Annotated in this window: 40 protein-coding genes, 1 tRNA gene, 1 pseudogene and 1 riboswitch (1 of these 43 running past the window's edge); of the genes and pseudogenes, 12 read left to right on the top strand and 30 right to left on the bottom strand. The window is 40.5% G+C overall.

Annotation, left to right across the window (positions count from 1 at the left end):
- A partial coding sequence (locus ASJ81_RS07385) for an ISNCY family transposase (RefSeq protein WP_095642727.1) occupies positions 1-943 on the bottom strand: 943 nt, incomplete at its 3' end.
- A gap of 374 nt (positions 944-1,317) precedes the next feature.
- Between ASJ81_RS07385 and ASJ81_RS07390 the strand changes: the two genes are divergently transcribed.
- Positions 1,318-1,872 carry a matrixin family metalloprotease gene (locus ASJ81_RS07390; protein ID WP_095643923.1) on the top strand — a complete coding sequence of 185 codons (555 nt, stop codon included), beginning with the start codon at positions 1,318-1,320 and terminating at the stop codon, positions 1,870-1,872.
- A gap of 6 nt (positions 1,873-1,878) precedes the next feature.
- Positions 1,879-2,559, top strand: a complete 681-nt coding sequence (locus tag ASJ81_RS07395) for a hypothetical protein (protein ID WP_245859895.1) — start codon at positions 1,879-1,881, stop codon at positions 2,557-2,559.
- Positions 2,560-3,533: 974 nt separating this feature from the next.
- Here ASJ81_RS07395 and rpsJ read toward each other — a convergent pair.
- From rpsJ to ASJ81_RS07460, 13 genes are all read right to left on the bottom strand, one after another.
- Positions 3,534-3,842: a 30S ribosomal protein S10 gene (gene rpsJ, locus ASJ81_RS07400; protein WP_095643924.1), complete on the bottom strand. Its 309-nt coding sequence runs from the start codon at positions 3,840-3,842 to the stop codon at positions 3,534-3,536.
- Between the two features lie 36 nt (positions 3,843-3,878).
- Entirely contained in the window at positions 3,879-5,147 is a 1,269-nt protein-coding gene (tuf, locus tag ASJ81_RS07405) for a translation elongation factor EF-1 subunit alpha (RefSeq protein WP_095643925.1), read from the bottom strand.
- 353 nt (positions 5,148-5,500) lie between these two features.
- Positions 5,501-7,693, bottom strand: a complete 2,193-nt coding sequence (locus tag ASJ81_RS07410; RefSeq protein WP_095643926.1) for an elongation factor EF-2 — start codon at positions 7,691-7,693, stop codon at positions 5,501-5,503.
- A gap of 69 nt (positions 7,694-7,762) precedes the next feature.
- A complete protein-coding gene (locus tag ASJ81_RS07415; protein WP_095643927.1) occupies positions 7,763-8,329 on the bottom strand; it encodes a 30S ribosomal protein S7 in 567 nt (188 codons plus the stop codon).
- Positions 8,326-8,754 carry a 30S ribosomal protein S12 gene (locus ASJ81_RS07420; RefSeq protein WP_095643928.1) on the bottom strand — a complete coding sequence of 143 codons (429 nt, stop codon included), beginning with the start codon at positions 8,752-8,754 and terminating at the stop codon, positions 8,326-8,328. The genes ASJ81_RS07415 and ASJ81_RS07420 overlap by 4 nt, the downstream gene beginning before the upstream one ends.
- A 104-nt stretch (positions 8,755-8,858) precedes the next feature.
- Entirely contained in the window at positions 8,859-9,284 is a 426-nt protein-coding gene (locus ASJ81_RS07425; protein WP_048107405.1) for a NusA-like transcription termination signal-binding factor, read from the bottom strand.
- A 20-nt stretch (positions 9,285-9,304) separates the two neighbouring features.
- Positions 9,305-9,601, bottom strand: a complete 297-nt coding sequence (locus ASJ81_RS07430; RefSeq protein WP_095643929.1) for a 50S ribosomal protein L30e — start codon at positions 9,599-9,601, stop codon at positions 9,305-9,307.
- Positions 9,602-9,852: 251 nt separating this feature from the next.
- Positions 9,853-11,037, bottom strand: coding sequence for a DNA-directed RNA polymerase subunit A'' (gene rpoA2, locus ASJ81_RS07435; protein ID WP_095643930.1), 1,185 nt, complete (start codon positions 11,035-11,037; stop codon positions 9,853-9,855).
- Entirely contained in the window at positions 11,037-13,679 is a 2,643-nt protein-coding gene (locus tag ASJ81_RS07440) for a DNA-directed RNA polymerase subunit A' (protein ID WP_095643931.1), read from the bottom strand. The genes rpoA2 and ASJ81_RS07440 overlap by 1 nt, the downstream gene beginning before the upstream one ends.
- Positions 13,680-13,691: 12 nt before the next feature.
- On the bottom strand, positions 13,692-15,506 hold the full coding sequence (gene rpoB, locus ASJ81_RS07445) for a DNA-directed RNA polymerase subunit B (RefSeq protein WP_095643932.1): 1,815 nt from the start codon (positions 15,504-15,506) through the stop codon (positions 13,692-13,694).
- 14 nt (positions 15,507-15,520) lie between these two features.
- Entirely contained in the window at positions 15,521-17,116 is a 1,596-nt protein-coding gene (locus tag ASJ81_RS07450) for a DNA-directed RNA polymerase subunit B'' (RefSeq protein ID WP_245859898.1), read from the bottom strand.
- 210 nt (positions 17,117-17,326) lie between these two features.
- The gene (locus tag ASJ81_RS07455) at positions 17,327-17,563 is read right to left on the bottom strand and encodes a DNA-directed RNA polymerase subunit H (RefSeq protein ID WP_095643934.1); all 237 of its coding nucleotides are present in this window, start codon (positions 17,561-17,563) and stop codon (positions 17,327-17,329) included.
- Between the two features lie 91 nt (positions 17,564-17,654).
- Positions 17,655-17,731: transfer RNA gene (locus ASJ81_RS07460), tRNA-Lys, on the bottom strand.
- An 842-nt stretch (positions 17,732-18,573) separates the two neighbouring features.
- On the opposite strand from ASJ81_RS07460, the gene ASJ81_RS07465 reads away from it, so the two are divergent.
- A complete protein-coding gene (locus tag ASJ81_RS07465; protein ID WP_095643935.1) occupies positions 18,574-19,416 on the top strand; it encodes a pyrroline-5-carboxylate reductase family protein in 843 nt (280 codons plus the stop codon).
- A gap of 335 nt (positions 19,417-19,751) precedes the next feature.
- On the opposite strand, the gene ASJ81_RS07475 is transcribed toward ASJ81_RS07465, so the two are convergent.
- Positions 19,752-20,321, bottom strand: a complete 570-nt coding sequence (locus tag ASJ81_RS07475; RefSeq protein ID WP_095643937.1) for a DJ-1/PfpI family protein — start codon at positions 20,319-20,321, stop codon at positions 19,752-19,754.
- Between the two features lie 477 nt (positions 20,322-20,798).
- On the opposite strand from ASJ81_RS07475, the pseudogene ASJ81_RS23620 reads away from it, so the two are divergent.
- Positions 20,799-21,164, top strand: a pseudogene (locus tag ASJ81_RS23620) (IS5/IS1182 family transposase); the annotation flags it as partial.
- A gap of 120 nt (positions 21,165-21,284) precedes the next feature.
- On the opposite strand, the gene ASJ81_RS07480 reads toward ASJ81_RS23620, so the two are convergent.
- From ASJ81_RS07480 to ASJ81_RS07500, 4 genes are all read right to left on the bottom strand, one after another.
- Entirely contained in the window at positions 21,285-22,655 is a 1,371-nt protein-coding gene (locus ASJ81_RS07480) for a B12-binding domain-containing radical SAM protein (protein ID WP_095643938.1), read from the bottom strand.
- A gap of 426 nt (positions 22,656-23,081) precedes the next feature.
- On the bottom strand, positions 23,082-23,513 hold the full coding sequence (locus ASJ81_RS07490; protein ID WP_095643940.1) for a transposase: 432 nt from the start codon (positions 23,511-23,513) through the stop codon (positions 23,082-23,084).
- Between the two features lie 496 nt (positions 23,514-24,009).
- Positions 24,010-24,783: a UPF0280 family protein gene (locus tag ASJ81_RS07495; RefSeq protein WP_095643941.1), complete on the bottom strand. Its 774-nt coding sequence runs from the start codon at positions 24,781-24,783 to the stop codon at positions 24,010-24,012.
- Positions 24,784-24,897: 114 nt separating this feature from the next.
- Complete coding sequence (locus tag ASJ81_RS07500) at positions 24,898-26,886, bottom strand: DUF460 domain-containing protein (RefSeq protein ID WP_095643942.1); 1,989 nt, start codon at positions 26,884-26,886, stop codon at positions 24,898-24,900.
- A gap of 767 nt (positions 26,887-27,653) precedes the next feature.
- Here ASJ81_RS07500 and ASJ81_RS07505 point away from each other — a divergent pair.
- Positions 27,654-28,016 (top strand): hypothetical protein, encoded by a 363-nt coding sequence (locus tag ASJ81_RS07505; protein WP_141241616.1) that lies wholly within the window; start codon positions 27,654-27,656, stop codon positions 28,014-28,016.
- A 272-nt stretch (positions 28,017-28,288) separates the two neighbouring features.
- Here ASJ81_RS07505 and ASJ81_RS07510 read toward each other — a convergent pair whose 3' ends face one another.
- Positions 28,289-30,916, bottom strand: coding sequence for a DUF3656 domain-containing U32 family peptidase (locus ASJ81_RS07510; protein ID WP_095643944.1), 2,628 nt, complete (start codon positions 30,914-30,916; stop codon positions 28,289-28,291).
- Positions 30,917-32,097: 1,181 nt separating this feature from the next.
- Between ASJ81_RS07510 and ASJ81_RS07520 the strand changes: the two genes are divergently transcribed.
- On the top strand, positions 32,098-33,570 hold the full coding sequence (locus ASJ81_RS07520) for an MATE family efflux transporter (RefSeq protein WP_095643946.1): 1,473 nt from the start codon (positions 32,098-32,100) through the stop codon (positions 33,568-33,570).
- A 209-nt stretch (positions 33,571-33,779) separates the two neighbouring features.
- On the opposite strand, the gene ASJ81_RS07525 is transcribed toward ASJ81_RS07520, so the two are convergent.
- Positions 33,780-35,243, bottom strand: coding sequence for a hypothetical protein (locus ASJ81_RS07525; RefSeq protein WP_095643947.1), 1,464 nt, complete (start codon positions 35,241-35,243; stop codon positions 33,780-33,782).
- 333 nt (positions 35,244-35,576) lie between these two features.
- Here ASJ81_RS07525 and cax point away from each other — a divergent pair, with 333 nt between their 5' ends.
- A complete protein-coding gene (gene cax / locus ASJ81_RS07530; RefSeq protein WP_095643948.1) occupies positions 35,577-36,641 on the top strand; it encodes a calcium/proton exchanger in 1,065 nt (354 codons plus the stop codon).
- Between the two features lie 506 nt (positions 36,642-37,147).
- On the opposite strand, the gene ASJ81_RS07535 is transcribed toward cax, so the two are convergent.
- On the bottom strand, positions 37,148-38,239 hold the full coding sequence (locus ASJ81_RS07535) for a radical SAM/SPASM domain-containing protein (protein WP_095643949.1): 1,092 nt from the start codon (positions 38,237-38,239) through the stop codon (positions 37,148-37,150).
- Between the two features lie 287 nt (positions 38,240-38,526).
- A complete protein-coding gene (locus ASJ81_RS22685; RefSeq protein WP_170943231.1) occupies positions 38,527-38,664 on the bottom strand; it encodes a hypothetical protein in 138 nt (45 codons plus the stop codon).
- 793 nt (positions 38,665-39,457) lie between these two features.
- Here ASJ81_RS22685 and ASJ81_RS07540 point away from each other — a divergent pair.
- Together ASJ81_RS07540 and ASJ81_RS07545 are read left to right on the top strand one after the other, a co-directional pair.
- Positions 39,458-40,114, top strand: coding sequence for a hypothetical protein (locus ASJ81_RS07540; protein WP_095643950.1), 657 nt, complete (start codon positions 39,458-39,460; stop codon positions 40,112-40,114).
- A 723-nt stretch (positions 40,115-40,837) separates the two neighbouring features.
- Positions 40,838-41,950: a right-handed parallel beta-helix repeat-containing protein gene (locus ASJ81_RS07545; RefSeq protein ID WP_095643951.1), complete on the top strand. Its 1,113-nt coding sequence runs from the start codon at positions 40,838-40,840 to the stop codon at positions 41,948-41,950.
- A 124-nt stretch (positions 41,951-42,074) separates the two neighbouring features.
- On the opposite strand, the gene ASJ81_RS07550 is transcribed toward ASJ81_RS07545, so the two are convergent.
- The 3 genes from ASJ81_RS07550 to ASJ81_RS07560 form a co-directional block, all read right to left on the bottom strand.
- On the bottom strand, positions 42,075-44,015 hold the full coding sequence (locus tag ASJ81_RS07550; RefSeq protein ID WP_095643952.1) for a hypothetical protein: 1,941 nt from the start codon (positions 44,013-44,015) through the stop codon (positions 42,075-42,077).
- A gap of 34 nt (positions 44,016-44,049) precedes the next feature.
- A complete protein-coding gene (locus ASJ81_RS07555; protein WP_095643953.1) occupies positions 44,050-46,782 on the bottom strand; it encodes an ATPase, T2SS/T4P/T4SS family in 2,733 nt (910 codons plus the stop codon).
- Between the two features lie 399 nt (positions 46,783-47,181).
- Positions 47,182-47,820: a MarC family protein gene (locus ASJ81_RS07560; RefSeq protein ID WP_095643954.1), complete on the bottom strand. Its 639-nt coding sequence runs from the start codon at positions 47,818-47,820 to the stop codon at positions 47,182-47,184.
- Positions 47,821-48,715: 895 nt separating this feature from the next.
- Between ASJ81_RS07560 and ASJ81_RS07565 the strand changes: the two genes are divergently transcribed.
- Positions 48,716-52,237, top strand: coding sequence for a PAS domain S-box protein (locus ASJ81_RS07565; protein WP_095643955.1), 3,522 nt, complete (start codon positions 48,716-48,718; stop codon positions 52,235-52,237).
- 221 nt (positions 52,238-52,458) lie between these two features.
- On the opposite strand, the gene ASJ81_RS07575 is transcribed toward ASJ81_RS07565, so the two are convergent.
- The 4 genes from ASJ81_RS07575 to ASJ81_RS07590 all read right to left on the bottom strand — a co-directional run bounded on the left by ASJ81_RS07575 (position 52,459) and on the right by ASJ81_RS07590 (position 55,191).
- The gene (locus ASJ81_RS07575) at positions 52,459-52,956 is read right to left on the bottom strand and encodes an inorganic diphosphatase (protein WP_095643957.1); all 498 of its coding nucleotides are present in this window, start codon (positions 52,954-52,956) and stop codon (positions 52,459-52,461) included.
- Positions 52,957-52,998: 42 nt separating this feature from the next.
- Positions 52,999-53,379 (bottom strand): DUF190 domain-containing protein, encoded by a 381-nt coding sequence (locus ASJ81_RS07580; RefSeq protein ID WP_212556046.1) that lies wholly within the window; start codon positions 53,377-53,379, stop codon positions 52,999-53,001.
- The gene (gene crcB / locus ASJ81_RS07585) at positions 53,376-53,774 is read right to left on the bottom strand and encodes a fluoride efflux transporter CrcB (RefSeq protein ID WP_095643958.1); all 399 of its coding nucleotides are present in this window, start codon (positions 53,772-53,774) and stop codon (positions 53,376-53,378) included. The genes ASJ81_RS07580 and crcB overlap by 4 nt, the downstream gene beginning before the upstream one ends.
- Positions 53,775-53,789: 15 nt before the next feature.
- A riboswitch (Fluoride riboswitch) is annotated at positions 53,790-53,860 on the bottom strand.
- Between the two features lie 119 nt (positions 53,861-53,979).
- Positions 53,980-55,191 (bottom strand): DUF2117 family protein, encoded by a 1,212-nt coding sequence (locus ASJ81_RS07590; RefSeq protein WP_095643959.1) that lies wholly within the window; start codon positions 55,189-55,191, stop codon positions 53,980-53,982.
- Between the two features lie 276 nt (positions 55,192-55,467).
- On the opposite strand from ASJ81_RS07590, the gene ASJ81_RS07595 reads away from it, so the two are divergent.
- Both ASJ81_RS07595 and larA read left to right on the top strand, forming a co-directional pair.
- Entirely contained in the window at positions 55,468-56,160 is a 693-nt protein-coding gene (locus tag ASJ81_RS07595; RefSeq protein WP_095643960.1) for a metal-dependent hydrolase, read from the top strand.
- Positions 56,161-56,477: 317 nt separating this feature from the next.
- Positions 56,478-57,671, top strand: the 5' portion of a protein-coding gene (gene larA / locus ASJ81_RS07600) for a nickel-dependent lactate racemase (protein WP_095643961.1). 69 nt of this gene lie beyond the right edge of the window; only the first 1,194 of its 1,263 coding nucleotides appear in the window; the start codon lies at positions 56,478-56,480; its stop codon lies beyond the right edge, outside the window.

Consider the following 57,671-nt stretch of genomic DNA (forward strand, 5'->3'; position numbering starts at 1 on the left):
TTTCTAGCTTCAATTTATATCTAAATCGGTTAAATTCCTTTTTTGCCTTTATACTCCATTCTTGATGCTTTTCTTCATTCATAATTACGTTAAGTTCTTCAGATAGAATTTTTTCCAGGAATTTAATCTCATTTTCACGATTGTAAAATATATTCAATAACCTGTATTTTAATAGTTCCTGTTCAATTGTTGTTTTCTTCGGAAAATCGCTAACTATAAGCTTGTTTAAGTGCATCAAACAGTATTGATGCACTAACTTATCCCCAAAAACTTCCTTTAAAATATCTGGGTATCTCTTATCAAAATCCGTAACAATAAACACAGGTTCTGATGTATCTAGATTTTTTCGTAGAAACGTTTTGATGGTTTCTGAACTTTTATCCTCAAAAAGTTCATCTGCTATTGTTCTTTGAGTTTTTGCATCCAGTAATGTTAAACGGTATTTCTGACAACGTCCCTCTTTTGGATGCTGTTCGTCATAGTGCACCATATGTACATTTTCTAAAATTGGAACATTTTCCTGTTCCATTTCTTTGTTGAATGTTCTAAAAATAGTGCTTCTTGATCTTGGAAATATGAAGCTCATTATATCAGAAATTCCATCATAAGAAACTTTATGGTATCTGAGCACCTGGAAAAAATTATTAAATGAATCAAAAAGTAAAGTTTTCAGACCTTCCCAAAAACTATGATCTTCTTCGTCTGTACTACCACAATTTTGGCATTTGTATCGACCAATGCTGATTTTTCCAAGACCTTTTTTGATGTATAGATTATAGCCGTTATGAACCATAGGAGCACTGCAAATAGGGCAGGCTGGAGGAATTTTTCTACGAAAAATTCCTCTTGTGGTATATTCGTAATCATTGCTATAACTATCAAAAAGGTATGAGAGAGCAGGGAGTTCCGATAAGTTATTAAGAGTAAGATTTATAATTACCATTGTTTTTGCCGTAACATCATTACATAATTAGAGAATTATAAATTTATGTAGTGATGTTACACTTACTTTCATCACTAGATTTTGAAACTGAGTCGGCACACATTCAAATAAATAATTTATGACCAAAATATTAAACAATAAAAATATTAGAGAGTGGTCCCTGCCCAAAATCTGCTTGAAAATTGCATTGTTAGAGAACCTGGACACAAAAGTTATAAAGAATTAATAATAAGTAGTTTATGGAGTTTGAAAGTACTTTCCAGGGAACTCAAACCCCATGAAACAATACCCTATGAGGCAGGATTAAGTTAGCTTTGCGTATATTTAAGCTTGCCTGTTTCTGCCTCCTGGGTAAAATATACAGGAGTTAAAATATGAAACATGGTAAGAGACTGTTAATAGGAACGCTATTTTTAATTATATTTCTCGTAAATATGACAGCTCCGGCATCGGCATACTCAGTCAAAGGATTTTATTGGCATTCTGGACATGCTACTATGCACAAAGATTCTTCAATTCCAAGCACTTGGACAACTTCTTTCAATAATGCTGCTAATGCATGGACTAATGCTGGTACAGTTTTCTATTATTCTTGGGCTGCTGCATCCGATAATATACTGTACTATACACCGCTCTCGAATAATTCTATATTAGCAACAACCCATTATGACGCTACTGGCGATGTATATAACAGTTTTTACATAGAATTTAATAGTAATAAGGCTTGGTCTACCGCTTCAAATGGGGAATCTGGAAAGTTTGATGTTGAGAGTGTAGCTGCTCATGAGTTTGGACATGGGTTAGGCTTAGGGCATTCTATTGTTCTTTATGCAACAATGTTTGAAAGTACAGCAGCAGGTGAAATCTCAAAACGTTCTCTGCATAAAGACGACATAGATGGTATCAAATCTATTTATAGAGGGCTGTGATTTGCTATGACTATCAGAAATAGTGCAAAATATGGGGTTATTTTGATCGGAGCATTTTCTTTGCTGATGGTAGGCTTTTTAACGCTATCTGATTCATCGCAAGATACTCTCAAAACAGTAGAACAACCTGATTATTCAGAAGCAACCACTATAGATAAACCCTCAAGCAACGTCGATACCGATAAACTAAGAACTATTGGTATGAGTGGGTCACTTGAAGAATACTCTTACGATGACCTAAATAACCACGCAGATACTGTTATAATAGGTAACGTTAAGGAAATTCTTCCACCTAAATGGAACACTGGACAGATAAATAAGTCATCTACTGATAAGATCAAACGAGGCGAACTCATCTATACTGATATCATAATAAGTGTAGATAAATACCTTAAAAATCCGTTATCTTCTAATGAAGTTACCGTAAGAGTGGTTGGTGGGACAATTGGAAATATTACTATGACATCAGATATTGAACCTAATTTCAAACCTGGTGAAGAAGTTTTACTCTATTTATCCAATGATACTTACCCATACACTAAGGATGTTGATTCTGAGCATTTTGTAGTTACAGGATACGTACAAGGTAAGTTCAAGTTAACTGATGATGGAAAAGCTGTAAGACCGGATAAAACTGTCAGTCAGGAGGAATTACTGAGCACAATTAAAAATAAGTCAGCTGTTTAAGTAGCCTTTTAAGGCTACATAATTTTTGTGATGATTAGTTAACATGGAATTTGTGAGACTGTTGAAAAGGTAGAATTTCAGAAAAGTTTATGAAAGGAAGAAAATTAACCTTTCTTTCTAAGCTTTTTCTAAGGTTACTTTTCAGGATGATACAAACACTCAGAAAAAAATTAGTCTTTCTGAAACAACGAACAAAAAGAAAAAATTTAATAGAAGATTAAAGTTATAAAGTAATTCTTGACTACTGCTTTCTTGAATTTTTCTTTTTCTTGAATTTTTCTTTTTCTTGAATTTTTCTTTTTAACTGCATATATTCTGTAAGTAGTAATTGTCCATTCTTGAATTTCGTTCTATTAAACCATATTTTTCAGGGTTTTTGTGAATTTTTTTAAGCAAAAATAACCATTCTTTGTTATTGATAGTAAAAGGACGCTTATTAATTTGTCCTTTCTTAGGTGCCAGTGTATTTCATCGCTCCTGTATCAAATTGTAGGACTCTATTGTCTTTGTCAATACCTATCTGAAGCCTATCATACAGCATATATCCAAGATAGCTTCGTTTTATCAACTTTGCTCTAATAGTTTTTAATCTAGTGTCAGTGAAAGCAGAAGGAGCTTTTCACTCTTCCTGGCTCAGTATAGGCTTTACAACCGGTTTCAAACTGCAAATTCTCCACGATCAGTTCTGACTATCTTCATGGGTGTCATAAGTGGTAACTTTGCCATATTGTGTTATGAGTAAAAAAGGATGTCATTAAGGATAATATCTGCAAACCCTATCTAAGCAAGATCAGATTTACAAGAAGATAAAAGTTGCAGAAACGCTGGCGGAAAGAGCGTCTAGATTGACGGCCGCCGGCAGATTCCTCATAAATTTATACTGAGAAAAATAGTCTATTCTAAAGTAAAGAAATGGAAAAGAAGTTTGCAAGACCGGGTACAGAAAGTTTCTGTAGCCTGTCTCGATCTCTCGTTTATCCTTCGAGTACGATCTCGATATTTATATCTTTAGGAACCTGGATTCTCATGAGCTGGCGAAGTGCCCTTTCATCGGCTGCAATATCAATGAGACGCTTGTGTACACGCATCTCCCAGTGGTCCCAGGTTGCAGTTCCGTCTCCGCTCGGGCTTTTTCTTGTAGGAACTACAAGTTTCTTTGTGGGAAGCGGAACAGGTCCTGACATATTAACTCCTGTTCTCTCCGCAATGGATTTTACCTGATTACAGACTCCGTCCAGATCTTTGGGACTGATGCCTGACAATCTAATTCTAGCTTTCTGCATACCTTTTTTCTCCTTAAAAAATGAAAAAGGAGAGTGTTATCTCTGCTTAACACTCATGCACATACCGGCGGCGATTGTCATACCCATATCACGGATAGCGAACCTGCCGAGCTGTGGAATTTCCTTTACTGGCTCGATAACCATCGGTTTTGTTGGTTTGATGGTAACGATTGCTGCGTCTCCGGCCTTAAGGAAGGTCGGGTTTTCTTCCTTTACCTGCCCGGTCTTCGGGTCCAGCTTCTTGTCAAGAGAAATCAGCTGGCATGCTGTCTGGGAGGTGTGGGCATGGAAAACAGGGGTGTATCCGGCAGTGATTGCGGAGGGGTGCTGCAGAACGACAATCTGTCCTACGAACTCGTCAGCAACCTTTGGCGGATTGTCAACAGGGCCACAAACGTCTCCTCTGCGGACATCGGCCTTGCCGATTCCACGGACGTTCCAGCCAATGTTGTCTCCTGGGAGAGCCTGCGGAATTTCTTCGTGGTGCATCTCAATGGATTTAACTTCTCCGGATGCTCCACCTGGCATGAAGACGATCTTGTCACCCTTTTTCATGATACCGGTTTCGACTCTACCTACAGGGACAGTTCCGATACCTGAGATGGTGTATGCGTCTTCCACAGGGACCCTGAGTGGAAGATTGGATGGTTTTGATGGTTCTTTGAGGTTGTTGAGGGAGTCCATGATGGATGGGCCTTTGTACCAGGGTGTCTTGTCACTGAGTTTGACGATATTGTCACCGTAGAATGCAGAGGTCGGAATGAAGGGAATTTCGCTTGGCTTGTACCCGATCATTTTAAGAATACCGGATACCTGTTCCACGACTTCCTTGTACCTGGCTTCGCTGTATTCTACTGCATCCATCTTGTTGATTGCGACAATCAGCTGGTTAATACCGAGGGTTCTGGAAAGGAAAATGTGTTCCTTGGTCTGGGCCATTACACCATCAGGAGCTGCGACAACAAGGACAGCAGCGTCAGCCTGGGAAGCACCTGTGATCATGTTCTTTACGAAGTCACGGTGGCCTGGGCAATCTACGACTGTGAAGTAGAATTTGTCTGTGTCGAATCTCTTGTGAGCGATGTCAATTGTAATACCTCTTTCACGCTCTTCCTTAAGAGAGTCCATAACCCATGCGAAGGCGAAAGATTCTTTACCCTTCTGCTTTGCTTCTTCTCTAAACTTCTCGATGATATGTGGAGCTACAGCTCCTGCATCGAACATTAAGCGTCCTACGAATGTTGATTTTCCGTGGTCAATGTGACCAATCACTGCTAAATTCATGTGCGGTTTATCAGCTGCCATATTATAATTCTCCTGTAATTCTGGATGAGTTTCATTCGTATATCAAATATTTACTATATTAATATTAGGGCGGATCTCAATACTGATTCATCTTTTCTATATTATTTCGTCCGATCAATATTGCCAGTTTTCCCTTTCCGGACTCCTTCTTGAACCGCCACTTTTTAAATTTCCAGTGGTCTGGACTGCTTTCCCCAATATAGGCATACCTTATCTTAAAGCTTTCCGATTGGCCATATACCCGAACCGATAGGGATACTCCTCCCTTCCAGATCGGTCCGGGTGCTCTTATCTATCCTGTCTGAGGATAGGTATATCCATATAAATATTAAGGGAAAAGCGGAAAATTCCGCTTACATTGAAAGGTAATCAGCGGCTTTGGGCAATTCTTTCTTCAGGCCCTTCCTTTCTCTGATCTGGCCCACAATTTCGTTCTGAATACTGGTAGGCACGACGTCAAATCCTCCGAATTCGGTGCTCCACATGGCACGTCCTTCAGTCGCAGACCTGATCTCACCAGCAAATCCGAACATTTCAGCTACAGGCACTCTAGCCTCAATAATTGCCAGGTCTCCTTCCGTAGTCATGTTAAGAATAATTCCACGGCGGCCTTGCAGTTCCTTTGTTGCACCACCCATTAAAAGCTGGGGTACCTGAACAAAAACCTTCTGATAAGGTTCGAGCAGGGTGTCGTCTGCCATAAGCATGCCTGCCTGAATTGCTTGCCTTGAAGCTGGAATTACCTGGGCTGGGCCTCTGTGGATTGCGTCTTCGTGAAGCTTGGCATCTACGAGCACGCATTTAACGTTTGCCACAGGTTCCCTTGTAAGTGGGCCTGCACGCATGACTTCCTCAAACCCATCAAGCACAAGTTCCATTGTCTCATTGAGGTACTGAATACCCTTGGTCATATCAATGAAGATATTGGAATTGTAAATACCAACAATGCCCTTTGCTTCTTCTTTATCCATCCCGAGTTCCATGAGCTTTTGCCTGCGTTCAAGTTCAGGCAGATTCATGCTGATATCGCCGGACTTGATCTGACTGACAATCTCGGTGTCAAGGGGTTCCACAAAGATATAAAACCTGTTGTGCCTGTTCGGGGACTTCCCTTCAACAGCATCGATCCTCTTCTTAATGGTTTCCCTATAAACGACGATTGGCTTGCTCGTGGTGATTTCCACGTTCTTGTCCCTTTGAATCCTGTGGGCAATAACCTCAAGGTGAAGTTCTCCCATGCCTGCCATCAGGTGTTCCCCTGTTTCCTCGTCAAGAGTGATCTGAAGGGTCGGGTCTTCCTTTGCAACCTGTCTGAGCACCTCAATTAGTTTGGGCAAGTCTTTGGTGTGCTTTGCTTCCACAGCCACAGTCACCACAGGCTCGCTTACGTGCCTTATGCTTTCGAAAGGCGCCATGTCTTCGAGAGTTGTTACAGTGGATCCCACTATTGCTTCTTTTAAACCGGTAACTGCGGCAATGTTTCCTGCAGGAATCTTGTCTACCTCAAGCCTTTCAGGGCCCATAAAGATACCTACCTGCTGGACTCTGCTCTTCTTTGCAGTACCTGAGGTGTAGACTTCCATTCCACGGGTAAGAGAACCACTAAATAGCCTTCCTGTTGCAACTTCGCCTGCATGAGGATCAACGGAAATGTCAGTTACCATGAATGCAAGGTCACCGTCTGGATTTGCATGGATCATGGACTCTGCTATTTCAGATTTCTCGTCCCCATGCCAGATTGCCTTTACCCTGCCTTTCTGGGCTTCAAGTGGGTTTGGCAGGAAGTGAATAACCATGTCAAGGACAGCTTCGTGCAGCGGGCATTTTTCTGCAAGAGTCTTCATGTCCCCAGCTTTACAGTAATCGTATACGTCATTAAAAGAGACACCGGTTTTCTTCATCATGGGCACACTGATTGCCCAGTTGTAAAGAGCTGACCCAAAAGCAACAGTTCCGGCGGCAGCATCGACTTTCCAGCCTGCCTTGAACTTTTCCGGGTTCATGTTCTTGATGAGCTTGTTCACGTGATCAATGACTTTCCCAAGACGGACCTGCATTTCCTGAGAATCAACTTGCAGCTCATTGATCAGTCGGTCGACCTTGTTAACAAAAAGTACAGGTCTAACATGTTCCCTGAGTGCCTGCCTCAGCACCGTCTCGGTCTGGGGCATTGTACCTTCTACTGCGTCCACGACAACAACAGCTCCGTCCACGGCTCTCATGGCACGGGTGACGTCCCCACCAAAGTCAACGTGTCCTGGGGTATCGATCAGGTTAATCAGGTAGTCTTCATTATCAAAAGTGTGAACCATGGAAACGTTAGAGGCGTCGATTGTGATACCTCTTGCCTGTTCCTCTTCGTCGGAATCCATGAATAACTGTCTGCCTGCAAGTTCCTTCGAAATCATGCCGGCACCGGCTAACAGGTTGTCCGATAATGTAGTTTTTCCGTGGTCAATGTGCGCAACAATCCCGATATTTCTTATCCTTGCCGGTTCATTCATGAGCGTCGTTACGCGCTCGACCATTTTCTTCCTTCGTCCCATGCTAATACCTTTTAAACAAATGTAATCTAGATCTATAACTTCTTATATCGAGGCAACCCGCATAAGCGATTAACGTGCTGCCTTTGCTACTCTTTCCTTTGCATCCTTCCTGTTGATAGCGAAGGACTTCGTGTCGCGGTTTGCAGCGCCTATTAATTCGGTTGCCAGACATTCTGCAACAGAACGCTTGGACTTGAAGGCTGCGTTTTTAGTTCCCATGCTGATGTAGCGCAGAGCTGTGTCCACACGTCTCTGAGGAGCAGTGTCTACTGCTTTTGGAACTGAGATTCCGCCGTATTTGAGCCTGACTACTTCTTCCCTGGGGCCTGCGTTAGCGATAGCATCCACAAGCACCTGGATAGGGTTTTGCTTAGTTTTCTTGTTCACGATGTCGAAAGCTTCTTCAACTGCGCGAAGGGTTGTCTGCTTCTTTCCGCTGTTAATCTCTGTCCTCATCAGGTTGTTTGCAAGGCGCTCCACGATGGAAATTTCGGATTTGTTAAACTGCTGCCTGGCATGCTTCCCGCTGCTGTGGGGCACAATAACAGGAGTAAGGCCAACATAGCGCTTAATTCCTAGGTCTCTGACTTCAACTTCAGTCGGGTCCCATTTGTCAAATATTTTCAAGAAAATCATCTCCTGGGCTTTTCCAATCTACCGATGACCAGCTGGTTCAGGGACACGTTGTTTACGGCAATTACTTTGAAGCGTACGCCCGGAATATCACCCATAGCGCCACCCATGCGACCTCCAATCCTTTCCACGGTCACTTCATCATGTTCATCAATGAAGTTCACTGCGCCGTCTCCTGGACAGAAAGCAGTTACCTGACGCCCGTTTTTGATGAGCTGGATCCTTACGCATTTGCGGATAGCTGAGTTTGGCTGCTTTGCTTCAACTCCTACCTTTTCTAACACAATACCCCGACCCTGCGGTGCACCACCTAGCGGATCGGCTTTCACATCCAGCCTAAGAACCCGCCTACCGTAGTATGAATCTTTCCACCGGGCATCTTTCCTGGTCTGTTTGAGAATATTAGCTGCATATTTTCCTTTAGCCATTATAATTTCTCCAATTTAAAATTGATCTCAATTTTATAGAGGCATACTGGATGCCAGATTGTCCTTCAACGCCGGATTAATGGATCAATGTAAATTAAGTTAAATTACTGCAAGATCACATCTTCTATATTATGATGGCGACGGGCAAGCATCTTCACTTTTTCAATATTCTTCCCGTTGCGGCCTATGGCAAGCCCCTTCTCTTTATTGGGTACCTCTACATAAGCTAATCGCTTGCCATTTTTGTTTATAATGTTTACCGAACTCACGGACACAGGTCCGAAGGCGTTCTTCAGGAAGGTGACAGGTTCATCGGAATATTCCACAAGTTCTATGGGTTTGTCCAGAGTCTTTTTAACACGGTTTATATTCTCCCCATTTCTGCCTATAGCAAGTCCCATATCACCCTGTTTTACGACATATACAAGCCTTTCCTCTTCAGGGATACAATCGAGGATTTTAGCCCGTGTCATATTTTCAAATAACGCAATGTACTGGATGCTTTCTGCAGTAAGTCTTATTTCACCCAAGACGTTGCCAACTCCTTCTATTAAACTATAGCTGCCAGGATATCGGATTCTCCTACATCGAGGATTGCCATGGCTGCAATCGTAAAGGGCTTACCACATACTGGCCCGAGTTCTACACTTGTGCCATCGAATTTCAGGACAGGGACATTTGTTGCCTGAACTTTCTTTTTAATTTCTTCGGGGCAGTTTGATGCCAGGACCACCATTTTTGCAGATCCGTCTGCTGCTGCATCCACAGTCCGGTTGGCTCCAATTATTACTTTTCCTGTTTTCACAGCTTTAATAAGAGATTTATCAACATTGATCTTCATTTTCATCAACTCTGTCTCAAATGAGCTCGTCTACTCTGTCTCTTTCCTAATAAAGATTTCCCAAGCTCGGTTATATGGTACTCTAAAATACCCGATGCCTTATATCTATTTTCTGGTTATGAGCCTCGCAGACTCAAGTTTCTGCATCAGGGTTTTCCAAGTTTCGTAAAGGTAACGTATACCTGATCTGAAATGGTCTTCTATCAGGCTACGAATTTAAATAATTATAGGTTGAGTTTCAGGTTTTTTGCAAACCTTCACTCTTCCTCGGCTTCAACTTTCTCTATTTTTCGGCTTATAAGGTGCACATCTCCGGTACCCATGCGGATAGGCTGGCCGACGATAATGTTTTCCGTGACCCCCTGGAGCTGATCCACATCACCGCGCATTCCTGCATCCAGCAGGTGATTTACCGTAACTTCAAAAGCTGCACGGGCAAAGACACTTGCCTTTTCACCTGAAATTCCGTGTCTTCCTATCTGTTTTACTTCCCCGTCACAGGTCATGAGATCGGCCACAAGCATAATATGCCGGATGTCTACAGTTAGACCCTGTTCGCGCAGGGTATCTGTTGCTTCCTTAATAATCGCGTTCCTTGCAGCTTCGATTCCAAGTACTTCATAAATTTCGTTAATATTATTTGTACTTGTCCTTGTCTTATCCACGCCGTCGAACTGAAGCACTTCACGCAGGGCCGAACCTTCGGTATAGAGAGTATATTCTTCCCCTTCCTTACGGACTACAACACGCTTAATCCCTTCTATCCCTTTCAGGGTAACGTTGTGGATGCTTTTTGCAAGCTGGAGAAGCTCTCTGTAAGAAGGTTCTCCAGGGGAAATGATAATCTGGTTATCTATATCCTGGGAAATAATAACCATTACGTTCAATTCTTCGTTAAACTTTTCTTTTACCTGATCTATAGTAATATTCCTGCCTTCCATCGCCTTCTCATGCAGGTCAATTATCAATTTCATCTGGGAAAGATCAGTGGTCACATCAGCAATGTGGTCGATTTTCGTTGCTTCGATTTCCCAGGCAAGGACTCTAGTCTTCTCCCTGTTGTAAGCATAATCTTCAGGATTCTCTTTTGAAAGAGCAATCGTCATCATAGGAGTGCTCGGAATTTTTCGAGCATCCACAATTTCGATAAGACGGGGCAGACCGAGAGTGACGTTAATCTCAGCCACACCAGCGTAGTGGAAGGTACGCATTGTCATCTGAGTGCCCGGCTCCCCTATGGACTGGGCTGCAATCACACCGGCAGCATCACAGGGCTCAATGCATGAGATGTGATACTCTTCCATTACCTTTTCTATAATCTCTTCCATTTCCTTCTTACTTACTCCGGCTTTGATGACATCCTCCTTGAGAGTATTAAGGATATTCGAAGGGAGAGGCAGATCTTTTATCATGCCATCGATTGTACTTTCACTAATACTCATCAGGCCACCTCCCGGTTTGCTACGGAATTGACAATCCTGTGGATTGTATCCGGTTTGCTGAAATCGCTTTTTGTAGGGTTAATTCCATCTTCTCCAAATTTAAATTGTACAAGCACGCCTCTGGTATCCCTGACTGTAAGGTCATACTGGACCTCCAGGTCCTGGAGAGCATTGACAAGCCTTCTCTGCAGGTACCCTGATTGTGATGTCCTGACTGCAGTGTCCACAAGACCTTCCCTACCACCGATTGCGTGGAAGAAATATTCAGTCGGGTTAAGCCCGCTCTTGTAGCTTGCCTTTACGAATCCGTGGGCGTCCGAACCAAGATCTCCCTTCTGGAAATGGGGTAATGTCCTGCCTGCATATCCTCTGCGGATACGTTCTCCACGCACGGCCTGCTGGCCAACACAAGCTGCCATCTGAGTAAGGTTCAGGATGGAACCTCTGGCCCCTGAGCGGGCCATAATAACTGCCGAGTTTTCAAGCCCCATATGGCTGTCTGCTATGTTACCGGTCTCGTCCCTGGCTTTTCCGAGCTTCTGCATAATGCTCATTTCAATTGTCTCATCAAGGGTTCTTCCAGGAAGGGGTTCAAGCTCTTTATTCTGGTAAGACTTGATAAGGTTTTGCACAGCATCTTCAGCTTTGTTAAGGACTTCATTGATCTGGATTCTTGCTTCTTTCGGAATATCTTCATCAGCTATTCCGAAACTCAGGCCTGTCCGCATGATAGCCCTAACTGCAAGCATGGTCATATTGTCTATAAAGCGGGCTCCGGCTTCAGGGCCAATTTCCTTGATAATACGATCCTGAACTTTTCCTTTGAATGCTCCGATGGCCGCCTCATCTATTGTACCTGCAATGAGTTCTCCGTCCTGGATTACCACATAGGCATCGTTTGGACACTCCTCTTTCTTACAGGTATCACAGTGCGAGCAGACCTGGGCTGAAAACTGTGCATTAAGATTTTTGGGCAGGATCTGGCTGAAGATTTGTTTTCCTGTCCAGTAGGGCTTTCCGTCGGAATCGTACCCTGCAGGGGAAGGCAACTCTTTAATATCGCTTTTCCGGAGCATATCGTAAGCGTCATCGGCTAAGATATGATTCTCAAAACGTGTAAGCAGGAAAAGCCCTGAAATATGGTCATGGATCCCACCTATAATAGGACCTCCGAAACGTGGGGAAAGAATATTTTCCTGAACCTGCATCAGGACTTTTGCCTCAGCCCTGGACTCTTCGGTCTGAAGGGCATGCATGTTCATCTCGTCCCCATCAAAGTCAGCGTTATATGGAGGACATACAGCAGGATTCAGCCTGAAGGTCTTATTCGGAAGTACTTTCACAGAATGAGCCATAATACTCATCTTGTGAAGAGATGGCTGCCTGTTAAAAAGCACAATATCTCCGTCCTTTAACTGACGTTCCACTACCCATCCGAATTCCAGCTTTTCTGCAAGGTCGTCTTTGTTTACATTTGTAACTTTTATGCGCCTGCCGTCAGGACGCAGTACGTAATTTGCACCGGGGTGCACATCCTCTCCGTTACGCACGTAAATCTTAAGCTGTTCTACATTCCTTGGTGTTACTACTGAGGGCATTGTCAGGGTCCGTGCAATAGGCATTGGAACCCCTACCTCATTAATGCTCAGGTTCGGGTCAGGAGAGATTACCGTACGTGCAGAGAAGTTAACACGCTTACCTGACAGACTTCCTCTGAAACGCCCTTCTTTACCCTTCAAACGTTGGGATAGGGTCTTTAATGGCCTTCCTGACCTGTGTCTTGCAGGAGGTATTCCTGAGACTGAATTGTCAAAGAAGGTTGTAACGTGGTACTGAAGGAGCTCCCAGAGGTCCTCAATAATGAGCTGAGGAGCGCCAGCTTCCCTGTTTTCCTGGAAGCGCTGGTTAATTCTGATAATATCTACGAGTTTATGGGTCAGGTCGTCTTCACTGCGCTGCCCGGATTCAAGGGTAATCGAAGGACGAACCGTAACAGGAGGTACGGGCAGGACCGTAAGGATCATCCATTCAGGCCTTGCGTTCTTTGGGTCCATTCCGATAACCCGAATATCGTCATCAGGGATATTCTCGAAACGGTCCCTTATCTCGGTAGGGGTTAACTTCTCCCCGTTTTCGAGATACTCGCTGGGTTTTTCGAATTTTATTTCCAGCTGTTCCTCGTTGCAGTAGGGGCAGGTCTTTACTTTGCTAGCTTCCTTATAAGCCTCGTTAATCATGTCATCGGGCATATGTCCGATTTCCTCAATGCCTATAAGCTGGTCCAGAAAGTGCTGTTTCTGTGCAGGGTCAAGCAAGAGCCTGCTGCATTTCCTGCAGGTTGCCCTGAGTAGTTTTCGGATTACTTTATTAAAACCAACATGAACTACCGGAGCTACAAGCTCAATATGCCCGAAGTGTCCAGGACACTCGCCTGCTCTCCCTGAACAGGTCTTGCAGCGAAGACCGGGGTCAATGACTCCGAGTCTTGTGTCCATAAGTCCCATGTCAATTGGAAACCCGTCATCATCATAAGTATCAGCTGTGATGATCGGGGTCGAACTCATTTTACGGATCTCTTTTGGAGACAGTAATCCGAATTTAATAGAAGCAATTCTTTTCGGAATAGGAGGTACATTTGCCATATCTGCCTCACCTCATACCGCATCTTCAAGTTTAAGCCTGGGAGCAACTCCCAGAGATTTGATTTCGTCCAGCAGCAACTTGAATGCATAGCTCATCTCAACAGGATATATATCCGTGTCAGCTCCACAGGTTGAGCAAAAAGCTACATTTCGCTGCTTGTCATATGTTGCAATCATTCCGCAGTGAGAACAGACAAGTTCCACAACCTTGTCCGATTCATCGAGCAGCCTTTCTTTTAGCGACATGGCAGCTCCGTGCCCTACCAGCACATCACGCTCCATTTCTCCGAATCTGAGACCACCTTCTCTGGCTCGGCCTTCGGTTGGCTGGCGGGTGAGCACCTGTACAGGTCCGCGAGACCGCGCATGCATCTTTGAAGTGACCATATGGTGCAGTTTCTGGTAGAGAATAACCCCAACAAAGACATCTGCAGGAATCATTTTGCCGGTTGCTCCATCGTAGAAAATTTCTTTTCCGGTATGGGCAAACCCATGCTTTTTCAGGGCTTCTCTGAGATCTTCTTCATTTTCTCCGGAGAAAGCTGTTGCATTGACTCTTCTTCCTTCCATGGAACCTACTTTTCCGCCAATCATTTCAAGGACGTGGCCTACAGTCATACGGGAAGGAATTGCATGCGGGTTGATCATCAGGTCCGGAGTAAGGCCTGATTCCGTAAAAGGCATATCGGCAATCGGGACTTTCAGGCCGATAACTCCTTTTTGCCCGTGCCTTGAGGCGAATTTGTCCCCAATGTCAGGAATCCTTTCATCCCTTACCTTTACTTTGGCAAGCCTGGTCCCATTAATGGATTCTGTCAAGATGACCGTGTCAACAATTCCGGTTTCATTTGACCGCATTGTGATCGAGCTTTCTCTCCTCTGCTCGACTGCAATCCCGAAGTCCGACGGTTCTTCAAGGAACCTTGGCGGACTGGTTTTTCCGATAAGCACATCATTGGGGCCAACCGGGGTTTCTGGATTTACAAGCCCGTCCGTATCCAGGTTCGCATAGGCTTCTGCACTGCGTGCTCCACGATATTCTGAGTCAGGAATCTCGAACTTATTTTCCTGCCCACCCGGATATCTTCGTTCTTCTCCTTCGAAAGTTCTGAGAAAGTGGCTTCTTCCGAGGCCTCTTTCTATTGAGCCATTATTGAAAATCAGGGCGTCTTCAATGTTATACCCTTCATAGGACAGGATTGCGACAACGAAGTTCTGACCTGCAGGTCTGTCGTCAAAACCTATTGCTTGCGATGTTCTTGTCTTGGTCATTGCCCTCTGAGGATAGTGGAGCACATGGGCTCGGGTATCAGGTCTGAGCTTCTGGTTTGCAGTTGCAACTCCGATACACTGCTTAATCATGGCTGCACCCATGGTATTACGCGGAGAGGCATTATGTTCAGGATAAGGAACCATTCCGGTAGAGATTCCTAAAATAAGTTCAGGATCAATCTCCATGTGAGTGTGATCTGGAGTAAGGTCAGCCTCATAGAGTCCGATATAGGCATTTTCCTCTTCTTCGGCATCAAGATACTCTATACAGCCTTCTTTTACCAGGTCATCAAAGTTGATTTCTTTGTTCCTAATTTTCTCTACATGCTCTTCAGTTACCCTGGGAAGTCCGTTCTCCACAACTAAAAGTGGTCTTCTTGCTCTGCCCATATCGGAGTTTATAATTACTTCTCTTGTGTTGTTGTTAAGAGCGACATTGACCTGTCTGGATATGAACCCCTGCCGCCTCATCCTTCTTAGCTCGTCTGCAAGCTCAGAAGGGTTATCATGGGTCCCGACAAGCTCCCCGTTTATGAATACTTTTGCTTTAGTCATCTAGCATCGACCCCTCAATCACCGAACGTTGATCCGGCATCGTCCATGTCTGAATAATCGTAAAAATCATCATCTTTGTATTTGGTTTCGGGTTCCGGAGTTTCTTCATATTCTTCAACAATTTCTTCTCCGAACTCATCGAATAAGGTTTCTTTTATTTTGACCGGGAGTTCAGGTACCTTTACAACCACACGCTCGACGTTTAAGTCATGGAGGATTTTCTTTATCCCTTCGGTATCTTCTATACCTGTTGAAAGTTCAACCATCTCGGCAAAGTTTTTCACCAGGCCACAGTTTGGGCCTTCAGGAGTTTCCGATGGACAGAGCCTTCCCCATTGGGTTGCGTGCAAGTCTCTGGCCTCAAAGTGAGGCTGGGCTCGTGAAAGGGGCGAAATTACCCGGCGCAGATGGGAAAGAGTAGAGATGTAGTCGTTTCTGTCAAGGAGCTGAGACACACCTGTTCTTCCTCCAACCCAGTTTCCGGTTGCCAGCGGGTGTTGCAAGCGGTCAGTCAATACGTCAGCCCTGACTATTGTAGCAACGTTAAGTTCTCGATTTCTCATGTTTGCGCGTTCGAGCTGGTATTTTATGTCTCTTGCAAGCCTGTTGAATGATACCCTGAAGAGATCTTCCATCAAGTCTCCTGCAAGTTTCAGCCTTTTGTTTGCATAGTGGTCTTTGTCGTCTTCCGAACGCTTGCCAAGGGCCAGTTCGAAACATGACTCAGCCATTCTTGCCAGGAAGTGAGCTTTGGAGATCCTGTCTCTCATGTCATTTCCAAGATGAGGGAACAGGTACCTGTCAATAACATAGTTTGCTCTTTTTATCTGGTATTCTTTGGCCTGACCTGCAGCAACCCTGGCTCCGATTTTCTCGATTGCTTCTTCCTGGGTTTCAACTTCGGCTTCTTCAAGGTTCTCCAGCATGAATTTTATAATTTCGGGATCACTTGAAACTGCATTTACAATGTCTTCGTCAGTTACGATCCCAAGAGCTCTCATAAGAGTAATAAAGAACACGCGGCCTGAGATCGAAGGGAAGGAAACTTCGAGCAGGGATTTTCTTCCTCTTTCTACGATTACAAGGGCTCTGTATCCGCGTTTCTGTGAGAAAACCTTCGCAACCTCTATAGTGTCACCGTACCTTTCCCCATATTCTACAAGAATTTTGTTAGGAGCGAGGTCTTCAAGGGTCATAACCACTCTTTCGGTACCGCCTATAATGAAATATCCTCCAGGATCAAGCGGATCTTCCCCATAACGGATTTTTTCAGTTTCGCTAAGCCCTGGAAGGTTACAGATCTTGGACTTGATCATGATGGGAAGCTGTCCTATTTTTGCTTCCATTACTTCGGACTCAACTCCGTCCTTTACCACGCTCATTTCGAGGTATAGAGGACCTGAGTACGAGAGGTTCCTGAGCCTTGCTTCGTTGGGATAAAGTTTTTCGATTGCCCCGTCGGCTTCCTTTACCACAGGATGTTCTACCCTTATCTTGCCTAGTTTGAGGTAGGTATCCTCGATATCGGTTTCTATTATTCTCTGTTCATCTATTATTTTTTGCAGCCCGTAATCTATAAACTTGTTAAATGAGTCTATATGGTGCTGCACTATCTTGTCCCGTGTAAAATAAGCCTGCGCCAGTATACTTGTTTCTAATGCGATGATAGCACCCTCTTTGCTTTATTAGAATGAAAATCAAGAGATTCTGATCCTTGGGTCGATGTGCAACTGTTGAGTTTTGCCATACGATAGTGCTGGAATTCAAAAAGGCATTCCGTGAAGAAAATATGATCGTGAAAGCGGTTTACTCCCCTCCGCTTACTCGATCACAAGTCTGTAATACTCTGCCTCCCCTGCAGTTTGACTTTTTCTTGTGATTTTCACTACGTCTCCGACAACAGCTCCGATTTCTTTACTAACAGGATCTTGCACTTTGATTTTCGGAAGTTGTTCCTTTTCAATGGAATACTTGCTTAAAACAGACTTTAACTCGCCTTCAGGCATGATTTCATGTTTAGGGACCGACTCATGGTCGAGCAGGCTGAATTTTGTCAAATCCTTTCCTCCAAAAACAAAGTATTCAAAAAATTTATCAAACTAATCTCTCTTGTGGATGGCCTTTCCACCGGATATTATATATAGAACATGGCGGGCCCGTAGGGATTTGAACCCTAGGCCGACTGGTTAAAAGCCAGTCGCTCTGCCTGACTGAGCTACGGGCCCAGTTAATTTTCTTCCTTCACTTTACTTTTCACACGGTGATTCTCTTATGCTGCCCTGCTGCCCCGCTGCATCAGGGAGCACCTATCACACCAGTGCAACCCTCTAATTCCAGCTATTCTATAAATAGTTTATGGTGAGAATATATTTTCTTCCGTAATTCCTATATATTTAAGGTAAAATTATTTCTTCCGTGGCGAATTTCAACCGGAATTATTCCAATCTTGCCGGAAAAATATATGTACGAGAATTTTCAACTTTTTAAAAGTAAGGCCAACAATTCAATTTATTTCTCTTATTTCCGGGTAACTTGAGACTTTTGCCCCGTTATTAATGATAGTCTTAATTTCCCGGCAGTCACCCTCCAAAAGTAAAGTATCAATTAACCAAAGTCGAATTCAAATTCTTGAATTTAAGCATTTTTTAAAAATGTAATTATGGTCTATCCTGAACTCCAATACTTTATTTATTAACCTTTTTCGGAATTACAGTACTAGTGTTGAGTCAAACAAATGTCGTATAAAATCGAGTGCCGTTATATAGGGATCATTGAATCCTCGATAATTGACTTGACACTAGTAAGGATGTTATATAATAGAATAGTGATGATTTTGTAATATGGAACTCAAAAACTCGGTGGAATTTGCTAACAACTGAAGAATTGCCAGCTAGACTATATACTTAAGCATAAGCGACATCGAGAATTAAAATAAGGGGTTATATTCTAAAGGGTATGCATATTTTTCAGTTAGCTTCAAACTTATTAGTTTTTCAGCTCCGATAGACTACACAGAACCCAATATGCTAATATTTATTTTTCAGATCGTACTAAGGAGATTATCTATATGGTCTTGAAAAGTGATGATTTTCTAGCCAATGAGATAATAGGCATAATTGGAGCCGGATTTCTTGGAAGAACCCTTGCAGAGACACTTATCGAACATGGATTTCCCAAAGAAAAGCTTATGATTTCTTATGGAGGGAAACCTTCAACTCTTGAAAGCATAAAAAAAGCAGGTTTAATCGGAAATATTACAGATAACAAGGTCATATGCCAGAAATCAACAATTATATTTATTGTCATTAAACCTCAATCCCTTAAGGAGCTTAAGAACCTTCCTTTCACAAATAATTCCCTTGTCGTCTCCTGCATGGCTGGCATTTCGTCAGCTTCAATGGAAGGAGCATTAGGCATTAAAGTATTCAGGATAATGACAAGTGGACCGGATACAATAAAAAGGAAAAAAGGTATTGTAGCAGTTTACCCTCAAAATGACACTTTAATAAATATCCTTTCATTTTTGAACTTAAGAGTTCATGAATTGCAAGATGAGGAAAGTATACATGTTTTTACAGTGGGAGTATGTCTTCCAGCGGCTCTTCTTATTGCAAATAAAATAGGGCTAAATATAGAAGATTCAATAGAAACAATTGATAAAGAATATTGTGGTTTTAGAGAGATTTATTACTGGGCTAAAAATGTTTTACCGGTTTTTGATTCTGAGAAGGCCCAGACAAATTATATAGAGCATATGAGTACAGAGGGCGGAATAACGGAATCAATAGTTAATAGCTTAAAATCTGGAGACACATTTTTGGACTCACTGAGAAAAGGTATTGCAAGGAGCAAAGAAATTTCGACCTTTGCCATGTTCGCATTAACTGGTGACGATAAGAGTAATGACTAAGAGTGTTCGAAAAGTCAAAGATAACTGTAAAAGTACAAAGTCTGTAAAGGTCTATAATATTGAGTACCTTAATATTGAGTACCTTAATATTGAGTACCTTAATATTGAGTACCTGCTCAAGTTATTTAAACTGCTCTTGTCAAGGTATAGTGAATCCCAAAATTTTCTGACAGGTTCTAGGTCTCTGGATGCATTTGACTTCTAAGTTCCTGAATACATTTGACTCGATATTCAGATAGAGTTAAAACGCACGTGAACTTTTAGTCTTGCTTTATCAGATTCGAGAATGGATTTTGGATAAATCCGTCCTGCAAAGAAACTCTTACATGTTTTCCTTAAATGCTTATATTTGCACCGAGCAGTTCAACAAAGGCTCTTAACCAGGCTGGGTGATTTGGCCATGCTTGAGCTGTTACCAGGTTTTTGTCTGTAACTACTGGTTTCGATTCCCAGTCAGCACCGGTTAACCTGCATTCCGGAGCACATGCCGGGTATGATGTTACCTTGTAGCCTTCCAGGACTTTAGCCGCTGCCAAAAGCTGCAGTCCGTGGCAAATGACTGCTACAGGCTTGTCAGCCGCAAAGAAATCCTGTACAAGTTTAATTGTCTCATCATACATACGGATGTATTCAGGGGCTCTGCCTCCAGGGACGACCAGACCTGCATAATCGTCCGCATTTACTTCAGCCGCGGACACATCTACCGGAATGCGATGCCCGGAAAGCTCGATATAGGTATCGAGCGTGGTGAAGTCGTGTACGACCAGTTGTAGCATATCCCCAGTTTTTTTGTTGGGTGCCGCTATATCTACCTGGTAGCCCAGCATCTGGAGTGACTGTTGGGGTACCTTCACCTCATAGTCCTCGGCGCAATCGCCTGTTAAGATCAGGATTTTCTTGGACATTTATTTTCCTTCCCGTGGTTTTAGCAATTTCAAGTCGTCTATTTATTTTTTTTCCAGGATGACCGACTCAGTTCAAAATCAGTTCCAGAAGTAGCTCTAACATCACTTATCTAATCTGTAATTGTGTTAAGTGGTTATGTTGCGAAACACATATTAATATTTCTTTAACGGCTATAATTTCTAAATATAATACCAGCTAAACATCAGGAGAATGTCAGTTATAAAAAGAGAACACCAGACAACAAAAGGACAACAATAGATAATAGATGATAATAGTAGAGAGAACTTCGATAAATCTATGCTTTTAAGCAATATTTACTTAAATCTGTTTATATTTATTTGTATTCATGACTTAAATCTGTTTATATTTATTTGTATTCATGAACACCCCTCGCTGATTTTGCTCTTAAAAAGAATACAAACGTCTGTGGCAGGCCTGAAACTGGTGTCATTGTGGTATTTAAAATAATAGACTGAGATTATGAGTTAATAAGAAGTTCAAAACAACAACTGCATCGGTACACGATTCTCAGGTAAAGTTGTCAGAAGAATATGAAGCGGTTTATAGGGATAAAGGATACTTTGGAGCAAAATCAAAAGGTTATGATGCAATAGTGAGAAGAGCAGTCAGAGGACACACGCTGGAAATAAAGGATGTATTAAGATAAAGAGAATTAGTTCAAAAAGAGTTTCAAGGAAACGAATATACGTAGTAACTAAAGAGACATTTAAAGCGGGAAGAGTTCTTGTTACTACGGTTAAAAGAGTAAATTTATGTTATATACGGCTTTATGTTACAATCTACATCAGTTAAAGATATTGAAAATAAAAGGAGTATATTGAAGATAGCATAAACTATCTTTAAGATCAAAGAATTAAGGATAAGGAAAGCTAAAAATAAGAACTTAATGGAGAAATTAGCTTGCTAGATTAAAGAAATTTCTACGAAGAAAAAATATGAGATTAATCGAAGTCTTTGACTAATTTCTTTACTTCTTTTGGTGTAAAATCTTCAGTTTTTATCAAACCCGTTCCATGTATTTGTGTTCCTTCAGATAGTGAACGTGAGGTTAGTTCTTTAACTAAATACCCTTTTTCTTTACATATTTTGTATAATCTGGTTCCATATAAGGGTGTTGCAATCATAACTGATGGCTTAACATAATATTCTTTCTCAAGCATTGCTGCAAACTGCAATGTCTTTTCCATATTTTCTTTCTTTTCACCTGGAAATCCAATAACAAAAAATGCTGACAATGGCATATCTAAAGCTTTACACATTTTTGCGGTTTTAATAACATCCTCTAAACGTAGGTGTTTATCAATAATATTGTCTAATATGAATTGATCACCGGACTCAACTCCTATTGTTAAATTGGTACAACCTGCTTTCTTCATCTTTTTAAGTAACTCAATGGTTAACCTATCAGCTCTGATTCCATTTGGTGTGTCCCAACTGAATTTAATATCTTTTTCAATTATGCTATTTATAATATCCTCAAATCTTTTTGTATCCAGCGTAAGATTATCATCTTCAAAATGTATATGTTCAATGCCATAATTCTCAATAACATGCTCTATATGTTTGATAATATATTCTTGTGAGTGCGCTCTCCAAACTTTTCCCATATGTAGATGGATAGAGCAAAAAATGCAATTATAAGGGCATCCCCTACTTGTTATCATCGAAATTTCTCTTAGGTGTTTTGTTGAGCGTTGTCTAACTTTCTTAGGGTTGGTGAACGTCTCCATATCCACTAAATGATACGCTGGGAAAGGAATGTCATCCAAGTTCTCTATAAACTTTTTTCTTGGATTTAATATTATATCATTATTTTTTCTATAAGCGACTCCTTCAATATTATTTATGTTCAGTTTTCCTTCGTGGTATTTGAGAATATCAAGCATCGTATATTCTCCTTCGCCAATAACTGCAAAATCAACACTGTTAGTATCTTCCAAAAATTCTGCTGCCATTACTGAAACATGTGGACCTCCAATAACAGTTGGAATATTAGAATCTATATCTTTGACGATTTCAGAAACTTTAATAGCATTGTCTAACTGAGCAGTAAAAGGGTTTGTTATACCTACAATATCTGGTTTACTTTGCTTTATTTTCTCTTTTATCTTTTCCCATGGCATGCCGAAGTACTTTGTATCTCCTATTTTTTGGGACTTGTAATCAGTAACACGTGTATCTAATATTTCCACATCATATCCATTTTTTTCTAATATAGCTGCTATATACATTATTCCTAATGGCAGTCCAATCCCCACACATTTTGAACCTGGAAAAAATGTTAAAGGAGGATTAATTAGAAGGATTTTCATGTTTATTCCACCTCTTATATTTTTAGTATTTTTTGCCTTTTTAAATACTGAGCCTATCCCAAAAATTCATTTACTCTAATTATTGCTGCTACCGTTATAACTCCTAAATATGATTTGTCTTTAATTCCGTGTCTTGGCAATACTTTCTTGCGTGACTCTATCCAACTAAAAAACCTTTCTACTATGCTTTTATTTTTATAGTCTTCCTGATCAACCTTTCTTGGAATTCCTCTCTTCTTTTTCGTCCTATTTCTTTTATTTATTAGTATATTGGACTTTATTCCTCTTTTCCTGTTATATTTCCTAATTTAAGCCGTATCATACATTGTATCAGTTGTCACTTTGGAAGGACTGTTGACAGGTCTTCCTACAGGTTTCTTTATGTTGAAATTTTTAAGTGTAGGTATATAAACTGTTGAATCATTCTTATTTGTAGGAACAATAATAATCAAGAGGGATGGGCCTTGTAAATCTACTAAAACGCTTATTTTTATTCCTTTTATTTTTGTGGCCGTTGTATCCGATATTTTTCCATTTTTTAGCCGGAAAATTCTTTGCATCAGTAAAACAGTAAGAAAGATCTATTTTATTCAAATCGTAACCTTTGTTTAAAAGTTCATTGAAAATCTTCTGATAAACACCATGTTCACATAGGTACAGATGGGATCTATTTACTGTTGACTTAGATCCATATTTCCTGGGAGCGCCTTTCCACGTACAACATGTCATAACAAGGTACAAAATACCGTTCATTAACTTCCCCATATTTGTACATGGCCTTCCTGTATGCGGTTTCTGTGGGGGAAGATAAGGTGCCATGGATCCCCATAGAACATGGTCGATTTCACGAAATGACATAAAGGTAAATTTATAATTTTAATCTAATATTACTTTTTGGATGGCTCACTGTACATTATAAAATTACAACAGGAAACCACTCTCATGATATGCTGTGAGTAGTTAATACATAAGTAAAAATTTAAAAGTTATATATTTAGCTCAGTTTTAACTGGCACTACTTTTGGATAAAAAATACATTCGTGATCAGGATTATTTTTCATTTTCTATTAAGTTTAAATACGATCTACAAAAAATATGTTATTTTCATCACTTTTTGTAAACCTGAAAAATGTAATTCGATGTAACATATCTAATTATTACATATAATAAAATAATACATATAACATTGCAACATCAATATATTTATTTATATTTCTTAGGTTAAGGAACCAGTTAACCATAATATGACTACTGCAATTACCTAGGCATCTTGATTTACTTTACAGATTTACAGAAAAACATGATAATAGTAACGCATTTCTATCATATGTATCTTAACCGATGACGAATAAAATCACGCTTTGGTTATATACTCATACCTGACATCTGCCCTTGTAATCCTTGGTACCTGTCCCCACATACCAATATATTCTCCCTGGATTACAAGTGCCCCTTTTATTCCTGGAATTTCTTTCACGGCTTTAAAAGAAGCCTCTACGGATTCCTTTCCTATACCTACCTCATTTCCAAGAGCCGTTGCAGCCGCATCCGCCAGAGAAACATCTTCTGAGAATACTGCAGCTGCATCAGCCATTCCGAAGCTGATTGAAGGGCCAACTGTTCCTGCTGAGGTGCATACGCCTGTAATCGAATCTCTGGGTCCGAATACCAGTCCCAGGTTTTTAATAGGGGACTGCCCTGCATAGATCCCAACCACAACAGGTCTGTCATTGATGAGTGCAATATCCCCGCCGTTGTCGACAATAGCATACTTTGCTCCTGCTTCAACCATTGCTTCCACTGCAAGAGCCGAAATTGTGCCTGCAACCGCACTCATTGGCCCTATGCCCATAATGTTTCCTGCTTTTACCATCCTTTTTACAATTTCAGGGGCATCTTCAGGGCATTCGTAGGGTTCAAGAGTGAGCTGAAAATAAGGGTCCGAAAGAATGTAAGTCTCAAGAGCTGACCTGTGAACGTGAATTGCTTCTTTTGCAGCTTCAATATGTTCCTGCTTGTCGGCTGCAATGGTAACTATAGTTTCTTTGAGCTGGAAATGTTCTTTAATCGGGGTTCTGACAGTTTTTTTATCGGGTTCTTTATCAGGTTCTTTTATAAGATCTGGCATATTGATTCAGATGGTATTTATTGCTTAAAAAAGAGGTGCTCCCGAGTTCCCTCCCTGGAGAAGGAAGTGATATGCAAGCAAGACTGAGGCAGACATGAAATTTTAAGGACCTTTTTAAACCAGGCCCCTGCGTCTTTCACTCCTGTATTCATCAAAGAGGCTCTGCAGTTCATCTTCCTTGGCTTTGTGGCGTTTTTCATCAGCTTCTTTTTCCCAGGCTGCAATTGCAACTTTAAGGATTTCCGGCTCGGCCATTGCAAAGTCTTCAGCTCTTTCAAGCGGAATATTTTTTAAGACCGGCACATCGCCTTTGAAGAAGGTTTCCTCGGCTGCGTGCGAAATATCCTCAGGGATGAGTACGGCCCGGACTCCGGCTTCTACAAGGATCTGAGCGGTTGCAGTTCCGCCTCCGCTTGGATTTTCAAGGAAAACTACATCGCCTGTCTTAAGTCCGTATTTTTCCTTTGTTTCGGCAATGGATTCCTTCGTAAAAGCGGCAATAACTTTGACAGCCGTACCTTCGCCACGGACCTCCATTTTCTGAATTTTACGCAGCTTGTTGCTTCTGCGCCGGAGCTCCTTTACGGTTTTATTTTTATGGCTGACTTCTTTCTTCAGGCTTTCAATTGTTTCGTCCCTTATTTTGATTTCTTTTGATTTTCGGATTTCGCTGTAAGCTTCCTTTTTGAAGCTGTTCAGTCTTGATTCAAGCTTTGAGATTTTCCTGTCTTTTGCTAGCAGTTCTTTCTTCAGTTCCTCAAGATATTCCTGAAGGTTCTGGATCTGCTCGCTCTGCCTCTGGACCGTTTCTCTTATTTTTAGGTGAGACTCGTCAACTGACCTGTCCTCTGTCTTTTCGGCATGCTCTCTTTGCCTCGATTTTTCAGGCTCACCCGAAACCCGAACTTTTTCGATTGCCGCTTCTATTGAAGCTCCACGGATTACATGAAATTTTATCAACTCAAGATCGGCATTCTGCGGAGCTTTCTTTTCAATTCTGGAAAAGATATTCTTATAACTCCTGTAAGTGAGAAGAGCCGCAGTCAATGCATCCCTTTCGTGGTCATTGGAATAACCGAAAGTCTTTCCAAGCGCTATTTTTTCCTCGGCAGAAACCTCGATTCCGGGACTTGCAGGTACTGCATTAAAGCTTCTTCGAATTTTCTCAACCGAGCCAGGCATTGGAGTTACGTCGCTGGCAATAACTGCAGGTTTTCCGTATTCGGCAATAAGTTTGACCACTTCGTCAGGAGCCATTCCCCTGGAGCTTTTCAAGTAAAGAAGCTCTCCTTCAAGAGAGAGAATCGCTATTCCCACGGTTGTTCCGGGATCGATTCCCACGATTGTGAACTTACGTCTCGGGTTCTTCGGTTTAAGGGGAATATATCGGATTTTATCGCGTTCAACACTTCTTACGCTTACCTGAGCGTCGTTACTTGCCATTGGATGTATTGGTACCTCTCCACGCTTTGCATAGACAGTGAATTCAGACCTGACATAGCCTCCGAAACCTTTTACATTTACGGCTTCGAATCTGATGCCTTTTTCCCGAGAAAGATCTTTCAGGGTATTCTCAATCTCCCTGCTCCTTTGCAGCACAGCTCCATGTACCTTCCTGCGGTACCGGTTCTGGCTCCAACCTCCTCTTCCCAGGGAACGGGCTCTACTGACTTTAATTTTTGTAATATCTTCAAAAAGAGAAACCTCATGTCCAACCCCCATATCTGCAAGGCGGGCACATATTTCGGCTTCATCGTTCGGGTTTTCGGGATCAAAAGAGAGACCGTGTTTCCGTGCTAGTCTTACAAGCGGTTCGGGATGCAGCCCACCTGTGACCTGAACGAGTTTAACACCTTCAGGCAGTTTTTCCATAAGAGAAAGGAGCTCACTTCGGTTAGCTGCAAGCTCGAAAATATTATCAACAGCTATTATCTCCGGCCTTTCTCGCTGGATCATATTAAAGATTTTCTGGCGACGGAGCATACTTTGATGAAGAACCTCCCCGTCCTTAAGGATAGCAAGTGCGTACCTGGGAAGTTCCCTTGCCCTGGGAGAACCCCGGGCAATATCAATTCCATATATAATCCTTTTTTGCATGAGCATCTATATTTTATTTTTTATAGAATATATATTTAACTGCGCCTGTTTTACTATTTAAAATTATTTATAATATAGCTTCTTGAGTTGTTTGTCAGATATTTCAGGAAAGACAAGCATAGTCCAGATGAAATGCACATAGTCCGGATAGGCCTTCGAGCTAGTATCCGAATTGTGCAGGTTTGAAGAACCCTTGATTTAGCTGTTATTTCACAGCGTACTCCATTTAAAACTTCAGTTTACTGGTTGCAGTACTCTTTGCTGTTTGGATTTCTTTTCACGAAATTTCCACTTGCTACTATATTCTCTAATTTTTTATTTTGTGCACAGTAAAACGGTCTCCTGGTAATACCATCTGTTGATAAGGATTGCCTTTGTATAGCATTTACTTTCTTAAAAATTACCAAATTTGAAATTTGCAGGTTTGATTACAAAAACAGTATCTAAAGACTCAAAATGACAGGAAGCACCTGTTAAGCTCTTATGTACTGAATTCCGGAAACGATTGAATTAATTTGGGAATACTGTCAAAAGTATCATATATGGGGACTATAAATATAACAGTTAGTAAGTATTGAGAGTACTTTACACAACTTTCGGGGTTTGTTTTAAGAATCTTTCTCTTGATACATGCAGATTCTCGAGAATAAACTAAAAATTGTAGCGCAGTGAGTGCGAAAATACCATAGTATATGTAATATAATAAATTTGATAGTATAATCTAATTTGAGGTGTAAAAGATGTTGAAAAATCGGCTTATAATAGCAGGTTTAGTGATATGTTTAGTCCTGGCAGCGATGCCAGCGGTCTTGAGTGCTGCATCTTCTCAAAGTCAGGAAATATCTCTCTCAGGCGGTCAGCAATCAACAGCCCCAGTCACATTGGGAAAATCAATGTCTACAACAGCTGTGACCAATAATATAGCAACCAAGTACTGGCTTGAACTGAAGGCCTATCCGTCTTCCAATACAAGATCTCTTTGGCTCTATGCAGGTAATGGCTGGAGGTGCTTATCCAACCCATCCGAAAACATTGAAACCTCCGTACAAAATGCATTTGCTAACCCTGACATCTTCCAGGTTAAGGTCTGGTACTCTGGACAGAAAATTGTCGGATTAACAGTAGTAACTAAATGATTATAACTGTGTAATTATAACTATATAATTATAAATAAGGTAAGTTTTTAAATTGAACCGAAAAATAAACTTAAAGTCTGTTTGCAGATCATGACTCTGCATATTTTTCGGGCTTAAGCAGTTGCCTGGAAAATAGGCAACTTTTAGTTTTTAAAGTTTCCATAAATAGAATTTTTAGGTTTTTATAATAATTTATAAGTAATCTTTCTCATTTGGAAGTGATTTTTTCCATTTGGAAGTAGCCGTTTTTCATTTAGAGGAGTTTTATCTTATCAAACTCCCTTAAAATAATGCCCTGTAGTATACTCAACTCCCTTTGCAGGTTTCAACCTGATTTCTTTTCCTGCAAGAGCTTCTTTGTATGCTTTTATAATCTCTTTTATCTCAGCCTGAGTATTGAATGAAAGGTCAAGACAAAGCACATCCACACCGTAATCTTTCAGGTTTTTGACGTACTTCAGCATATCAAGCACTTTTGAGTTATAAATCAGGGTCCGGGTCCCCAGGCGTTCTACCGGAAATTCGGAACCTTCCTGGTCAACAAGAAGCACTTCGCTGTCCTTTCTTACAATTCGTCTATCAACAAGGGGCTTTAAAAGGTCATTTTCCGTAATTAGCATGAGTTCTCTGCCGTAAACAAAAATTTCGGTCTGTCCTGAGCTTTTACATATTTGAAGTGCTTCGCAGATACTTTTTATTTCGCTCAGGTTCAGTTCACTTGAAAGAGTTGCTCTGTACGCTCCTGCCTGGTAGAAGGTACTGGCTGTAAAAGAGTTGAAAATATTGAACTCTTTTCCTGCGGTAAAGGGTATTGAAAGCTCTTTTGCAAGCTGTACGGCCCCTAACTCGGAACAGGCTATTCCGAAGCCTGCCTCTTTAACTTTTTCCAGTAGGGGTTTGAGTTTATCCAGTTCATGATCATGACTTATAAGGGGAACCCGGAAAACAATTTCAACCCTTTCGGCTTTCAAATCTTCAAGCTTTTCTGCATTTTCTGGCGCAGCAAGTTCTTCAAACTTCGAAACTGGAATATAGATAATATCTGCACCGACAAACGCAGCCTCAAAGAGAGAAGAAATTTCATTTACTTCAACACTAAGAAGGAGCCGCTTTGAAGCTGATTTTTTGCCTATTGTCTTATTGTGGGCCTCACCGAGAGTCTCACTTACGGCTGGAGGTTGTTTATCCTGGCCACTCGCTTCAATGCTATGGTTTTGAGAGTTACACAGGTAACTGAAATCTTCAAGCTCCGGGTGTTTTTGCTCTCTTTTATCTCCACTGAGGACTTTCTCAAGCAGGAGGTCTGCTGCCTTTCTCCTTGCATTTTTCAACACACCAACCGGAATGAAAATGTTTTCATCAGCTTCGATCTCAACAGAAACGGCCTCAAAGGAAGTATCCCCAAGGCTTTCCATCGTTTTTCTTATCTGCTCGGTCGTTGTTGGGGCTTTTTCAGCTTTCTGGACGATGTAATTGCCCGTAAATTCTAAAACGAGAGCCTTCTCTCTTCTCTCTTCTGTGGTCTCTCTGGGCTTTTTACATTCTTGTCCGATTACAACAGTAAATTGCTCTCCTTTCCTGGCTCTTACTTTCAGGTTTACAGGAAGTGTTTTCAGTTTAGTTTTTTGAAGGGCATCGAGGAGCTGAGTGTCTGTTGTGAGGTAGAGCTCATCGCCTCTCTGGACTGCTCTTCCGGTCTTCGAGCTGATTTCAAGCCCTACTTTTTCACCTTTTTTCGCACTTTTTATATGCTCATCTGAAACTGTGATTATGCCTGTAACTGCTGAGCCAAGCATTCTCTCTCGCGTGAAAATACTTATACCGTCTTTTACCTGGATGTCCTGGTTCAGCCGAACCGTAAGTTTTGTGTTTCCTTTTGACCGAGAAATATCCAGGACTTTTCCAAGGAACGCCCCGTAGTTTGAACTGTATTTTGGATGAGATACGCCTTTTTCTCCGAGTATGAAGCCCCTTGTAAAGCCTCTGTAAAAGAGTTTCGCAAGCTCGGCGTCTCTTGCTTCAAGTTCCTCTTTTGTCGGGTTCTCTCCCGGGCTGCAGATTCCTTTGACTGCAGCTTTATAGGCAGCGGCACTTGCAGTAACGTACTCGGGCTTTTTCATCCGCCCTTCTATTTTTAGGCTTACAACTCCGGTTTTTATGATATCCTCAAGCCCTGTAAGTGTGGAGAGTTCGGCACAGCTTATGGGATAACTGCCTCCAATATGTCTTTCGTCAACTTCTCTGCCGTTTACCACGAATCTGTACCTACGTCGGCAGGGCTGGGCACAGGCTCCCCTGTTTGCGCTCCTGCCATGCAGGAAACTGCTGAAAAGGCATTTGCCCGAATAAGAGTAACAAAGAGCTCCATGTACGAAAACCTCAATTTCTGCGTTTGAATGGTCTACTATATCTTTTACCTCAGCTGTGGTAAGTTCCCTTGAAACTATTACTCTTTTTGCTCCCAGACCTGCTACAAAATCGACTCCTCCTCTATTATGGATAGTCATCTGGGTGCTTGCATGAATCTCGAGGTCCGGATAGATTTCATTTAAATGCCTGAGAAGCCCAAGGTCCTGAAGGATAACTGCATCGATTCCGGCTGCATATGCGCAGTCTACTATCTCAAGAGCATGTTGCAACTCTTTTTGTTTGATCGGGATATTGAGGGCCAGGTAAACCAGAACTCCATGTGAGTGTGCCAGTTTCACGGCCTCGTCAAGATTCTCAATAGTGAAATTCTTTGCACCCTGACGGGCATTAAATTCACCGACCCCGAGATAGACTGCATCAGCTCCTCCTCGAATTGCAGCAAGCAGGGCTTCTTCGTCGCCTACGGGAGCCAGGACTTCAGGAGGAGTACAGGTATAATCAGGAGTGAAGGTATAATTTTCAGTAGACATTTTTGATCAGTTTGTTCTTTCCGACTGGAAGGTTTTGTAATTATGAAGAGAAAACTATGCAAACGATTTGTACTAGAGGTTTAACAACATGCAGGTAAATAAATAAAGGTGAATAAAGGCAAGTAAAGGAATAAGTTCAATTTAAGACGTAAAGGTGCTTCTCGCATAAAAAATGGATGGGTAAGCCCATGATTTATTACTGTAAAGAAAACTTATTGCAAACCTGAAATTTTAACTTACTATTGTCATAAATCTGATCTTATTGTTTTAAATCTGATCTTATTGTTTTAAATCTGATCTTATTGTTGTAAGTCTTATATTATCTTTGTAAGTCTTATATTATCGTTGTAAGTCTTATCTTATCGTTGTAAATCTGATCTTATTGTTATAGAGCTGATTTTTTGGATCGGTAGCTGTTCGATCTCAGATTCATTTCCTCTTATTTGCAAATTTAATTGCCTATGAGTAAATCTAATGTTTTTCCAGAGTTTTTACTTAGATCCGAACTATTTTATACATTTTTAGTTTTAGACCTATTGTTATGCTCTTGCTTAAACTCGTTCTAAATTATCTACTTAGGTGCTTTTAAAATCCATATTAAATAACCTGTTAAAATAAAAACGAGTGCAAATCTATATATAGATTCGTAAATATTTTTTACTATATAGAATTAGCTGTGACCAGATAACTATCCGAATCTGGTTTTACTTGCTTTGTTGCATGATTGCGCAGGATTCTTAGTTCGTTTGAATCCTCTTTACTCTTTAAACGGTGAAGCTTCGTAAAACGAATGAGTGCTGCAGGAATGCGCACAAATTAACCCCAGATTATACGCAGTTACCAGTTCGGCATAGACAGACTAATTAATTCTGCAACAAGGCAACAATACTTGAATCTGCGTATTTTCAGAAGCTTCGTCCAGGATGAGTTATGACCTCATGCAAACTATTTGAGAGGACCTACTCTTACTGCCTCGGTCCTTCAAGAATAGGTAAAACTTTAAGAAAACACCAATCTCTACAGAAACACAATATAATATACTTCTCTTTGAACAGGTTTTTCCGCCTGACAACGGTAAAAATAGTCCCGGAATCTCAAAACCAGGTCTCTGAAATGAAAGTTTCAGAGTTTCAAAACCAGGCCTTTGAAAAAATGGTTTTGCAGCATAAGGAGGGCCTGGTATGGTAAATGATGAAGAAATGAGATCCGGGAATATAGTGAGTTTATTCCTGAAGTTTGCATTTCCGACCGTTGTTGGAGTCGTCATTGCCGGGATCCAGGGAATAATTGATGGCTTTTTTATAGGAAACGCTATCGGTAGCCAGGGGCTTGCAGCAATTACCCTCGCCTATCCCGCTTATCTAGTTATAATCGCTATAGGGGTGATTATTGGAATCGGTGCATCCAGTCTGACAGCCCTGCAGCTCGGAAAAGATAATCTTAGCCAAGCCCTGGATATAGTACACAATGCTTTTTCTCTATGTCTTTTTACAGGAGTAGTTTTTACTGTAGTCGGACTGGTTTTCTGTGAAACCTCAATCAGCATCCTTGGAGCCAGCGGGTCTGCTCTAGCTTTTGCCCGTGATTACCTGAGGATTATCTTCGCTGGCTCGATCTTTATAATCCTTTCAGTTGCCCTTGAACCGCTGGTAAGGAATGACGGAAAACCCAGGCTCTGTATGAATATCATGATTGCAGGGGTAATTGTAAATCTTGTGCTTGATTACCTTTTTATCATGCATATGGGCATGGGAATGGAGGGTGCCGCTTTTGCCACAATAATTTCCTTTGCTCTCCCGGCATTACTGCTCACGAATTACCTTTTTGGCAGGGGGGCAAAAATGAAACTCAGGCTTAAAGCCATGAAATTCAAACTCAGCACCCAGATCCAGATCCTTGGAGCCGGACTTCCGTCTTTCGTGATGCAGTTCTCACTGGCTCTTGTGCTCTTTGCGCATAATTATATGCTGCTCAGGTACGGTTCCGAGCTTGCGGTCTCAGCCTACGGCGTTATAGGGTATGTCTTTTCAATTTTCTCCATGCTTTTCGAGGGAATAGCTCTGGGAGTACAGCCGATTATAGGTTTCAATTACGGAGCTGGCTATTACGAAAGAGTTTCGAAAACTTTGAAACTGACAATTCTTTCATGTATCCTGACAGGAGTTGTCGGATTTCTATTAATTTCCCTCTTCCCCGAAAAAGTGATACAGATCTTCAGCCAGGGAGATTCTGAACTTCTGGAAGTTACCCTGCGAGGAATGGATATTTTCATATTCTCTTTGCTCGTTGAAGGTACTGTGCTCCTCACTGCCATCTATTTCCAGTCAATAAACCGGGTCAGAGCAGCACTCTTTATCTACCTTGGAAAGATTTTTGTTGTTCTCTTTCCTCTGCTCTTTATCCTGCCGGTTTTCTTCGGCCTGGATGGAGTGTGGGCTGCATCTCCGGCTACGGAGTATATAATGATGCTGGTAGTTCTGGTAATGCTTTCAAAGGAATTCAAGCTTCTCAGGCATGATGCAAAGGTAGAATCCAGGCACTCAGCCGGTACAACAAAAGTATTACCTGTAGTCGGAAATAGCGGGAAAGCTGATATTGAGGAAAGTTCTAGATTTGTTACTTTCAGGCCTGCCGAAAAAGGAGATATTTCGTGAGAGACTTTTCCCAGAAATCCATGCTTTTGGAATCCATGTTTCTGAAATCCAACTTTTAAGGCTTTAAAATGGAGCAAAAACTCTTCTCCATTTTACTTTTATATCTTTGATTTCAAACGGAAACTTTAGATGAAATTTCAGATGGAAGCGTCATCTCACGCTTCTGCTGTTTGCTTCTATTATTTCATTTTTTCAAGAATTATAACCCATCAAATCCTGTCAGGAGTTTTCATAAGATCAATGCTTCTATGGGTCTCACTGACTATGCATTCAACTTTTTTATCCTCAAGCCTGCCTTTTTCTTGCATGGAATAAACGCATTCAATAAAATTTTCAAGCTCTGTCAGTGATTTTTCTTCCTCTCCTTTTCCCAGATAAGCGATTGCACTATCTAGCTTTGCATTGAGAACAGTTGCTGTAGAGGGTTGCAGGCACAGGGAATTTAAGTAGTTTTTGAGTTTTTTCAGTCCTTCTACAGGCTCGATTGACCCTGTTTCCTCAGAGGTTTCAAGTGTGAACATATATATGTTGTAATGTTGCCAGTATCCGTCGCGATTATCTACCCAGACTATCCTGTTCCCGTAAATATCAGGATCGGACTGTGAGGATCCTTCAGTTACAACCGACATTTCTTTTGAAGTAGAAAGATCATACATGTAAATGTCGCTGTCCGGATAAGCACCTGAATGTTTCCTACGGTAATCTACCCATACAATTTTATCTCCATAAATAGCCGGGTTAGCCTGATTATATTCATTTGTGGTAATCTGAGACTCTTTACACGTAGAAAGGTTGTACATGTAAATATCCGCGTTTCCGTTACGCATATCAGTCCAGACTATTTTATCATCGTATATTACAGGACCAAGCTGATCTGATTCATCTTTGGTGAGCTGAGTTTCCCTGGCAGTGGAAATATTGTACATGTAGATATCATTGTTTCCCTGCCCGTTGCGGCTGTCTGTCCATACAATCCTGTCATCGTAAATAGCAGGATATTGCATTAGCCCGCTGGTTGTGATCCGGGTTTCCCCGGAAGTGGAAAGATCATACATGTAGATATCGTATTTTCCATTTCGCATATCAACCCATACAATTATATCCTCATAGATATCGGGCCCTATTTTATACGATCTGAAGTTAGTAACTCTTCTTTCCGTAAGAGTAGAAAGATTATACATGTAAATCTCTGGATATCCATTCCGGCTATCTATCCAGACTATCCTGTCCTCATAAACCGTCGGATCATACCCGTCAAATTCGTTAGCAGAGACATTTGACATCGTGGAATTTGAAAGGTCGTACATGCAAACATCGGCGTCTGTTGTACTGTTATACCATACTATTTTATCACCGTAAATAGCAGGACAATAGTGCACTGTTACTCTTTCACTGGTCGTGACCTGAGTCTCTACTCCTGGTGCTGCCTCCACTTCCTGAGCTCGATCATAAGACGATATTTCTGTTACTGCTTCTGTCGATGCTTTGGTTTCTGTTTCTGTTTCTGTTTCTATTGCTGTTTCTGTTTCTGTTTCTATTGCTGTTTCTATTTCTGTTTCTACTGCTGTTTCTACTGCTGTTTCTATTGCTATTTCTGTTGCTGCTGTTATCCCCACACTCCCAAATAATAAGAAAACTAGAACGGAAATTAACAACCCCGGTTTAATCTTCATAATGCCCCCCAAATGATAAAAAACTTGGAAATTAATTTTCAAATTAAAATAATATTTTCATAAGTCTATATTAATGAATATGAAATAAATGTAAGAACTTAATAGATATTGTTTTAAAATTAGTATTTGACCAAAGAAATTCATTTTTAACCTTACTTACCGTTATTTTTCCTTCAGTTCTTTTTTCTTTTGATTCCTGAGGTTTCCTTCCTGTCTGGCTTGAGGGATAAAAATATCTCTCAGCCTTGTTATTAACACATAAAATGAAAAAGGCTGGTATTCTAAGTCGCCTTATGGTAACTCTTTGCCAGGTGGCAGAGGAGATTCGTTAATATGGAAAAAACAAAAATCCTGGAAAAAGTTTTCAAAGTTTTTCTTATCTTTGTACCGCTGAGTCTGTTCGCAGAATATACACACTCTTCGCCCATAGCAATATTTGTTTTAGCTTCTCTTGCGATCATACCGCTTGCAAAATTTATCGGTGAATCGACAGAGGAGATTTCGGCATATACAGGCCCAGCGCTGGGTGGGTTATTAAACGCTACCTTCGGGAACGCGACAGAATTAATCATAAGTTTTTTTTCCCTGCAAGCAGGACTTACTGAAATGGTAAAGGCATCGATTACGGGATCCATCATTGGAAACCTGCTTTTGATTCTGGGCATGGCATTTTTCTTCGGAGGCCTTGGAAAAGATGAGCAGAAATTCAATACGACAGCCGCAAAGACAAGCGCCTCTACTCTCTTTCTTGCAACAGCAGCTATTGTAATGCCGGCTGTCTTCGTTCTGACTTCAGAAAACCCTTCAGCCGAGACGATCGAGACCTTAAGCATTGCAGTTTCGGTCATTATGGCCGTGTCGTATCTGGCGAGCCTGCTTTTCTCGCTTCACACCCACAAGCACTTATACACTGTCGACACGTCAGAGTGCGTTGCCAGGTGGAGCGTCAAAAAATCTGTTTCGATTCTTCTCGCATCAACCGTTACGGTTGCTGTTATGAGTGAAATCCTGGTCGGCTCCATAGAGCCGCTGGCTGAAAGCTTCGGCTGGACTGAACTGTTCATAGGTATGATCTTCATAGCAATTATCGGAAATGCTGCGGAACACGTCTCTGCCATCACAATTGCAATTAAGGACCGGATGGATCTGTCACTTCAGATTGCAATTGGCTCGACAACTCAAATAGCTATGTTTGTCGTGCCGGTCCTGGTATTCACAAGTTATTTCTTTAAGAACCCCATGAATCTGATTTTCACCACCTTCGAACTTGCTGCCATAGTCTCTGCTGTTTTAATGGTCAAGTCCATAATCGAAGACGGCAAAAGCAACTGGTTTGAAGGACTACAGCTTCTGGGAACATATGGAATAATGGTTGTGGTCTCTTTCCTTCATCCATAAACGACAAAAAATAAGCGACAAAAATAGGAGTGCAATAGCCAGGAAAGACCGAAAGTTTGCCAAATACTTATATTTCTTATGTATCTTGCAGACTCTGTTCCAAAATCCAGTGATTTTTGCATTTTTGATAGAAAGTCTTAATTAGCAAGAAGAATCCAGTTTTTATCAAAATCGATATTCGCTATCTAAAGACTTGAATCACTAAGTTGTATTACATGGATGGTGACCATTTATAAAATCTAGTGATTTTGAGTTTTACATTCATCACTAGATTTTGGTACTGAGTCATCTTGCAAGTAACTGTATTGAACAAGTAGAGATTTTCGGTCAAGCAGTTTTTTTAAACGGCTTGCGGTCATTTTATCTTTATCAGTATTTTTCGCTCAAGCCTTTTTTTAAAAGGCTTGCGGGCAAGCAGTTTTTTTAAACGGCTTGTGATCAGGCCGTTACTATGGGTTTTTGATCAAACTTTTTTTGAAAAAGTTTGCGGTTCTGCTGAAAAAGAGTTAGTTTTTCTCACTGTATTTCAAGAGGTTACTCTTGAAGTAATCCTTACTTATGTTGTTTTTTCCAGGATAACAGCAGTAAGGGTTTTCAAATTTGGAATCCGTTGTAAAATAACAGGCTCCTCTGCATCCACCCCTGCAAATATCTCCTTTATTGCAATCTTTGCAACTGCCTGTCAGCATACTCGTATCGAAATTTCTATTATAAGCAAAATTGCCTTCTTTATACCAGATTTCGGATAAGGATTCCTCACGTAAATTACCTTCTATGAACTCGTCCGAATAGAGTGACTCGCAACCTTTAACATTGCCTGTACTACCTATCCCGACAACTCTCAAACCTGCCTGACATCCTGACCATGAGCATATTGTTCCGAACTCGCCCCTTAAGTATAATTCATTCTCATCAAAATATCCGATGTTGTCTCCTGCATAGATAGCAATCTTCTGTTCTTTACGCTTTTCTCGAATAAATCTGGTAATCAGGGGTACTTTTGCAGGGTCGAGGAGAAGATTTTTTTTATCGGCCATGTTTCCCATAGGGTTAACGATCTGCATCTGCCAGAGCTTTATTCCCTTTTCCACAAGTAAATCGTACATTGGCCATAAATCCTCAAAGTTTCTATCTATCAAACTGGTTACAATAGCTACAGGGATGCCTTCTTTGTTAAGTATCTCCAGGGCTTGCATTACTTTTTCGAACGAAGTGCTTACATTTCTCATATTGTTATGATTGCTTTCCATTCCGTCAAGAGAAATTCCCACGTTAGTTAGTCTGGCATATTTTATCTGGGCAATTTGTTCATTTCCAAGTAAAAACCCGTTGGTAATAAGATTAACAGCAACCCCTTTCTCAGATAACTTCCTTGATATTTTTTCCCATCCCTCATACAGAAAAACCTCGCCTCCAATGAGAGTTACCTGCTTGCATCCGAGATCTGCCAGTTGTTCGGCTACGTTAAGACATTCATCAACCTTGAGTTCATTTTCTCTAGCTTTTCCTGCTATAGAACCACAGTGCTTGCACTTCATGTTACATTTTAGTGTAAGTTCCCACACACAAAATTCAGGTTTGTATTCACTTGTATTCATCTCTATTACTCCATAAGAGCAACCTGATCCGAAGCCTGTAAGATGGATCTGAGCATTCTGACATTCTATTGATTTAAATATTATATTAAAAATATTATTCAGACTTTAATCTGAAAAAAGTTTAAAACATATGGGGATATTAATTCCCCTCAAATTTTTTCCTATCAGGGTTTATGCATTTGCGAAACAAAGTCAAGAACATGTAAGCTTGTTAAAATCAGTACATTTTAGATTTTTGGTTTTTTGCTACTGATTTTGTCGTTCAACCCACAAGTTCTAGTTCAATTTCATTTTAGAGGCACACCGTATAAAGGTCTGACAATGCCGTAAAGAGGTACAGGTCGAGGTTCTGTTATCGGTAGTCCGATGTATACCTCTCCCCCGGACCCAGGATACAACATCAGAATATTTTTGCTAATAATCACTATTTCACTCTCCTTTATCACTAATGTTGGTTAAAACTGGATTGTGTAATTATTACTATTCAAGCAATATAATTAATAGGGAAATTCAATTTAGAAACATAAAGTCTTCTTAATTATCTATAAAGATGGCAAATAGTTATCAAAAAACAATAATTATTATCAAATTTAACTTATAGATTGCCAAAACTTCATTCCATTGGATAACTGCTTTGGGATAAATGAGAAAGGTCTGCTATATGAAGAAAGAGCTTTTGGGTACGTTTTTTCTATTAATCCGTTTTTTTGCATTCAAAATTAGTGAAGAATTTCAGGTAATTCCTGTTACTCTATTTCATATCAACACACGAATATAATCTTTGAAGTCGCGGTAGAGACAGCAAAATATTGCAAATTGAAACCGGCAGCATGCAGGCCAGGTCATATTTCAACTGTGCACAAAATTTTAGAATAAAATATAGTTTCTTCTTCATGCTTTAATGGATGTAAATTAAAAAAAAGTATGTTAGGGACTAAATAGATCAGGTGAGGCAGGTAATCAATCCAAAGAGGTAACCATCAAAAGCAATGAATCTAAACACATTTATAAAGCTTTAACTGATATTATTGGAAATTACGAAGGTTCAACGACCTGTTCAAAAAAAGAGTATAATTATGCTTTTAGTGAGTTTCTTGAGAAAAATAGATGGGATATTAGTGTTGAAGGAAAAATCTTCGTATATTATAGGACAAGATGGTGTAAAATTGTTGATAATGATCATGAAAGTGAAGTAAACGCTATTATGGAGAACTGATTATGAAACTTAAGCTATTCAGTATGCTTTTTGTTGCTATGCTCGCAATTCCATTAGCTTCGGCTACGGGAAATTATGTAACTCCTACAAAAGAGCAAGTCACCCAGGTCATGCTCGATTACAACCTCAGTAACCAGAACAATTCCTACCAACTAGCCTGCGAAATCGGTCAATATGTTTCAGAAGAGTATGGTTGGAATTGTGATATCAGAGAACTTAATTTCACAAAACATAATCCGATTTATATCAATGTCTTCTATCCGGCAGCCAGTAATAAAAAAGGATATGAGGCGTACTACGGCTGGTTCGGACCCCAAAAGAAGGAAGTAACAAACTTTTATGACAAGAGTAAAACCGTGTCGTATAGAGACTGGGGGTCTTCCAGGAAGTTTGATTGTGGAATTACGGGAGTTACCAGTTATAACATTCTGAAAAGTTATTTTGGGAACACGTCTGAACAGACAACCGATCCCGTGCCGCCAGATTCAGAAAGTACGCAGCCTGTTGAGAAGAATGACTCAGGAATACAGAATATTGTAAACGGATCTGCCAATACTGTGAATAATCAAGGTATTATAGGTACGATAGAACAGTACTGGTTTGATTTTAAGAATGCAAATTTGTCGAATGTAACTTTTAATTTCTTCGGGGGTAATTAAAGCCCCTTTCTTTTTTGGTGAAATTACTTTGAAATTGGCTTTAGTATTGAACTTCTGGCTTTGTTGAAATCTAAAGCTCAGTTATTATAAAAAGAGTTTTAAATAAAGTGCTTCTTCCATTTTTTTACTACAAAAACATTGGAGCACCTAAAATAAGTGATTCCAAGTAACAGTAGAAGTATTAAGTTTGAACTTATTCTGAAGACTATTTAGTCTTCCAGACTGGATCCATACGTAAAAATGCTGCTCTTCGCTGTTTCGAGTGGGTAACTTGCATTGGTCTCTTAAAATATCAACGTAACATATGTAAAATTTAGGAACACTTATGATTGAAAATCACATTCAAGCTTGATGTTTCTCTTTTTGCCGGGTTACTTTGCAACTGGTCAATTATTTTCAACCCACATAAAATAGCGAAGAGCCGTAATTATCTTATATCCCATTTTCCGCAGTATTTTTTGAAAATCAATACTTTTCCTGATTACGCTTTTGCAACAGATTTAAGTAATTTATACACTTAATTGCACTTGATAAAAATTGAATAATATCATTTTGGTCTCTAAATACACTATATTTGCTTTTACCTCTGTATAAAAGTTCAGTAAATTCGTGTTAAATTGAAAATTGATAACAGAAAAAACCATGAAATCTGAAAATTTACTACGGAAAGTGGGATTGGTAGTAGACTGCACAACTACATATACATACTGTATAGGGGTATAAATGAGAAATATACTTTATTTTTTAATGGCATTTTTTATAGTGGCAATGGTTTCATGTGCTGGAGCAGTTACAATTACAGTAGATGACGATATTGAGGGAGCAAATTATAAAAGCATACAGAATGCTGTTGACAACGCAACTGATGGTGATATAGTTCTTGTTTATCCAGGAAATTATACGGAAAATGTGTATGTAAATAAAGAATTAACAATTACTTCTCTCTCTGAAAATCCAGTCGATACCATTATTTATGCTGCTAACTCTGAAGATGACGTATTCAATGTTGTAGCAGATAACGTAACTATTAATGGCTTTGGTATAAGTGGTGCTAGAACAGATCAGTATGGAGACGATAAAGCCGGAATTTATTTTGAGGGAGTCAACAATAGTGTCATAAAGAAAAATAATGTTTTTTCAAATGGTTATGGCATTTTTTTGTTAGACTCGTACAACAATACGCTTACTGAAAATGATGCATATATGAGTGGAATCGGTGGGATTTTCTTATGGAATTCAAGTAACAATAAGCTGAATTATAATCTCATAAACTCGACTAATCATGATGGCATCTATATATACACATCTAGTAGTAATAATGAAATAAGTAATAATACTGTCAGTTATGCTGGACTTGGGATTAAATTGGTTTATTTATGTGAAAACAACACGATTACTAATAATACTATATCAAACACTAATTTAGGAATTTTTCTTAGAGAATCAAGTCGTAATTTTCTGATTAGCAACGTTGCAAATCTTAATGGCTGGAGTGGTATAGATCTTGAGTACAGTACAGAAAACAGACTATACAACAACACTGCAAATTTTAACAATAATAATGGAATATTTTTGGTAGAATCAAGTGACAATAAGTTAGATTATAACAATGCCTCAAATAATATGGAATATGGCATAAACATCAATAACTCCAGCAGGAACAACATATTAATTGGTAACATTGCAAATTCAAATGGTAAGGAAAATATTCATATTGTTGATCCAGAAAACAATACAGTAAACAGTTCAGGTCAAGAATTGCCATTTCAAGGCTCTATATTAACAATTATTGCAATTGCAACTACGGCTTTAATTCTTGGGAAAAGATGCAGATAAGATAGCATAAATAAAGATAACTAATCAAACTCGCCTTGACAGAAATCCACAAAATACCATTTATTTTCGCTTTGTGATCAATTTTTGGATGAACAGTAATCACCAGTTTACTATAACTCTTATTTCACACCAGTCCCTTGAAGATAACTCTTGAGGCTGCGGTAGAGACTGCAAATATTGCAATTGAAATTGGAAGCATGCAGGCAAGGTCGTATTTCAACTGAGTCCGGTCTCCTCCGTATTCCACCGAGCCTGCAAAACGAGTAAGGATAGCACTGATCAGGACAATATAAACCCCTATTGCAAGCAGGAAATGGTCAGGAGAGATTGACTGGGAAAAAGCTGCCTGTCCGATTTCTACTGGCATTCCTGACATGTCGGCAGGAATTCGGTTTACCCTTTCGGCTACTTGGTTCAGAATTTTCGTAATAACCTCAGAAAGGGCAAGGGTAATTCCTGCAATAAGTGGGGCGAAAATCACAGCAGTAGAACGCATAGTTGAGGTGACATCGTAAAGGGAGCGCCGAATTCTTTCTTCGACTGTTCCAAGCTCTTTCAAATGGTCTGCAAGTTTTATAATCGAGGCGCCTGCAGCTTCATGGTTTTTGTGGATGCTTTCCGTAAAAAGGAGCATTGTGTTCCGAATTCTTTCCGAATATATGTGTCTGAAGGCTCCGAAATCTTCGTCAAAAATTGCGGCTTTGAGATTTGTCCTCATACTGAGCAGGTTCATTGAAATTTCCTGAAAGGCTTCTCCGATTTTTGAGCCTTCCATAGTCCTGGCAGTATGGGCAAAAGCTTCTTCAGGGGCTTTTCCTTCGGAAATTCTCCTGCCGAGTACAAAAAGGGAATCTGCAAATTCCTGTTCCATCTTTTTTATTCGGTCTCTTATCTTCTTGTAAGGGACAGCCGAGAAATAAAGGTAAACTGAAATCCCGATTGTTCCACCCAGAATAAGCGGGAGCGTAGGTGAAAAATATCCTTCCAGGGGTGCGGTTGCTACTATTCCTCCTGGATTTCCTAACCTCAACAGGAGATATCCTAAAGGTGCTATAATGCAGAGTAGCAGGACTGAGAGCGTTAAAGCAAAGCGTTTTTTCTGCTTGATATCTGCAAGCTCAGGATGAGAATCCGGAATTTGCCTGGGAATAAAAGCAACCGGTCTTTGCATAAGAATATATTCTGAGTAGAGGGCAGCAAGAGCCGGAAAAATCAGGTCATAGAGGAAGATAAGGTCTATTATTTCAGGTTTCATTCCTACAACTGTAACCGCAGGCAGAAGAGCTACAAGGGCGAGTGGGATCAGAATGAAAATCGAGTAGAGAATATAACTTGGGGTCTTCAGTTTTGCTGCAAAGGCATCCATAAGACTTTCCGTGCCTTCGAGGCTTATGTCCAGGGCACGGTTCAGGGTTATAACCCTCTGAGCCTCATCAGGTTCGGCTGTCGAGCTCTTTATAAGATGGAGAGAACGTTTGAAATATTCGCTATTTCTTCCCCACAGGTCGGCAAAAGAAAGGAGAGCATCATCCATGCTGCTGTAAATCCTGAGGTTCAGGTCCCAGGCTAGTTTTCTCAGGTCCTTTGCAAGTGGCCTCTCGGAATTTCGGGCTGCAAAAAGTACGGCATGTTCCAGGTTAGGAACAAGTTTCATGGACATGACTATATAACTCAGGATTTCAGGAATGTCTCCAAGTGAGGAGATTTTCATAAACCCTGCTCTGAGTTTCACATACTCGCTCAGGTAATAGAGCGTTAACAGAGGAACGACAAAGGTAAGGATTCCCATTATAGTAAGTACTCTGGCATCAAAACTTCTTGAAAGCATCAGGAAAAGGTCTACTGTTGCCAGCAGGATTAAAGTTGCAAAGGTTCCTGCATAGGAAAAGAGGACGGTTTCGAAAGCTTCAAGTTCATAACCGGTAAACCTGAGAGCATCCCTGTACTCCCGGCTTACACTCTTTTCGCAGCGCTTGCGGAAGGCAGCAGGGTCAGGGACAGCTAATATCCACTGCTTTGCTGTGGTTTTGCAGGCTCGCACATACCAGTTGCTCTCTTCGTCCATATTTTTTACCTCTTACAACATCTCCATCTAACAATCATTTCCCTTTATCCGAACCTTTTCTGGCAAAATTCTCAAACCAGGTTTCCCACTGCCTATAAAGAGTTTCCAGGTCATTCCTGCAGTCGGATTCCAAATTATCTGCAGAATTAACCGCACGGCTATTCACTGAACTATCTATGAGATTATTTCCATACTCATTTTCGTATGACTCTCCTTTCTTCATGGAGTCTGAAAGCAGCCAGAACATGTTATTTGCCTGGCTAACGGCTTCGGCTTCCAGCAAGAATGATTTTTTTAGCCCTTCAATTGCTATTTTTTCTTTTATTCTTGCCCGAAGTTCGATATTTTTTAAGGCTCTATCTATGGAAATCCCCCATTTCCTGGCAATCTTTTCTATAAGTTCGGATTGTCCTTGCTCCAGAGCCTTTTCTGCAAGCAAGCAGTCCTGATATGCATAATATTTCATTATATCCGTAAAGATATCCGAAGGCTCGGGATTTTCGATTACTGCACTGGTGATTTCTGCAATATGGCTCACCCGTTTTAGTTTTTTCATGCTGCCTTCAAGCCTTATACCTGAGCAGATAATTACGGCATCCGTCGCTTTAAACGAGGCTGGAGGAACTCCAAGGGTGTGCACGATTCTCTCATATACGTTTTCGGTAGACGAACCGTGAATGGTCCCTATAACCGAGTTTCCGGCTTTTCCAACCTGCATGGCTTCATATAGCACTTTTACTTCCTCCCCCCGCACTTCACCAAGCACAAGGGCGGAATTCCCAAGACGCAGAGCTGCTCGAAGCGCAGTTTCAGGGCTCATTTCAGCTCCTGATTTCAAAACCGAGGACTGTGAGCTCATTCCCTGAACCTTCCAGCCCAGGCTCTGAAGCTCCTCGATGGGGAGCTCATGGGTATCTTCGATTGTAAGAATCCTGTACTTCTGTGGAATCTCAAGCAGCATGGCAGACAGCAGGGATGTTTTTCCTGCTCCGACTTCTCCTGCTACCAGGACTGAAGCTTGCCCGTCCATTAGAAAGCTTAAAAGTCCGGCTGCATATGGGGAAACCGAACCTGTATTGATCAGCTTAGGCAGGGTCCAGGGTGAGAGGGAATGCTTTCTGAAGGCATAAGCAAGCCCACTTGCACTGAGAGGGTCTCCGATTACCGAAACCCTTACCCCGAAAGCCTCAAGGTTAAGTTCCAGCACAGGAATCGCTTCTCCAAAGGGCCTTCCACTGATGATCCTGAACCTGGAGACAAGGGCATCAAGGTCGTCCTGCGAGAGAAAAACATTACTTACGCATTCCTCTCCCTCCAGCACAACATGTACAGGATTTTTGTCGGCAGGAGCATTAATATATACATCTGTAATCCTGGCATCGGAAAGCAGGTCTTCAACTATCCCTAGTCCGTTCGTATATCTTGCAAGCAGGTCGGCGTAACTTTCCAGTTCGTCAGGGCTGCAGGCTTTCCCGCTTGCGAGCAATTCTTCCTCCAGAAGCGCTTTTGCCATGCGCCTGAAATACTCCCTTGCTACGACAGGATCTGTAAAAGCAAGGTCTTTTGGTCTGTGTTTGATCATTCGCATCCGGACTTTTTCAAGCAGTCTGAGGTCTTCCTCCCTGAGATTATATTCCGGAGGTCTGATCATGTAAAGTTTTTCCGGCCTGTCAATATAGCGATAAATTGAAACCTCAAGTTTCCTGCCTTCCCTACCGTCTATGTCGTAGCACTCAAGAAATTCGGTATTTTCAGGCACATCTGCATAGACTCTGGAACTGGAAAAAGGGGGCCTAACATGGGGTTTGATGTCACTTTCATAGTCAAAAAGCTCTTCTGCCGCACTTTTATTTTTCTCCAGTTTTTCCTTCAGGTTTTCAGTTGCCAGAAATGGAAAGTGTCTGGAAATTTCTACCAGAGTTATTTCTCCTGACGTGTTCTTTATCAGGTTTCCTGCCATTTTTCTTATTGTTTTTTCTATCGTTTTTCCCTGTCCCTTTTTGGAATCTTCTACCTGCTCTTTTAATAAAACTCGAACTTCAGATTTTTTGATAACAGGAATTTCAGGAAAAACGGATAGTTTTCCTTCAATTTCATAAAGCATCTGATAAAAGCGCTCGGAACAAGCTTTGCAAACTGAAGTAGTTTCCGAATCCTTTTCCGAATCCTTTTCCGAATCCTTTTCTGTAACTCTTCTTGTAATTTTTCCTGTAAATCTCTCAGGGACTCTTTCCAAAATTGTTCCCATAACTTTCTGTGTAACTCTGTCTGAGTTTTTATTCAGCATTTTTCCCTGAATAAACCGTTTTATTTCCAGCCTGGCTTTTAAAGGGTCAGCCTCTACGGTTTTAGCAAAAGAAGCAATTATTTCTTTTCTTTCCAGTTCGCAGTTTTTCTTTGCAGACAAAGTACAGGCTCTGGGAACTTTTTCCGCGCTTTCATACGCTGTTACGATTCCCTCAAAACCTGCAAGAATGTAAAGTAAAGATAGAGCTTCTCCTTCGTAGTCTCGCTCATACAACCTTGAGAGCACCAGACAGTTGGCCTTGACCTCTTTTTGCAGAATTCCGAGAATGTTTTTTCTGCAGTGCATGTCGTTAAGGGAAGATCCCGAATCACATTCCCTACAATTGATAACAATGGTTTTTCGGCTTTTTGTCTGCTTTATCCGGTAAGAGCAGGTTTCCTCTACCTTTTTATTCTGTACGGAAAGACTGCCATAATTAAGGGCATTGACAGCATCCTGAAGTTTTGTCTTTATATTCAAATAAGACCCCCATTTCCCTATCAACTTCTTAATTTATCTTCAAATGTATTAAGTTTTTTTGACTGATGGGGAAATGGGGCTATTAATTTGCTGATAAAATTACGTTTAACTGTAGGAGGATTACGACAACTATTAACCTTAACTGGTTTACAGGCTATATAATCAGATTCAAGCTACTTCACGGCTTGTGAGTTTTCCATAAAAACAGAGCTGAAAGAGACGGGAAAAATGACACGTAGGGGTCCGAAAAATGGGAAAATATAGGATATAAGAGATTTAGAGAAAACAAACATGATATTCCTTGAATAACATGCACAACTATATGAAAATGCATGCTGATGGCAGCATTTTCATGCTAAAATATGTTGAGTTTTTAGATAGCATGTAAAACTTATTGCCTCATGTTGTTAACTGGTATAGATTTACTATCCCTTTAACAGTTAAATCCACTGCAAGAGCAGCAAGCAAAAGTCCCATCAGCCTTGTAAAGACCAGCATCCCGTTATATCCTATCAGCCTGTGAATTCCCCTTGAGAATTGGAATATGTAATAGCAGATAACGAACGTCAGTATGATTGATACGAGAATTATTATTTTTTGCACAATTGCTTCTGTTCCTCCCATCAGGACAATCACTGTACTGATCGTACCCGGTCCTGTCAGAAGCGGGAGGCTTATCGGGAAGATCCAGATGTCTTCTCTTTCCTGAGAGTGAGAAATCTCTTCTTCAGTAATCCTCCCCTTTGAGACTTTAGCATGCATCATATCAAAAGCAATGCTGAAAAGCAGGATTCCTCCTGCAACCCGCAGTGAATCTACGCTAATGCCGAACAGGTTAAGTATGATATTTCCTGCAATTGCAAAAAATACGGCAATTGCGCACGCAAGCATGACTGACTTTTTTGCGATTTCGTTTTTCTCCTCATTTGTCATCTTGCTGGTCAAAGAGATGAAAGTCACTACTCCGCTGATAGGGTTGACAACAACGAAGATAATTGTGAAAACGTGGATTAAAAACCCGAGGTTTTCGGTTATCACTTATTTCTCCTGCCCGTTTTTACTTTCGAGCCTATCCCAAAACATTATCTAATCTACTATTACCGCCAATATTATAACTACTAGTCTGGTATTATATTGGTTTTGGGACAGGCTCTTCTTATATTCATACCAATTTTTCTTTTATACTATTTCCGGTTGTATCCCCAGGTTATTGAACAGGAAATCTGAACGTTAACAATTCCTTCAAACTCAACAAACGTAGTTCTAATATTCAATTTCTCTGTTTTCAGGTAGGTCACACCACAAAGCTAAATGATCTACTTCCACTAAATAAGACAAATTTTAAGGAAAAATCTGGTAATTCGTCACTGGTATTTGGTCAGTTAGTTCAAATTACGTAGACATCTCATCCGGTTTTATTATATAATAGTAACTTAGATTTTCGTGTCACCTTTAAATTATCTTTACTTTTCCAATAGTTTTAAAGCTTAGGGTCAAAGTTTTATAATTTAATATAGTTTATATATTTTCAAGATTATACTAGACTCAGTACCAAAATCCAGTGATGAATGTAAAATTCAAAATCACTGGATTTTGTAAGTGGTCACAATCCGTTTGATACGACATTGGGGTTGAAGTCTTTAGATATCGAATATTGATCTTGATGAAAACCGGATTCTTCTTTCGAATTCAGATTTTCAATCAAGAAATACAAAAATCACTGGATTTTGGAACAGAATCATTATACTACGTTAATAAATATCTTTATCTACTATTTTTCAAATTTTGTAATAATTGTTATAACGAGAATGATTTTATATATTTAATAAATCAAACATCTTTTAGAAGAATAAACTCACTTGTAAGTGGTTGTAACAATAATATCCTAAAGTTAGGTACTTCGCCGTCAAAGAGAAGAGCCTGAAGGGGAAAAATGAATGGAAAAATTTCGAACAATGCGGATCCTGTAATTTGTGTTGGAAAAGATGGTACGGTTCTTTACTCAAATGAGGTTAGTGAGCTCTTGAATGAATTGGAGGTGACAGTAGGAGAAAAACTGCCTTTAAGTATCGTAGATATTGTACAAAAAGTAATTACCCAGAATCATTCCGAAAAAACGGAAATTAAAGTGGGAAATAGAGTATATCTGGTTGTTTTTCACCCGTTACCTGAACAAGAATGTGCAAACATTTTTGGACTCGATATAACTGACCATAAAGGTCTTGAAGAAAAAACTCAGGGTAGTGAAGCTAGGGAGGTGGCAAACCTTGAGCTGGCTGATATTCTTGATGTTCCAGCGGTCCAGTCCCTCATGTATGATTTACATGAACTCACTCACATTACCATAGCTCTGGTTGATCTCAAAGGTAATATTCCGGTAAGTGTTGGATGGCAGGACATCTGCACTAAATTCCACAGGGTTCACCCCGAAACCTGCAAGCACTGTGTGGAAAGCGACACAAAACTGTCCCTTGGCGTTCTCCCTGGAGATTTTAAGCTGTACAAATGCAAGAATAATATGTGGGACGTAGTAACCCCGCTTATTGTGGACGGTCAGCATATAGGCAATATCTTCTCAGGACAGTTCTTTTTTGATGACGAGCCTCTGGACTATGAGCTTTTCCGATCCCAGGCTAGAAAATACGGCTTCAATGAGGACGAGTACATAACCATGCTCGAAAAAGTTCCACGGTTAAGTAGGGAAGCTGTGAACAAAAATATGTCCTTCTTCGTGAAACTTGCCAATATGATCTCACAACTAAGTCACAGTAACTTCAAACTTGCCAGGTCACTGAGGGAACGCGATATTCTGGTGGATAAACTAGAGAAAAGCAGGGAAGACCTTGACCGTGCTCAAACTGTAGGAAATATCGGAAGCTGGCGTCTGGATGTGCGTACAAAAGAATTGACATGGTCCGACGAAAACCACCGTATTTTTGGCATCCCAAAAGGCACCCATTTGACTTATGAGACCCTCCTTTCTCAAACTCATCCTGATGACAGGGAATATGTTGATAGTAAATGGAAGGCGGGATTAAAGGGTGAACCATATGACATTGAACATCGCATTGTTGTTGATGGTAAGATTAAGTGGGTACGTAAGAAAGCACATTTTGAATTTGACAAAAGTGGAAAAGTTATCGGCGGCTTCGGCATAACACAGGATATTACTGAGCGCAAAGAAGCAGAAGAAAGGCTTAAACTGGCAAGTAAACATAATCGCAGTCTGATTGAAGCCAACATCGACCCTATCATTACAATTGGTCCTAACGGAAAAATAACCGACGTTAATAACTCCACTGAAATAGTAACTGGTTATTCAAGGGAAGAACTCATAGGCACAGACTATTCTAATTATTTCACTGAACCTGAGAAAGCCAAAAAGGGATATCAACTTGTATTTCAGGAAGGATTTGTACGAGATTATTCACTAGATATTAAGCATAAAGATGGACACATAACTCCGGTTTTATATAATGCTTCAGTTTACAGAGATGAGGCTGGCGAAATTATAGGAATGTTTGCTGCAGCACGTGACATCTCTGAACTTAAAAAGGCAGAAGAGAAAATCCAAATACTGGCAAATGCTGTCGAATCATCCGAAGATGCAATTATAACCGAATCTCTTGATGGGGTTATCACAAGCTGGAATAGAGGAGCAGAGAAAATTTATGGCTATTCCGTTGAAGAAGCTCTGGGAAGAAATATATCAGCACTCGAGCCGGAAAATCTGAAAGGGGATACAAAACAGTTAATTGAGAAAATTAAACGAGGAGAAAGAATTCGTAATTATGAGACTTTAAGGTTGAAAAAGGATGGGACGATAGTAGACGTTTCAGTAACCCTTTCTCCAGTTTTTGATACTTCTGGAAAGCTTGTAGCCATTTCAACAATTGCCAGAGATATTACTGAGCGCAAAAAAGCAGAAGAAGCCCTTAGAAGAGCACATGATAGTTTGGAAATAAAAGTTAAAGAACGTACATCTGAGCTTGAAAAGGCTTATGAGTCCTTGATGGAAGAAAAAAGAAGACTCTCTGAAGCTCAAAAAATAGCTCATATCGGAAATTGGGATTATGATCTCGTAAATGATAAATTATACTGTTCTGACGAAATGTATAGTATTTTTGGACATAAGCCCCGGGAAGGTATGAGTTACGACAAACTTTTAGGTTATGTGCATCCCGAAGATCGAAGCTATGTGGATAATGCAGTTAAAAAAGCTTTAAATGAAAAGTCCTTTAGCATTGATCACAGGATTATCTCAGCTGATGGAGAAGAGCATATAGTCCATGCACAGGGCGAAGCTTCTTATAATGAAAATAAAAGCCCAATTCGAATTAAAGGAATAGTTCAGGACATCACAGAGCGTAAGAGAGCAGAGGAAAAGATCAGGATATTAGCGAATGTTGTAGAATCCTCAAACGACGCTATTATAACTGAATCTCTGGAAGGTACTATTACAAGCTGGAATAAGGGAGCGGAGCAAATTTATGGTTATTCGGCTGAGGAAGTTCTGGGGAAAAATGTCTCAATCGCTGAACCGGATAATCTTAAAGGAGAAATAAAAAATTTAATCGAAAAAATTAAACAGGGGGAAGAAATCCAGCATTACAAAACTGTACGGTTAAAAAAGGATGGTACAACAATAAATATTTCAATAACTTATTCTCCTGTTTTTGATGCTTCTGGAAAGCTGATTGCTATCTCATCTATGGGTAGAGATATTACTGAGCAAGTCAATGCGGAAAGACTTCTGGCAAAAGCCGAAGAAGCCCGAAAAAAAGAAATTCATCACAGAATAAAAAATAATCTGCAAGTGATCTCTTCCCTTCTTGACCTGCAGGCTGAAAAATTCAGAAGCAGAGGATGTGCCGAGGATTCCGAAGTTCTTAATGCTTTCCTTGAAAGCCAGGACAGAGTTATGTCAATTGCTCTTATCCACGAAGAACTGCACGAAGGCAGAGGAAACGATACATTAAATTTCTCGTCGTATATTAAAAGGCTTGTTGAAAATCTCTTTCAGACTTATAAAGTTGGAAATATCAACACAAACCTTAACATTGAACTGGAAGAAAACATTTTCTTTGATATGGATATTGCTGTCCCACTAGGAATAATCATTAACGAACTTGTATCTAACTCCCTAAAGTACGCATTTCTAAATAGAGATAATGGAAAAATTCAAATCAAACTTCACATGGAAGACTCCGCAAAATGCGCAGGTAAAGATCAGGGAAGCACAAAAGAAAGTTACAACGGTACCGATTTTGTTTTAACAATCTCGGACAACGGGATTGGTATTCCTGAGGACTTTAATTTGGAAGATTCCAATTCTCTTGGATTACAGTTAGTGGAAACCTTAGTAGATCAGTTAGGGGGCGAAATTGAATTAAAAAGGGATTCTGGGACTGAGTTCTGTATAAGATTTACAGTACCAGTACAGAATGAAAAATAGTATAATCGGACCTTCATACAATACTCAGTTTATAAATCTGCTAATTTTTATCAACTGGTTTTCTTCACTTTTCTACAAAACAATTTTGTCAACTAATTTTTCACTTTTCTACAAAGCAGTTTTGTCAACTAATTTTTCACTTTTCTACAAGGAAGATCCCGGAATCACATTCTCTGAACTAATACCTGCAATTGATAACATTCTCCGGTTTTTCGTCTGCTTTATTTTTTCTGTGTAGTATATCGATCTTTAGCTTCCTGAAGTACAGTGACTGCAGTTTCGAGGCTTTTCCAACCGATAACTTTCACTTGTTTTTTATCTAAGTTCTTATAAGTTTGGAAAAAGTGAGTGATTTCCTTAAATAAATGCGGTGGGACCTGGTCTACTGACTCAATATAATTCCACATCGGATCGTTCTTTGGAACGCACAGGATCTTCTGATCTCTTCCTTTATAATCTTCCATATCAAATAATGCTATAAGATATACATCGATTACACAGCCCTGAAATGTGGGCTCCCAGGTTAAAACCATAGCATCTAAAGGGTCACCATCAAGGGACAGTGTGTCCGGGAAAAAACCATAATCCGAGGGATATACCATTGAAGAAGAAAGCATTCTGTCGAACTTAATCAGTCTCTTTTCTTTATCATATTCGAACTTGTTTCGGCTCCCTTTTGGAATTTCAACAATTACGCTTTCTACCTGTCTTTCAGTCATATTAGCACTTCCAGCTATTTTTTGCTTCCAGGTACTTACCTTTTACTTATTTTTATCACTGCCATAAAATACAATTTTAACTTTTTCTTCTGTGATCAACCCTTGGTTAATTACCTCATCTAATTTTGGTCTGATTCTCTCGATATTTTCTTCAAGATCAGAAACCTCAATGAGTATTGGCATATCAGTTGATAGACGCAATATAGAAGTTGTATGAATGCGGCTGTGTTTTCCAAAGCCAGCAATACCCCTAAAAACAGTAGCTCCGGCTATACCTTCAGCTTTTAGCATTTCAACAATATACATGTACAAAGGCTTACCTTTGTAGTGATCAGATTCCCCAATAAATATCCTTAACAATATGGCTGTAGACTCATTCTTCATGCAATTCTCCTCACAACCTTTCACTCTATCCGTTTTCATTTCATCCCTCCCAATAGGTAAGAGCTGACACTCAGAGCTACAATCTTACCTAAATATACAGCCATTATGGAAAATAATACTGTTGATACTACATTTATCGCCATCAGCATTAATTTTGAGTCATCAAGCAACCGGAACGATTCATAACCAAACGTTGACAATGTCGTAAAAGCTCCTAAAATACCTATTGTCAGAAATATTCTGGTTTGGTCACTAAACAGGCCCTGGTATTCGGAAAGGTACATTATTAAACCTAAAAAGAAACTTCCGATCGTATTTATGGTTAATGTACCTACCGGAAAACTGACAAAACCGTTTTGAATCCATCCACCTAATACATATCTCAAGGTAGCACCTATGAAGCCGCCTATACCTACCAGTAAAACAGTATACACATTAAAACCTCAATAATTAATGTAGAAGTCATCAGCATAAGCGGTTTAGACTACAAGTCTTGGCGGACCTCATCGCCTATAGGATACCTTTTTCCTTTCATTAATTAAATAGTTTACTCAAAGGCTCCGTCTAGCGAAGTATAACTATTAATATTTTTGAATTCTATCGTTTTTAGGATTTCTAATTATGTTCTACTTTTTGTAATCAGTATTCAAAAACAGCTTCAATCAAGGGTTCTGCAAGTTTAATCACATCTTCTTTAAATGCGTATATATCTTCCAAAACCGCAGAATTTTTTCCCCCTAATAGTTCCTGCTTCAGTTTTTTACCTAAAATATCGTCATTTCCCGCTGCCAGCCTGAGCACGATAGAACCCGGGAAAATTTCAGTCCTGCAGGAGACTCTATCGCAATCCCCGTCCGTGATCCCGATAATAGGAATCCCGAGCCTGGAGAGAATATCGCCTGCTATTATTGTGGTGTCATCTCCCACGGTAACTGCGAATTCAGCATTGGCAGCTAACTCAAAAGTATCTTCTGCAGCATGGTCTATAATCACGACTCTGCCTGCGGTTGGTCTGGAAGAAAAAACCGAGTCTTTGCCGTGTACGTTCGGTTTCCGGCCTTGCAGGGGAGAGAAATTGCTTCTTCTCAGGTCGCCGCTTTTTACCCAGGATTTTTCAAGGTCAATAGGATCTCTTTTTTCATAATTATGAAGTTTTTCGAGCCCGTGCTCTTTTATTTCTCCCCCTTCTATTGCGACAATAAAGCCGTTTTCGGAGGTTATGCTTACTTCGGAAGAAAAGGTTTTTCCAATCACGATTCCGTTTACCAGAATATTTTCTCCGGGAAAAACGCCTGAAATTTTGCGGATTACCCGAACTTTACCTATTGCAGAGCACTTATCTACAAAAACGGAATTTTGAACTCTTGAACTTTGAAGGGGCAAAGGACTTTCCACAGAAAGCTCCAGAATTTCAGAAAGCTTCTCAAGATATTCTCCGTACTCTCCGGCTTTTTTATTGAGATATCTCAAAATTCCAGCTGTACTTGCCGGGCTTTCGATCTGGACAAGAGGCTTTATCTCCGGCTTTCGAAGCCGAACAGCAACCATTTCTCCAAACACCTTCCCGGTTTCGATTGTTTTTCCCCGGTTAAGGAGGCATACAATATCTGAGGTTTCGAAGAGAGATTCAATGCAGGCACTGGGCTTCTGATGCTGGCTTATATCTATAATGTTTTCAAGCCCGGCATCCAGAACAGCTACTTTTCCCATAGTTCCTCCAAGCCTTGCCTCGACTTTGCCTACGCAGGAAAGCTTTTCAAAAACTCTTTTCGCCTCTCCCGAATCAATAACTTCGGGCCCGTGGATTACCAGACCAATTTTCATTTTCAGCCCGTTTGACGGAAGAAACATATTAATATGATCCTCAGTACAACCCTTTATCTTTTCTCTTTCATTTCTCTTTCATTTCTCTTTCATTTCTCTTCCATTTCTCTTTCATTTCTCTTCCATTAATATTTCACATTATTAGCCGAGAATTATAGAAAACTAAATTACTGATAGCTAAATTACTTACTGATAGCTAAATTACTTACTGATAGCTAAATTATTTACTGATAGCTAAATTAAGGACAACTGGATTCTTTATTGTTACACTCATATAAAAAGTAACTACTTTGAGGCAAAAAGATGGCTGACGTAAAAATTACCTGGCTCGGACATTCGGTTTTTTTGTTCGAAGCCGAAACGAAATTGTTAATCGATCCTTTTATCTCTGGGAATCCACTGGCTCCGTGCAGCCCTGAAGAACTGAACCCTGACATAATAGCTGTGACTCACGGGCACCGTGATCACCTTGGGGATACGATCGAGATCGGAAAACGGACTGGATGCCGGATAATCTCAGTTCATGAGGTTGCAAACTATATAAAATCAAAAGGAGTTTTTGCAGAGGGCATGGGCAAGGGCGGTACAGTAAACGTAGAGGGTATAAAGTTAACTATGACTGAAGCACTCCATTCCTCTTCAATCGATGCCTCTGGTTTCAGTTTCGATGGCGGCTCCCCGGCAGGTTTCATTATACGAATCAACGGCCATTCAATCTACCATGCCGGAGACACCGGAGTATTCGGGGATATGCAGCTCATAGGTGAACTCTACGAACCTGAACTTGCCCTCCTCCCCATAGGCGACAAATTTACGATGGGTATAAAAGAAGCCACAAAAGCGGTAGAACTAATTCAGCCCAAAATTGTAGTTCCAATGCACTATAACACCTTTGATGTAATTAACCAGGACCCTCTCAAATTCAAACAGGCTGTAGAATCAAAAACTAATACAAAAGTTATCATCATGCAGCCAGGCCAGTCAATTGAACTCTAAATCCTAATACCCTTCTACTCAACTCTATATTTCCACAACAGTTTGGCAGCAACCGTTGCGCCGGTTTATCATGCCTATAGAGTTTTGGGATAAGTTTCTCAAATCCAAACACTGCTTGGGTTTTCGCTCAAGCCTTTTTTGAAAAGGCTTGCGACTTGGACAGCGGAAGTATTAAAAATAATAAGTAAATTATAAAAATATATGTATGAATTTAACTGCCGGTTTAAGCTGTACACTTAAAGCCGTATTAAATATTAATTTCCTTATTGTTTACCTATACGATTTTATAGAATTAATACTATGACATCGGAATAACCATGACTACTAATGTAAAAACGATTCCACTCGCGTTCGGAAGCGGGATTTTGGAGCTGGATATGCCTGAGAAAAACATATCCAGTATTATCCTGCCTTCAGAATTAAAAATAACGGAAGAAGGGGCTTCCCTTATTAAAAAAGCACTTGAAAATCCTATGAAAAGTAAAAGGCTTTCTGAAATTGTAAACCCGAACTCTAGGGTTGCAATCATAGTTAGTGACGTTACTCGGCCAACTCCTACTGCAAAGCTTCTTCCGCCTTTGCTTGAGGAACTTTATCTGGGCGGAGCAAAAAACGAGAATATTACTATTGTTTTTGCCCTCGGGCTCCATCGAAACCAGACTGAAGAAGAGTGTCGTCAGCTCGTAGGAGAAGAAATCTTCGAAAAAATAAGATGCGTCCAGCACGACAGGAAAAGGTGCAGGCTTCTAGGGGAAACAAGTTTCGGAACGCCAGTCGAGGTCTTCGAAGAAGTAGTTGACTCCGACGTTATCATAAGTACAGGAACCCTGGAATTTCACTATTATGCAGGTTACGGAGGTGGAGGAAAGTCCATCCTTCCAGGTGTAAGTTCGGAGAAATCCATTCTCTCATTCCATAGCTTTTATAGCAAACTCTTTGAAGGAGACCCTCTATCAGGCAGAACTGACAGTCCGGCAAGACAGAATATTGAGGAAGCTGCAAGGATTGCAGGTCTTGACTTCATCATAAATGTTGTACTTGACAGCAAAAAAGAGATAGTTGCTGCCGTTGCAGGCGATTTAATCGAAGCTCACAGAAAAGGCGTGAAAGTTGTCGATTCCATGTATAAAGTGCCTGTAGAGTCTGCAGATGCTGTAGTTGTTTCTTGCGGTGGTTTTCCAAAGGATATTAACCTTTACCAGGCAACTAAATCCCTTGAAAATGCCACCTCTGCTGTAAAAAGAGGGGGTTCAATTATTCTTGTAGCCGAAGTTTCCGAGGGAATAGGAAACAAAGTTTACGAGTGCTGGAACAGGGAATGCGGGGCTCCTGAAGATGCGGTCAAACGTTTCAAGAACCATTTCGAGTTCGGCGGGCACAAAGCTGCTATTGTAGGGAGGGCTGCGAAAGAATTCAAACTTTACCTGGTATCAAAGCTTCCGGAAACGGAAAGTAAAAATGCTTTTTTTATACCGGCAATGAGCATAGATGAAGCACTCGAAAAGGTTCTT

Origin of the sequence: Methanosarcina spelaei (genome assembly GCF_002287235.1) — an archaeon.
In the GTDB taxonomy this organism is placed as follows: Archaea; Halobacteriota; Methanosarcinia; order Methanosarcinales; family Methanosarcinaceae; genus Methanosarcina; species Methanosarcina spelaei.

Bases quoted from the DNA above. Each gene is read 5' to 3' on its own strand.
- ASJ81_RS07390 (WP_095643923.1), top strand. From the start codon at position 1,318: ATGAAACATGGTAAGAGACTGTTAATAGGAACGCTATTTTTAATTATA.
- ASJ81_RS07395 (WP_245859895.1), top strand. From the start codon at position 1,879: ATGACTATCAGAAATAGTGCAAAATATGGGGTTATTTTGATCGGAGCA.
- rpsJ (WP_095643924.1), bottom strand. From the start codon at position 3,842: ATGCAGAAAGCTAGAATTAGATTGTCAGGCATCAGTCCCAAAGATCTG.
- tuf (WP_095643925.1), bottom strand. From the start codon at position 5,147: ATGGCAGCTGATAAACCGCACATGAATTTAGCAGTGATTGGTCACATT.
- ASJ81_RS07410 (WP_095643926.1), bottom strand. From the start codon at position 7,693: ATGGGACGAAGGAAGAAAATGGTCGAGCGCGTAACGACGCTCATGAAT.
- ASJ81_RS07415 (WP_095643927.1), bottom strand. From the start codon at position 8,329: ATGATTTTCTTGAAAATATTTGACAAATGGGACCCGACTGAAGTTGAA.
- ASJ81_RS07420 (WP_095643928.1), bottom strand. From the start codon at position 8,754: ATGGCTAAAGGAAAATATGCAGCTAATATTCTCAAACAGACCAGGAAA.
- ASJ81_RS07430 (WP_095643929.1), bottom strand. From the start codon at position 9,601: ATGAAAATGAAGATCAATGTTGATAAATCTCTTATTAAAGCTGTGAAA.
- rpoA2 (WP_095643930.1), bottom strand. From the start codon at position 11,037: ATGAGTATTAGTGAAAGTACAATCGATGGCATGATAAAAGATCTGCCT.
- ASJ81_RS07440 (WP_095643931.1), bottom strand. From the start codon at position 13,679: ATGGCAAATGTACCTCCTATTCCGAAAAGAATTGCTTCTATTAAATTC.
- rpoB (WP_095643932.1), bottom strand. From the start codon at position 15,506: ATGACTAAAGCAAAAGTATTCATAAACGGGGAGCTTGTCGGGACCCAT.
- ASJ81_RS07465 (WP_095643935.1), top strand. From the start codon at position 18,574: ATGGTCTTGAAAAGTGATGATTTTCTAGCCAATGAGATAATAGGCATA.
- ASJ81_RS07475 (WP_095643937.1), bottom strand. From the start codon at position 20,321: ATGTCCAAGAAAATCCTGATCTTAACAGGCGATTGCGCCGAGGACTAT.
- ASJ81_RS07480 (WP_095643938.1), bottom strand. From the start codon at position 22,655: ATGAAAATCCTTCTAATTAATCCTCCTTTAACATTTTTTCCAGGTTCA.
- ASJ81_RS07490 (WP_095643940.1), bottom strand. From the start codon at position 23,513: ATGTCATTTCGTGAAATCGACCATGTTCTATGGGGATCCATGGCACCT.
- ASJ81_RS07495 (WP_095643941.1), bottom strand. From the start codon at position 24,783: ATGCCAGATCTTATAAAAGAACCTGATAAAGAACCCGATAAAAAAACT.
- ASJ81_RS07500 (WP_095643942.1), bottom strand. From the start codon at position 26,886: ATGCTCATGCAAAAAAGGATTATATATGGAATTGATATTGCCCGGGGT.
- ASJ81_RS07510 (WP_095643944.1), bottom strand. From the start codon at position 30,916: ATGTCTACTGAAAATTATACCTTCACTCCTGATTATACCTGTACTCCT.
- ASJ81_RS07520 (WP_095643946.1), top strand. From the start codon at position 32,098: ATGGTAAATGATGAAGAAATGAGATCCGGGAATATAGTGAGTTTATTC.
- ASJ81_RS07525 (WP_095643947.1), bottom strand. From the start codon at position 35,243: ATGAAGATTAAACCGGGGTTGTTAATTTCCGTTCTAGTTTTCTTATTA.
- cax (WP_095643948.1), top strand. From the start codon at position 35,577: ATGGAAAAAACAAAAATCCTGGAAAAAGTTTTCAAAGTTTTTCTTATC.
- ASJ81_RS07535 (WP_095643949.1), bottom strand. From the start codon at position 38,239: ATGAATACAAGTGAATACAAACCTGAATTTTGTGTGTGGGAACTTACA.
- ASJ81_RS07540 (WP_095643950.1), top strand. From the start codon at position 39,458: ATGAAACTTAAGCTATTCAGTATGCTTTTTGTTGCTATGCTCGCAATT.
- ASJ81_RS07545 (WP_095643951.1), top strand. From the start codon at position 40,838: ATGAGAAATATACTTTATTTTTTAATGGCATTTTTTATAGTGGCAATG.
- ASJ81_RS07550 (WP_095643952.1), bottom strand. From the start codon at position 44,015: ATGGACGAAGAGAGCAACTGGTATGTGCGAGCCTGCAAAACCACAGCA.
- ASJ81_RS07565 (WP_095643955.1), top strand. From the start codon at position 48,716: ATGAATGGAAAAATTTCGAACAATGCGGATCCTGTAATTTGTGTTGGA.
- ASJ81_RS07575 (WP_095643957.1), bottom strand. From the start codon at position 52,956: ATGACTGAAAGACAGGTAGAAAGCGTAATTGTTGAAATTCCAAAAGGG.
- ASJ81_RS07580 (WP_212556046.1), bottom strand. From the start codon at position 53,379: ATGAAAACGGATAGAGTGAAAGGTTGTGAGGAGAATTGCATGAAGAAT.
- ASJ81_RS07590 (WP_095643959.1), bottom strand. From the start codon at position 55,191: ATGTTTCTTCCGTCAAACGGGCTGAAAATGAAAATTGGTCTGGTAATC.
- ASJ81_RS07595 (WP_095643960.1), top strand. From the start codon at position 55,468: ATGGCTGACGTAAAAATTACCTGGCTCGGACATTCGGTTTTTTTGTTC.